General features: G+C 60.8%; 42 protein-coding genes and 1 CRISPR repeat array. Of the genes, 21 read left to right on the top strand and 21 right to left on the bottom strand.

The features are described 5' to 3' along the window. Position 1: 1 nt before the first annotated feature. Positions 2 to 357: a CRISPR direct-repeat array (repeat unit 36 nt; unit sequence GAAGTCTATCTGCAGGTTCTAGAGAAGAGAAACAAC). Between the two features lie 304 nt (positions 358 to 661). Continuing rightward, positions 662 to 1,288 carry an NAD(P)-dependent oxidoreductase gene (locus tag Q0X28_RS07455; protein WP_298577357.1) on the bottom strand — a complete coding sequence of 209 codons (627 nt, stop codon included), beginning with the start codon at positions 1,286 to 1,288 and terminating at the stop codon, positions 662 to 664. Positions 1,289 to 1,400: 112 nt separating this feature from the next. Between Q0X28_RS07455 and Q0X28_RS07450 the strand changes: the two genes are divergently transcribed. Both Q0X28_RS07450 and Q0X28_RS07445 read left to right on the top strand, forming a co-directional pair. Continuing rightward, complete coding sequence (locus Q0X28_RS07450) at positions 1,401 to 1,754, top strand: helix-turn-helix domain-containing protein (protein ID WP_276771907.1); 354 nt, start codon at positions 1,401 to 1,403, stop codon at positions 1,752 to 1,754. 180 nt (positions 1,755 to 1,934) lie between these two features. Further along, complete coding sequence (locus Q0X28_RS07445) at positions 1,935 to 2,336, top strand: hypothetical protein (RefSeq protein WP_298577355.1); 402 nt, start codon at positions 1,935 to 1,937, stop codon at positions 2,334 to 2,336. A 322-nt stretch (positions 2,337 to 2,658) separates the two neighbouring features. Here the strand turns inward: Q0X28_RS07445 and Q0X28_RS07440 are convergent, their stop codons facing one another. The 4 genes from Q0X28_RS07440 to Q0X28_RS07425 form a co-directional block, all read right to left on the bottom strand. Then, positions 2,659 to 3,348, bottom strand: a complete 690-nt coding sequence (locus Q0X28_RS07440) for a TenA family protein (protein ID WP_296239534.1) — start codon at positions 3,346 to 3,348, stop codon at positions 2,659 to 2,661. A gap of 463 nt (positions 3,349 to 3,811) precedes the next feature. Beyond that, on the bottom strand, positions 3,812 to 3,970 hold the full coding sequence (locus tag Q0X28_RS07435; RefSeq protein ID WP_298577353.1) for a hypothetical protein: 159 nt from the start codon (positions 3,968 to 3,970) through the stop codon (positions 3,812 to 3,814). A 786-nt stretch (positions 3,971 to 4,756) separates the two neighbouring features. Further along, the gene (gene hemL, locus Q0X28_RS07430; RefSeq protein ID WP_298577351.1) at positions 4,757 to 6,220 is read right to left on the bottom strand and encodes a glutamate-1-semialdehyde 2,1-aminomutase; all 1,464 of its coding nucleotides are present in this window, start codon (positions 6,218 to 6,220) and stop codon (positions 4,757 to 4,759) included. Beyond that, a complete protein-coding gene (locus Q0X28_RS07425) occupies positions 6,217 to 7,614 on the bottom strand; it encodes a hypothetical protein (RefSeq protein WP_298577348.1) in 1,398 nt (465 codons plus the stop codon). Before Q0X28_RS07425 ends, hemL begins: the two co-directional genes overlap by 4 nt. A 123-nt stretch (positions 7,615 to 7,737) precedes the next feature. Here Q0X28_RS07425 and hemC point away from each other — a divergent pair, with 123 nt between their 5' ends. Next, complete coding sequence (gene hemC / locus Q0X28_RS07420; protein WP_298577346.1) at positions 7,738 to 9,000, top strand: hydroxymethylbilane synthase; 1,263 nt, start codon at positions 7,738 to 7,740, stop codon at positions 8,998 to 9,000. Between the two features lie 241 nt (positions 9,001 to 9,241). Here the strand turns inward: hemC and Q0X28_RS07415 are convergent, their stop codons facing one another. The 3 genes from Q0X28_RS07415 to Q0X28_RS07405 form a co-directional block, all read right to left on the bottom strand. Then, entirely contained in the window at positions 9,242 to 10,987 is a 1,746-nt protein-coding gene (locus Q0X28_RS07415; RefSeq protein ID WP_298577343.1) for an ABC transporter ATP-binding protein, read from the bottom strand. Positions 10,988 to 10,996: 9 nt separating this feature from the next. Next, positions 10,997 to 12,856, bottom strand: a complete 1,860-nt coding sequence (locus Q0X28_RS07410; protein ID WP_298577340.1) for an ABC transporter ATP-binding protein — start codon at positions 12,854 to 12,856, stop codon at positions 10,997 to 10,999. A gap of 277 nt (positions 12,857 to 13,133) precedes the next feature. Then, entirely contained in the window at positions 13,134 to 14,327 is a 1,194-nt protein-coding gene (locus tag Q0X28_RS07405) for a hypothetical protein (RefSeq protein WP_148565052.1), read from the bottom strand. 161 nt (positions 14,328 to 14,488) lie between these two features. Here Q0X28_RS07405 and Q0X28_RS07400 point away from each other — a divergent pair, with 161 nt between their 5' ends. From Q0X28_RS07400 to Q0X28_RS07385, 4 genes are all read left to right on the top strand, one after another. Further along, a complete protein-coding gene (locus Q0X28_RS07400; protein ID WP_298577335.1) occupies positions 14,489 to 15,151 on the top strand; it encodes a class I SAM-dependent methyltransferase in 663 nt (220 codons plus the stop codon). Between the two features lie 176 nt (positions 15,152 to 15,327). After that, entirely contained in the window at positions 15,328 to 15,633 is a 306-nt protein-coding gene (locus tag Q0X28_RS07395; protein WP_298577333.1) for a hypothetical protein, read from the top strand. 38 nt (positions 15,634 to 15,671) lie between these two features. Continuing rightward, on the top strand, positions 15,672 to 16,361 hold the full coding sequence (locus tag Q0X28_RS07390) for a hypothetical protein (protein WP_298577331.1): 690 nt from the start codon (positions 15,672 to 15,674) through the stop codon (positions 16,359 to 16,361). A 341-nt stretch (positions 16,362 to 16,702) separates the two neighbouring features. Next, positions 16,703 to 18,151, top strand: a complete 1,449-nt coding sequence (locus Q0X28_RS07385) for a hypothetical protein (RefSeq protein WP_298577329.1) — start codon at positions 16,703 to 16,705, stop codon at positions 18,149 to 18,151. 222 nt (positions 18,152 to 18,373) lie between these two features. On the opposite strand, the gene Q0X28_RS07380 is transcribed toward Q0X28_RS07385, so the two are convergent. Then, on the bottom strand, positions 18,374 to 19,378 hold the full coding sequence (locus tag Q0X28_RS07380; RefSeq protein WP_298577327.1) for a hypothetical protein: 1,005 nt from the start codon (positions 19,376 to 19,378) through the stop codon (positions 18,374 to 18,376). Positions 19,379 to 19,567: 189 nt separating this feature from the next. Between Q0X28_RS07380 and Q0X28_RS07375 the strand changes: the two genes are divergently transcribed. After that, positions 19,568 to 20,644, top strand: coding sequence for a bile acid:sodium symporter family protein (locus Q0X28_RS07375; RefSeq protein ID WP_298577325.1), 1,077 nt, complete (start codon positions 19,568 to 19,570; stop codon positions 20,642 to 20,644). A gap of 108 nt (positions 20,645 to 20,752) precedes the next feature. Here the strand turns inward: Q0X28_RS07375 and Q0X28_RS07370 are convergent, their stop codons facing one another. The 3 genes from Q0X28_RS07370 to Q0X28_RS07360 all read right to left on the bottom strand — a co-directional run bounded on the left by Q0X28_RS07370 (position 20,753) and on the right by Q0X28_RS07360 (position 23,050). Further along, positions 20,753 to 20,929, bottom strand: a complete 177-nt coding sequence (locus Q0X28_RS07370) for a hypothetical protein (protein ID WP_298577323.1) — start codon at positions 20,927 to 20,929, stop codon at positions 20,753 to 20,755. Positions 20,930 to 20,999: 70 nt separating this feature from the next. Further along, the gene (locus Q0X28_RS07365; protein WP_298577321.1) at positions 21,000 to 21,647 is read right to left on the bottom strand and encodes a YqgE/AlgH family protein; all 648 of its coding nucleotides are present in this window, start codon (positions 21,645 to 21,647) and stop codon (positions 21,000 to 21,002) included. Continuing rightward, positions 21,644 to 23,050, bottom strand: coding sequence for a CCA tRNA nucleotidyltransferase (locus Q0X28_RS07360; protein WP_298577360.1), 1,407 nt, complete (start codon positions 23,048 to 23,050; stop codon positions 21,644 to 21,646). The genes Q0X28_RS07365 and Q0X28_RS07360 overlap by 4 nt, the downstream gene beginning before the upstream one ends. Before the next feature lie 232 nt (positions 23,051 to 23,282). Between Q0X28_RS07360 and Q0X28_RS08610 the strand changes: the two genes are divergently transcribed. The 7 genes from Q0X28_RS08610 (at position 23,283) to Q0X28_RS07325 (ending at position 33,724) form a co-directional block, all read left to right on the top strand. After that, positions 23,283 to 24,725 carry an NUDIX hydrolase gene (locus Q0X28_RS08610; protein ID WP_367270679.1) on the top strand — a complete coding sequence of 481 codons (1,443 nt, stop codon included), beginning with the start codon at positions 23,283 to 23,285 and terminating at the stop codon, positions 24,723 to 24,725. Between the two features lie 75 nt (positions 24,726 to 24,800). Beyond that, positions 24,801 to 27,428 carry a DUF6049 family protein gene (locus tag Q0X28_RS07350; RefSeq protein ID WP_298577318.1) on the top strand — a complete coding sequence of 876 codons (2,628 nt, stop codon included), beginning with the start codon at positions 24,801 to 24,803 and terminating at the stop codon, positions 27,426 to 27,428. After that, complete coding sequence (locus Q0X28_RS07345) at positions 27,421 to 30,039, top strand: murein biosynthesis integral membrane protein MurJ (protein ID WP_296239753.1); 2,619 nt, start codon at positions 27,421 to 27,423, stop codon at positions 30,037 to 30,039. The genes Q0X28_RS07350 and Q0X28_RS07345 overlap by 8 nt, the downstream gene beginning before the upstream one ends. 342 nt (positions 30,040 to 30,381) lie before the next feature. Then, positions 30,382 to 30,936, top strand: coding sequence for an RNA polymerase sigma factor (locus Q0X28_RS07340; protein ID WP_298577316.1), 555 nt, complete (start codon positions 30,382 to 30,384; stop codon positions 30,934 to 30,936). A gap of 109 nt (positions 30,937 to 31,045) precedes the next feature. After that, on the top strand, positions 31,046 to 31,990 hold the full coding sequence (gene trxB, locus Q0X28_RS07335; RefSeq protein ID WP_296239755.1) for a thioredoxin-disulfide reductase: 945 nt from the start codon (positions 31,046 to 31,048) through the stop codon (positions 31,988 to 31,990). Between the two features lie 115 nt (positions 31,991 to 32,105). Next, positions 32,106 to 32,429, top strand: coding sequence for a thioredoxin (gene trxA / locus Q0X28_RS07330; protein ID WP_298577313.1), 324 nt, complete (start codon positions 32,106 to 32,108; stop codon positions 32,427 to 32,429). Between the two features lie 167 nt (positions 32,430 to 32,596). Then, positions 32,597 to 33,724 (top strand): N-acetylmuramoyl-L-alanine amidase, encoded by a 1,128-nt coding sequence (locus tag Q0X28_RS07325; protein WP_296239757.1) that lies wholly within the window; start codon positions 32,597 to 32,599, stop codon positions 33,722 to 33,724. A 75-nt stretch (positions 33,725 to 33,799) separates the two neighbouring features. On the opposite strand, the gene Q0X28_RS07320 is transcribed toward Q0X28_RS07325, so the two are convergent. From Q0X28_RS07320 to rpmH, 9 genes are all read right to left on the bottom strand, one after another. Next, entirely contained in the window at positions 33,800 to 34,708 is a 909-nt protein-coding gene (locus Q0X28_RS07320) for a hypothetical protein (protein WP_298577310.1), read from the bottom strand. Positions 34,709 to 34,824: 116 nt separating this feature from the next. Beyond that, positions 34,825 to 35,853, bottom strand: a complete 1,029-nt coding sequence (locus Q0X28_RS07315; RefSeq protein WP_298577307.1) for a ParB/RepB/Spo0J family partition protein — start codon at positions 35,851 to 35,853, stop codon at positions 34,825 to 34,827. After that, on the bottom strand, positions 35,853 to 36,764 hold the full coding sequence (locus Q0X28_RS07310; RefSeq protein WP_298577301.1) for a ParA family protein: 912 nt from the start codon (positions 36,762 to 36,764) through the stop codon (positions 35,853 to 35,855). Before Q0X28_RS07310 ends, Q0X28_RS07315 begins: the two co-directional genes overlap by 1 nt. Positions 36,765 to 37,444: 680 nt before the next feature. Continuing rightward, entirely contained in the window at positions 37,445 to 38,044 is a 600-nt protein-coding gene (gene rsmG, locus Q0X28_RS07305; RefSeq protein ID WP_296239776.1) for a 16S rRNA (guanine(527)-N(7))-methyltransferase RsmG, read from the bottom strand. Positions 38,045 to 38,511: 467 nt separating this feature from the next. Then, positions 38,512 to 39,006 (bottom strand): R3H domain-containing nucleic acid-binding protein, encoded by a 495-nt coding sequence (locus Q0X28_RS07300; RefSeq protein ID WP_296239762.1) that lies wholly within the window; start codon positions 39,004 to 39,006, stop codon positions 38,512 to 38,514. A 68-nt stretch (positions 39,007 to 39,074) separates the two neighbouring features. Next, entirely contained in the window at positions 39,075 to 40,379 is a 1,305-nt protein-coding gene (yidC, locus tag Q0X28_RS07295) for a membrane protein insertase YidC (RefSeq protein ID WP_298577299.1), read from the bottom strand. 5 nt (positions 40,380 to 40,384) lie between these two features. Beyond that, the gene (gene yidD / locus Q0X28_RS07290; RefSeq protein WP_298577297.1) at positions 40,385 to 40,897 is read right to left on the bottom strand and encodes a membrane protein insertion efficiency factor YidD; all 513 of its coding nucleotides are present in this window, start codon (positions 40,895 to 40,897) and stop codon (positions 40,385 to 40,387) included. A 9-nt stretch (positions 40,898 to 40,906) separates the two neighbouring features. Beyond that, a complete protein-coding gene (gene rnpA / locus Q0X28_RS07285; RefSeq protein WP_296239766.1) occupies positions 40,907 to 41,338 on the bottom strand; it encodes a ribonuclease P protein component in 432 nt (143 codons plus the stop codon). A 20-nt stretch (positions 41,339 to 41,358) separates the two neighbouring features. Then, complete coding sequence (gene rpmH / locus Q0X28_RS07280; protein WP_296239777.1) at positions 41,359 to 41,502, bottom strand: 50S ribosomal protein L34; 144 nt, start codon at positions 41,500 to 41,502, stop codon at positions 41,359 to 41,361. 942 nt (positions 41,503 to 42,444) lie between these two features. Here rpmH and dnaA point away from each other — a divergent pair. The 6 genes from dnaA to gyrA all read left to right on the top strand — a co-directional run bounded on the left by dnaA (position 42,445) and on the right by gyrA (position 52,944). Continuing rightward, positions 42,445 to 44,184: a chromosomal replication initiator protein DnaA gene (dnaA, locus tag Q0X28_RS07275; protein ID WP_367270678.1), complete on the top strand. Its 1,740-nt coding sequence runs from the start codon at positions 42,445 to 42,447 to the stop codon at positions 44,182 to 44,184. Between the two features lie 682 nt (positions 44,185 to 44,866). Next, complete coding sequence (gene dnaN, locus Q0X28_RS07270) at positions 44,867 to 46,054, top strand: DNA polymerase III subunit beta (protein ID WP_298577293.1); 1,188 nt, start codon at positions 44,867 to 44,869, stop codon at positions 46,052 to 46,054. Between the two features lie 17 nt (positions 46,055 to 46,071). Next, positions 46,072 to 47,409 carry a DNA replication/repair protein RecF gene (recF, locus tag Q0X28_RS07265; protein ID WP_298577291.1) on the top strand — a complete coding sequence of 446 codons (1,338 nt, stop codon included), beginning with the start codon at positions 46,072 to 46,074 and terminating at the stop codon, positions 47,407 to 47,409. Beyond that, a complete protein-coding gene (locus Q0X28_RS07260) occupies positions 47,406 to 48,020 on the top strand; it encodes a DUF721 domain-containing protein (RefSeq protein ID WP_296239771.1) in 615 nt (204 codons plus the stop codon). The genes recF and Q0X28_RS07260 overlap by 4 nt, the downstream gene beginning before the upstream one ends. Before the next feature lie 379 nt (positions 48,021 to 48,399). Then, entirely contained in the window at positions 48,400 to 50,439 is a 2,040-nt protein-coding gene (gyrB, locus tag Q0X28_RS07255; RefSeq protein WP_296239772.1) for a DNA topoisomerase (ATP-hydrolyzing) subunit B, read from the top strand. 21 nt (positions 50,440 to 50,460) lie between these two features. Further along, positions 50,461 to 52,944 carry a DNA gyrase subunit A gene (gene gyrA / locus Q0X28_RS07250; RefSeq protein WP_298577288.1) on the top strand — a complete coding sequence of 828 codons (2,484 nt, stop codon included), beginning with the start codon at positions 50,461 to 50,463 and terminating at the stop codon, positions 52,942 to 52,944. The last annotated feature ends 282 nt before the right edge of the window (positions 52,945 to 53,226 follow it).

Here is a 53,226-nt window from a genome sequence, read left to right as displayed (position 1 = left end):
TGAAGTCTATCTGCAGGTTCTAGAGAAGAGAAACAACAGCCGCGCCTCGCCCACATCATTCAGTTGAAGTCTATCTGCAGGTTCTAGAGAAGAGAAACAACTGAACAGTGAGGCGTCGTTGTCGTATTCGAAGTCTATCTGCAGGTTCTAGAGAAGAGAAACAACGTCATGAGCACGGCCCATAGACAGACGGGAAGTCTATCTGCAGGTTCTAGAGAAGAGAAACAACCTTAGCGAACGCCTGAGGGACACGGACAGAAGTCTATCTGCAGGTTCTAGAGAAGAGAAACAACGCTCTCGGTGTAGTTGCTGCAGCGTTGAGAAGTCTATCTGCAGGTTCTAGAGAAGAGAAACAACTGTGGTTTTGTTCAGGGTTCGAGTCCCTGAAGTCTGTGCAGGTTGGAGAGAAAGACCGAGCTGCGCGTACAGACAATCAGGGTCCTTATGCGTAGAATCCCAATTCTATGAATACAGCCGTGCTTCCCTCCCTACGACAGCGCTGTCTATACACTTTGACTCTTGTTAGTCGTGGACGCTGGGTGGGTACGTTTTGGCACAACAGCAGAGTGGTGCGCGCGGAAACACGCTCACACCACTCTGCTGTTTTACTGGGACCAGATTGTGGAGGCCTCCGCCGTCACGGTCACTACGGATTTACGATTTACTTGGTGTATACGCTGATGCGTTCGCGTGTGTGTGAGCCGTTTTCGGCTTCGTCCAGCATTGCTTGGGCCATATCCGCGTAGCTCAAGTACGATTCGCCTTTGTCGTTGGTGGCGAGCATTTCTCCAGCAAAGGCGTAGCGGTCGGTGCGTGCTCCATCAGCTTGGAAATCTGCTGCTGGGCTGAGGTATGTCCAGTTGACGCCATCGCGTTCGTGAAGCTCAGCGAGGCCCTTGGCCATTGCTTTTGCTAGCGGCTTGAAGTCGTCGGGGAATTCTGGGGTGTCGTCAAGGGTGGTGCCCTTGTCGTCAACGGTGAGGCTTCCAGCGCCGCCTACAACAAGGAGGCGCGTGTTTGTTCCCGCAAGGCAGTCGGCTATGTGCTTGAGGGAAGTCGAGTGCAGCGGCAGCGTTTCGGGTGTGAAGAATCCGAGTGCATCAACGACGACGTCGAATCCTGCCAGATCGGAGGCGTACAGATCTAAAGCGTCTTTGACGATGGTGGCTTGCGCGTTAACTGGGTCGTTGCGGCGAACAATCGCGGTGACGTCGTGGCCGCGTCGAGTAGCTTCTTCGCAGATGAGTGATCCAGACTTGCCGTGTGCACCAATGACAGCGATTTTCATGCTTCCTCTTTTCTCTTGAGTGTGCCCATCTTTCGAGGGACAAGAAACACGATAGTTACTTTGAGTAACTAGTAACCAAATAGTAACCTGTGGTGTGAGAGGAGCGCCGGTGATGAGTGACCAAAAGATACTCAGTGTTGCTGAGTTACCTGCCTGCCCAGTAGAGACCACGTTGTACCTGCTGGGCAACAAGTGGAAGGTCCTGATTTTGCGGGATCTTTTTGATGGCCCGCAGCGCTTCAGTGATTTGAAACGAACCGTTGGAACAGTCAGCGCAAAAGTCTTGACATCCAATTTGCGGTCGATGGAAGCCGACCGCCTGCTTACGCGAACTGTTTACGCGGAAGTTCCGCCTCGCGTCGAATATGAGTTAACACCACTGGGTTACAGCCTTGAACCCGTGATCAGCGCCATGCGAAATTGGGGAGCGGCCTACAAAGCTAACCGCTTATCCGAAGATATGTAATCCGCACACCTGCACTCCGCCTCCCCCGCACTGCACTCCTACCGCACTCCCGCGCCGCAGCACCTCGCTACCGTCGCACCCCGCACTGCACTCCTACCGCACCCCGCACCTAGACCGCCCCATCTAAAACAACTGCCCCAGTTCGGTCCGAGTGTTACATCCCGCAATTAGACTGGGGCTATGTATGAAAACGTGACGAAATATATCGACGAGATCGCAGCGCTGCATGAGGACGAGTTGATCCCTATTGTCCACGAGTATCTCAACCAGAAGCGCCGCTACATGCCGTCGGGTATCATTCGCGGCACCCACTACGAGTACAACCCGCTCCTGTGGAAGCCCCTAAACACCTGGTCAAAGGAACATTTCGTGAAGTCCGTCGCGGACCGTACTAAGGGTATGCGCCCGGAGGATTTCTGCACCGAGGAGTGGCTGGGCAACCTCGACGAGGATCGCGTGAACCTCACACTCTCCTGGCTGGTCACTAACGAGGACTACTACCTGGGCACGCTAGCCGAGTGGGTGAAGAACGGCACGTTCCTTACGCTGCTTCGCAAGTTGAAGGATATCGACGAGGCCTAAATCACCCCATCATGACCGCAGCATCAGCTTCACCTCTCTCCGCCATAGACCACATCACCCCCACCGGCACCACAGCTCCCACCGCCTAGCAGCACACTACTGCCTTGTAGCTAGTGGTTCCGTACTGCAGGCAGCGGGTGTTTTCTGGGCCATACTGCCGATATGCGGAAAGACCGGGCACTTAGCCCGGTCTTTCCTTATATATATGCTCAAATAGCGGGAGCCTTAAAGCGAGGTTCGGAACCTAGATAGCCAGCCTCGTCCGACCCTGCCAAGCCGCTAGTTGTAGGCCTTGCTGAGCCGCTGCGACCCCTTCGAGCCGCTAGTTGTAGGCGACGTCGAAGAAGCCGCGCTCCAGGGCCACTGCCTTCTGGAACCGCAAGGTCAGCGCGTCCGCGAAGGACTCGTCACCCTCCGGGAAAACCCGCTCCAGCTCATTCACCAAGAACTGGCACCACTTCTGGAACTCGCGGCCCCGGTGCAACTCCACCCAACCCGCATGCACATAACGCTCCGGCAGTGGCGCCGGCTCGGTATCCGTGGAGCCGCGCTCGCCCCAATCCAAGTACAGCCACTCGGCCACCGCCAGCATCACCAGCAGATCCGGGTAGGACTGGCTATTCGCCGCGTCATACATCATCGCCCGGAAAGCCTTCGTCACCTCCGTCAACTGCGGGTCCAGCTGATCGGCCTCCGACACCCCCAACTCGTCGAACGCCTTCTGGAAGTAGCCGTCCTCATCATCAGCCAGCATGCCCAGCTGGGCGGCAAACGTAAGCTTCGAGTCCACCCGGTCCGCATACGCCACGCAGCCCCCCAACATGGACAAGAACGCGTCAAAGAACTGGTAATCCTGCACCAGGTAGCTGGCCAGCACCCCGTCATCCAACGAACCCTCGAACAGCTCGTTAACAAAACGGTGGTTGACGGCCGCATCCCAATCCTCGCGGGCACTCGCCAACAGGAATTCCACATGGCCACCAGGGACCAAATCGATCAGCTTGCGGGACACAATAACCTCTTTCGGGACAAGGGCAGCAACGTCTATGTACCCCCGAGGTTACCCCCGCACTACCGCTTACACACCCCCTCCCAGTAAGAATCCCCGCTGACCCGCGGGTGCCCGCTACCAGCGAAACAGCCCGGGCAAAGACTCGTGTTCCAGGAATGTATCGGGGGTGGGCACAGAGTGCGCATGGGGGCGGGGTCCGCGTGTCTTAAGATCGCGAGTGAATGTAGGGGGTGCGTAGTCCAGGAGCGCGAGCGAGGGCCGGCCTTTTCGAAGCAGTGCTGGCGAGTAGGGGCGGAGACACGCGTGTAACCTGCGCGGGAGGGTGCCTTACGTGGCGTACATAGGGTGGACGGATTTATGTAAGCGGTAAACATGGAGCCCCGCCCGGCTCTTAGTACGCGCCGGACGGGGCTCGAATAGTGTTTGGGGTGCTTTTGTCTTCAGAGCACCCGGACTGGCCGTGTTAGGCAGCTTCGTTATTCGAAGTGTTTTCTTCTACCTGACGACGGATTACTTCAAGAGGAAGGAGGGTATCACGAGGCCAGCAAAGGGATGCACGGACCGCATTCCATGCGCGGGATCCCGGAAAAGCCATTACCTTCTCTTCTTTCGTGCTATTCATTTGCACACCTCCTTCGGGATTCTGCCTGGTGTTCACTTTTGATCCTTTTTGACAAAGTGACCAGGTCTTTTCTTGGTGCCTTTAAGACCTTACTCCCTTAAAATCCTAATTCAACCCCTACCAGGGAAAAGTGCCGTTTTTGCCAGATCTGAAACTAGTTTTATTAATGTGAACTATTTTGAATATGAGTTGAAAAGGCTAATTTTCTTATATTTTGAAGGGCATTTTTCATGATTTGGACACCTTTAATTCGCAAAGGTGTCGCTTTCCCGCCATATCTACGGCTAAGGCACCCCTCACCCCAGATCTCATACGACACAACAATGCTCATAAGCCGTCCGAAAAGGCTTAAATGGTGCACATAGCAGGCAATGTCACACTATTTCTCTTCTAATACACTGTACCACAACAGATTTAATAAAAAAATGGATAAAAAAGCGATTTAACCTCTGGTAATAACTCTAAAAGTACACTACCAGAACACAATTCACTCTCGGGGACAACGTGAATTAATTCGTAAAATTCGTTCGCAAACAGCTTCTCAATCGATCATGACACCCACACTCGCCGATTTATTCTGAGAGTTCAACTTTTTGCCACACACACGGCAACCGACGCCCACACCGCAGCTTGTCACCCCACCCATTCCACGCCCACAACCACACCCACACGGCGTGCCGCCACACCCCACAGAAGTACCCACACTGCCCCCTACAACGCCCCAAGGTACGCCCACGCGACCCGCCACTACACCCACAATCGGGCCTACCGCGCCCACGCAGCCCACTACCCCACCGGGCGCGCCTTCGCCGCAGCCTCCGCCGCCGGACCCATCGCCGCTTCTACCAGTGCAAAGTCATCATCCGTCAACGCTGCAGACACAAACCACGTCTCAAAATTACTCGGCGCCACATACACACCACGCTCCAACAACGCATGGAAAAACGCCGGATAGCGCCACGTCTCCGCCGCCTTCGCATCCCCAAAATTCCGCAGCGGACGCTCCGCAAACGCTACCGAAAGCATCGTCCCCGCCCGCTGCACCGTATGGGCCACCCCCGCATGGCCCAACGCCGCCTCCACAATCCCCTGCAACCGGTCCGCATTCACCGCCAGCTGCCGGTACACAGCCTCATCCGCCAAACTCAACTGCGTGTAACCGGCCGCCATCGCCAACGGGTTACCACTCAACGTCCCCGCCTGATACACCGGCCCTAACGGCGCCAAATAGCCCATCAGCTCCCGCCGGCCACCAAACGCCGCCGCCGGTAAACCGCCAGACATCACCTTCCCAAACGTCACCAGGTCCGCGGCCACCCCATCAACCCCAAACCAGCCCTGGGCCGACGCCCGGAAACCCGTCATTACCTCATCCAGAATCAGCAACGCCCCCTCCGTATGCGCCAACTCCAACAACGCCTGGTTAAACCCCTCATCCGGCGGCACCGTCCCCATATTGCCGGCCGCCGCCTCCGCAATTACACACGCAATCTCCCCCGGATGCGCTGCAAAAATCTGCCGCACCGCCTCCACGTCGTTATAGGGCGCCACATAGGTGTCATGTGTTGCCGCCCCCGTCACCCCCGACGAATCCGGCAAACCGAACGTCGCCACACCACTGCCCGCCGACGCCAACAACGCATCCACATGCCCGTGGTAGCAGCCCTCAAACTTAATGACACCAGGCCGGCCCGTCGCCCCCCGCGCCAGCCGCACCGCACTCATCGTCGCCTCCGTGCCGGAATTGACCAGCCGCACCTGCTCCACGCTGGTCCGCTGCACAATCAACTCCGCCAGCGCCGTCTCATGCTCCGTTGGCGCCCCAAAGCTCAGCCCCCGCTCGGCAGCCTTCTGCACCGCCTCCACAATTGCCGGATGCGCGTGCCCCAGCAGCGTCGGACCCCACGAGCACACCAGGTCCACATAGGTGTTGCCGTCCACATCCACCAGGTGTGATCCCTGCGCGTGGTCAATGAAGCGGGCCGTGCCGCCCACCGACCCGAACGCCCGCACCGGGGAGTTCACGCCGCCCGGGATCACCTGCTGGGCAGCCTGCATATCCGCCGCCGACCGGGCGGTGGAATGATGCGTCGAGGCTGACGGCGCCCCTGCCTGCGCCCCTGCCTGCTGTTTGGTCGCCCCATGCGTTGCTGCCTCGGCACTTGCTGGAGCCGGGGTGTTCGCTCCGCCCGGGGTGTTCACTGCAACGGCGTTCGCTGCGGTTTGGGTGTTCGTATTGGTGTCGCTCATGGGTTCTCTGTGTCCTTTCCGGTGAGGAACGCGACGGCCTCCGCCACGCCCTCCACATCGCCTTCACGTGCTCGTTTATGCGCCAACGCCGACGGCCCATGAGCCAACCGCCCCACCAGCCGGTGCAGCAGCCGCTCCACCTCCGCCCGCGGCACATCCTCCCCTGCCGGCAATCCGGCCAGCTCCTCCGCCGCCAATGCCTGAATATGCTCTCGCAGCTCCACCACCAGGTGGTCCGCCCCCCGCTCACGCTCCCGCGCCGCGAACTCCCCCGCAGCCTCCCACGCCACCCCGCGCGCCTGCTCCACCACTGCCCGCGCCGACTCCGGAACCCTGGCAGCACTTCCCTCCATGGTGACGGCTCCGCACCTGGCTGCCACCCGCGGCTCCACGTCCCCCGGGACCGCCAAGTCCACAATCACCGGCGTGCGCTGCAGTTCGTCCATGAGCTCCTGCGTGATGACGGGCCCCTTCCCCCGCACACACACCACCACATCAGCCTGCGCCACCAGCCCCGGCAAATCCTCCAGTTGGGTCATTTCCGCAGCGGTGACGGTAGCTGCAACAGTGGGTGCCCCGTGCTGGTGCACCAGCGGCGCCATCCGCGCAACGAACCTTTCCGCGCGCCCAGAGGTGGAGAACACCGTCACCTTCCCGCAGCCGCGCTCCACCAATGCGCGCACCACCGCCCCCGCATAGGACCCCGTACCCACGACCAGCGCCCGCACGCTCCCCCACTCCGCGGCCGGCACTGGGTTGCCTGGCGCAGAATTGCTGTGGGTAGCGTTACTTTGGGCAGCATTGCCCGGCACAACGTTGCGTTGCTGAGCGTTGCTCTTGGAAGAATTGCCCGGCGCAGCATCACCCAACGTAACGGCGTCCGGCGCACCCGCCCCCAGGCCGCGCTCTTCCGCCACGTTCAGGGCAGCCTGTACCAACGCCACCCCGCTTCGCTGTACCCCCGGAATTTGCGCAACTTGGCGGGACGCGCTCAACGCCGCATCAACCAGCCGACGCAGCCTGCCGTGCATATGCCCGGCCGACACTTCCATGGACCGGCGAATCTGCGAGACAATCTCCCGCTCCCCCACCACCAGAGAGTCCAGGCCGCAGGCCACTTCGAACACGTGCCGCTCCGCCGCACCCCCCTCCAACAGCAATGCCCCCGGCATCTCCCCCAGCGTCGCCCGGCGCAGCGCCTCCCAGCGCTGCCCGTCAACCACATCCACCAGCACCTCGAAGCGGTTGCAGGTGGCCAGAATTGCCCACGAATCATCGGTGGGGTGGCAGTGCTCCTGGCAGGCGTTGGCGATGCGTGCGCTATGCTGGCACGCCTCGGCTACCTGGGGAAGGCCGTGCGTCCGGTGTGTTACGGCGAAGATTGCAATGCTCACTATGCCAATAATTTAAGCACACATTGCGCAGCCAACCGGGCCGCCCGAAGGGAGTGTGTACGGGCACCGCTCACGGCAGCTGCATCCCGCGCCGCCTCGCATCCCGGCTAGTACCCTGGAGGCATGAGCACCGTTGGCATGAGCCCAGTTGGCAGCCCCGCCGAAACCCCGCCCGACGCCTTGAACTGCGCGGCAGGCGACTCCACCCGCGGCTTTATTGTGGGCACGCGCGGCTCTGCCCTCGCCCTCGCCCAAACCCAGCTGGTGGTCGATGCCCTCACCCCGCACCTGAGCCAGCCGCTGGACGTGCAGATCATCACCACCCACGGGGACACCACCCGCGCCCACCTGGTGGATTTAGCGCAGCAAGGCCACACTGGTGTGTTCGCCAACGCTATCCGCCGCGCACTGCTGGAGGGACAGATCGACCTGGCCGTCCACAGCTGCAAGGACCTCCCCGCTGACCCCTGCCCTGGTTTGGAGATTCTGGCTATGCCGCCGCGAGGTGCTACCGCCGACTGCCTCTGCACGACCGCCGGCTGGACGTTGGAAACGCTTCCGGAGGGTGCCCGCGTGGGGACCGGTTCGCCGCGGCGTGCGGCGCAACTGTTGCGTGTACGGCCGGACCTGAGCATTGTGCCCATTCGCGGGAACATCGAGCGGCGTCTCCGCTATCTGGAGGAGCCCGTGCTCAACACTCCGATTGGGTCTGGTAGTGGGTCTGGTGACGGTTCCTGCAGTGACACACCCCTGGATGCGGTGGTTCTGGCGGAGGCCGGGCTGCAGCGCCTCGCCGCACGCGATACCGAGGCGGACACGGTGCTGCGCTACATCAGCCAGCGGTTGCCTTTCCTGCCATCGCCCGCGCAGGGCGCTTTGGCGCTGGAAGTCCGCATGGACACAACACCCGCCCCACTCCGCCAGGCGCTACTGGCTATCAATCACCAGCCGACACTGCTGGCCGCCATCGCCGAGAGGGCGCTGCTGCGCACCTTGCACGCCGGCTGCGAACTACCCATTGGGGCGGAGGCCACCGCACAGATACATCCGCAGACCCGTGGGGTGGAGCTGACGTTGCGGGCAGAGATTCTCTCCCCAGACGGGCGGGAGCGGAATGTGGTGGAGCACACCGTCACCGTCCCGCAGCTATCGTGGGCGGAGGAGTCGGCTGAGGCGGCTGCGGCGGAAATAGCTGCGGCGGAAGTAGCTGGGGCTGGAGTGGCTGGGGCGGAGTCGGCCGCGGGGTTGTTGGCAGCGGCGCCGCTAGACATTGATCCCGGCTTGGTAGATCCGGCCTACTATGCGGAGGCGCATGAGGCGCAGTTGGCGGCTGCCTACCAATTGGGGCAGATGGTGGCGCGTCGACTGCAGGCCAACGCACGCTAAGAAAGTGTGTAGTGTGCGCGGGTCATCGCACTGCGTATTTTGCGTGAAGTGTGCTTCCTGTCCGACAGGTGTACCCCTCTGGCAGTATCGCGCTTCGTCGCCCCTGTTTGTGCACATAAATAAGGCGACGGGGCTAGGCTCTACGAGCAGCTAGCCCCGTCTGTGTGCTGGAGGGATTGATTATCCTAGCGCTTGGGTGGTGATGCCCTGGCTACACAATCCCCGCAGACAGCGTACAACATCAGTCGACGAGTTTCCAACGCTGGGAGAATTCTTGGTCCTCCCAGAACTGTGCATAGGTGCCGCCGGCGGCCAAAAGCTCCTCGTGTGTGCCTAGTGCCTCAACACCACCATTGGCCACAACCGCAATCTGGTCTGCCGCCTTAATAGTCGAAAGACGGTGTGCGATAACGATTACGGTGGTGTTGTGGGCGAGGCGGTGGAGGGTTTCCACGATGGCGGCTTCGTTTTCGCCGTCCAAACTGGAAGTAATCTCATCTAGTAGGACGATGGGCGATTTCTTCAGCAGCGCCCGCGCAATAGCAACTCGTTGCCGTTCGCCGCCAGACAGCCGCGAACCGCCTTCACCCACCATCGCATCCCAGCCCTCCGGCAGGGACTCAATCACTGTGTCCAAACACGCTGCCCGGGCAGCCTCCTTCACATCCTCATCGGACGCATCCGGCCGGCCCACCCGCACATTCTCCAGAATCGTCCCGTTAAACAGGTACGTCTCTTGGAACACAATGGAGAGGTTCTGCATCAGCTCCTCAGTGGACACGTCACGCACATCAATGCCACCAATGCGCACCGCGCCCTTATTCACATCCCAGAAGCGGGCGATCAGCCGCTGAATAGTGGACTTACCGCCACCCGACGGCCCCACCAGCGCCGTCATCGTCCGCGCTGGCATATACAGGTTCACATCCCGCAGCACCGGCGTATCCTCCCGGTACCCGAAGGACACGTCATCCAACTGCACATCCACACCCGGAATACGCATCCGCTGGTTCGGATCCGGCTCCGGCAAGCCCGGCGCATCCAGAATGCTCACCAAGCCCAGCAACGCCTCCCGGCTGATAGTAATAGCGGCCACGTTCAATACCACCTGCATGAGCGGAATGAACATGCGGACGATGAGCACCGCAATAGCCAGGAATAGGGCGACATCCACCGGCTGCACCCCCAGCCCGTGGTAGCCGCTGGCCAGCTGCCAGCCCAACACCAGCAGAGACACTACGCACGCCAGGATCAGCGGCAGCTGGTACAGCTTCGCCACATTACTGGTGGCCGTCAACTCCTCCAGGACCGCCCGGGAGTCCGTATCGATAGCGTCCTCCAGCGGCTTCCACTGCTTTCGGTGCGACGCCCGCAGCAGCGGCTGGGCCTGCGCATACTCCAGCGACCGGGCAGTCAGTGCCCGCTCCATGTCACTGTGGTGGTTCACTTCCTCATCCACATCCGTCAGCATGTGCCGGAACGCCCACACACAGAACGGCAGCGCCAGCAGGAACGGCAGTGTAGCCTGCCAGTTCACCACCAGCCCCGCCAACAGCATCACCCCCACCATACTGAGGGTGTTGCAGATGGCCGGTAGCGCCACCGACGGATAGTGGCTGAGGTTATTCACGTGGTAGCTCAGCGCATGGGAGATACGTCCCCGCGCCCGGTCGTCGAACCAGCCCAGCGGCAGGGTGAAGATCTTGTTGCCTACCCGCTCCACGGACTGGCCACAAATGTCGAAGGTGGACAGGTTGTAGGAGAAGATCGTGGTGCTGATGTTGGCGATGCACGCCAGCACACCGGCCGCCACCACACCGCCCAGCCACGGCCACATGCCGTTCCAGTCCTGGGCGAACAGGTGGCGGAGCAGCGGCACCAGCATAATGAACGCGGCCGCTTGGAATACGCCGGAGAGGACAAAGCCGACGATGATGCGCGTCAGGCCCTTCTGGATCCCCAAGATACGGGACATTTCCTTAAACATGGTGGTCTCCTAGGCGTCTTGCTGCGCGGTCCACATGCCGCAGTAGGTGGGTGACGTGTCCAGTAGCTCACTGTGAGTGCCGGTGGCCTCAATACGACCATGGTTGAGCACCACAATCTGGTCCACATCCTGGATAGTGTGCAGGCGGTGTGCGATGACTACCACGGTTCGGGTGCCACGCAGGTCCGCCAGCGCCTCCTGGATGGCGCGCTCAGAGTGGGGGTCCGCGTAGGCGGTCGCCTCATCCAACAGCACAATGGGTGCATCCTGCAGGAATGCGCGGGCAATGGTGAGGCGCTGCTGTTCCCCGCCAGACAGGTAGGCGGAGTCCGAGCCGACGATGGTGTCGTACCCCTGCGGCAGCTCCATGATCCGGTCGTGGATACGGGCAGCCTTTGCGGCGGCGATGACCTCCTGCTGAGTGGCGTCGGGGCGAGCGATACGGATGTTGTTGGTGACGGTGTCCGACAACAGACTGATGTCCTGGAACACAATGGCCATGTTGTGCATGAGCTCCTGGGTGGACACGTCACAGATGTTCACGCCGTCAATCTCCACCGTGCCGCTGTCGGGTTCCCAGAAGCGGGCAATGAGGCGGGTGATGGTGGTTTTGCCGGAGCCAGAGGGACCGACCAGGGCGGTGACGGTGCCGGGCTGCATGGTGAGGGAGATGTCGTGCAGCACCTCGGTGCGGACCGAAGCAGTGGCGCTGGAATCGGCTGTGGCCGTAGTGTCTACTGCAAGGGCTGCATCTGCCTCGTCCGCAGACTTCCCGTTGGGCTTGGCGGCGTAGCTGAAGCTCACGCCTTTCAGCTCGATGGTGTTGCCGGTGAGGGGCTGCGGGTTGTCCGTCTCCTCAATGTCCGGCTCCAGCAGCAGCGTTCCGATTTCGCTGATGCTGTTCGCCCCGTGGAAAATGTAGGAGGTCAGCGTGTAGAGCCGGCCGATGGCTTCCGGCATGCCCAAGCCGAGCAGTAGGAAGGGCATCAGATCGACGGGCTGTACGATTCCCTTCCACGCCATCAGCGCCCCTGCCACCATCAGCGGAATGAGCATGGCGCCGGGGATCATCAGGCCGGCGGCCGCCCCTTGTGGCTTTCCGAACCCGGACATGTAGTCGTCCAGGCTCTTCTGGTAGCGGGCCGAGGCGTCTTCGAAGCGCTTAAATTCTTGACCCGTCAGCCCGAAGTTCTTCACCTCGGCAATGCCATCGGCGATTTCCACGGCAGACTCAGAGAGCTGTTTCTGTGCCTCCGTGTACTCCACCATGATGTTGCCGTCCGACAGCACAAAGCCCAGCACCGACACCAGCACCACCAGCACCAGGTAGGCCAGTACCACCAGCGTCATCCGCCAGTCGCACACGAAGAGGTAGATGAAGCCAATAATGACGGTGGTGAGTGAGTTCGGCAGGTCGGCCGCCGAGTGAGCAACGACGGTGTGGATATTGGTGACGGCGTCGTTGATGGTGGCGCGTACCCGGCCGGAGGTTTGCTCGTCGAACCAGCCGAGCGGGAGTTTGTCCAGCTTGGCGAGGATGCGGCGGCGGATGGTGGCGCGGAACTTGGCTTCCACGACGTGGGCGTAGCCGGTGGCTCCCATGATGAGGAAGTAGCGGAGAAGGACGCAGACCAGTGCGGCGGCCAGGATCCACCAGAAGTGGGGGTCGCCGGCGCTGGTGAGGCCATGGTTGGTGACGATGTAGCGGGCGGCCTCGACGAGGGCGATGTACATGCCGATTTCGGCGACACCGCCAAGTGCAGCGAGGGTGACAATGCCCGCCATTTCGTGGCGGATAGGGTGGAGGACGACGCTGGCGGGGGACGGTTTCTTCGGTTCCCGTGGCGTCGTGGTGGAAGTCGTTCTCATGGCTCCACCCTATACCCTTTTTTAGGGTAGCCTAACCTCTATTTCTGCACTTCGGGTCGCAGCTGCGCCACAGCTCGGCGCGGGTGCTCAGCGCACCTGGGCTACCCAGGTGACGGCCCGGCACCTCAGCCACAGCACAGCACAGCCATAGCACAGTGCAGCCACAACGCACGGCCACAGCACAGAACAGCACATGGCCGTAGCCGGCGCGCCGCTGGGACCCGTCACCCCCCCGTGCACGCACAGCACAAGCACCAGTACAAGCTCAGTGCAAGCTCTACCAGGTCTTCAGCGTAAGCTTCGCCTGCCCCACCGGGGCGCCCACCAGGTTCGGGTCCGACGGGGGATAGTCCTTAATCTGTTCCACGCGAATCCGGCCCACCCTATTGATATACGCGTAATCGCCCTTCACCAGCGTCGGATTGAACCCCGCCTCGCACTCGCGGCCGTTCACCTTCTCCTCGATGAACACATCCAGCCCCAGCGGGCCACCCCGCCTATGCGAGCCACGCAGCGTCATCTTGCCACGCGCCTGGTGCACATCCACCTGCGTCGGCCCCACCGGGCCAAGCGTCAAGTCCACCCGCGTGTGGCGTTTAAACTCGAACTTGTCCAGCCGGCAGGGCGCATGCTCCGCATACTGGGCCAGTGTCAGCGTCGCCGTCGGGTTGTAGCCGCTCAAGCTCAGATGCTCCATCACAATCACCAGCCCCGGCTGGATCGCCGCCGTGTACACCACTCCATCCGGGCTGTACGGTGAGCCCGACTCATACAACGGGAACTGGTAGCCGGGCAGCGGCCCATCCGAGGGGTCCAGGTTCACCGGCGTCACCCGATAGCGCGGTAACTGCGACTGCCGCTCCACCCCATCATATTTGCTGTTTCCGGTACGGTGACGGCTGCCGGCCTGGTCGCGTCCCGCCCCATTCGGGTCGCCTGGGGCCTGGTCGCGTCCCACCCCATTGTGGTCCCCCTTCTCCACGTCCCGCTGCGGGCTATCCTCCCACCGGCCCGATCCATCCGAGGAGGTAGACATCCGCACCCACTGGAACTGCGCCCACACACCCCGCGGGCGCTTGTTGTTCTGCTTCAGCGGCACATCAGTGTCACCGAACTCTGACAGGCGAAGCGTAAACGGCGCCATATCACTGCGTGTAAACAACAACGTCGTCTGGAGGGGGACGGTGACGGTAGCCCGCCCCGTATCGACGACGGAGGCGGAAAGCGGGGAAGCGGCGGCCTGCGGGGCGGCCTGGGGTGTGCCGGCCAAGGTGAGGGCGAGCGGAAGAGCTGCCACAACTGCCAGGCCACGGCGGGCCCAGCCGGTGCGGCGGGTGCGACCGAGGCATGCTGCCGAGGGGACGCCGGGGAATGGTTCCAGGATGCCGCCATGGCGTGATGCCGGGGTGTCAACCGCTGCACGAGTAGCGCGTGCGGTGCGGTTTTCGGATGCTGCGGTAGGAGTAGTCATACCTTCAGCCTAAGGAAGGGAAAGGGGCCAGGGGCGACCTGAGGAAAGTTTCCATGCAGTTATGAGTGAACACCGTTGCCACTGGTGGAGGCCTACACCTATTGTGAGAAGTCTTTATCCCCCTCTTTTCTTTACATGTTTAGTTTGGATACCCTAAGTGCATGAGTAGTGTGAAGAGCCTTTTCGCCAATTTCCGCCTCCCCGCGGACGACCCCACCGGCAAGAAAACCCTTGCCTCCATGAACAAAAATCATCGCAAGAGCAACCTCTGGGCTCTCAAAACCCTCCAAAGCATCGTCGACGCCCGCCGCGGTTTCACCACCAACACCATCCTCGACGTCGGCTGCGGCGGCGGCCAATTCCTCGCCGACCTTAACATCGCCTGGCCCGACGCCACCCTCATCGGCATCGACCACTCCCCCGCCGCCATCCAAGCCACCCTCGACACCAACGCCCACCTAGTAGCCTCCGACAAACTCACCGCCTACCAAGCCACCGCCGACACCACCCTCCTGGACGACAACTCCGTCGACATCGTCACCGCCTGCGAAACCATCTACTTCTGGCCGGACATTGACGCTGCCCTCCAAGAAATGCGGCGCATCCTCCGCCCCGGTGGCATCTTCATGGTGTGGGTTGACGGCAGCAACCCCATCATGATGAAGCCCTGGGAGAAGCTCATCGGCGGCATGCACACCTACACCAAAGCCGAACTACGGGACGTCTTCACCCGCAACGGCTTCGACACCCTCCAGCTGGCGCCCCCACACCAACCCCCCATCTACAGCCGCCTCGCCACCTTCGGTACCGCCCCCGCCACGTAGCCCGCGCCTAGCCAGCCACGTAGCCAGCCACGTTGCCCACCAAGTCCGCGGCCAACCCAGCGGAGCAACCAAGCACCGCCCCCGCCGCCTAGCCCACCAAGTCCACGGCTAACCTAGCTGGGCAGCCAAGCACCTGCCCAACCGGTAACCCTGCCACCCGCAGCCCCGATAGCCGGGTGCCAGCGCAACACCAGCCGCCAGTCCAAGCAAACGTCTATGCCCAGCCTTACGGGATTGTGCCGGACTTCCACCCATCCCATAATTTTTCCCCGTTTGGAACACAAAAGAACGTCCGTATTCGCGGCTATCCTGGTCAACCCAACCGCTATAGCGTGTCCTATAAAACCGAAAAGGACTGTGCAGCCGTTGTGAAAGACCCGAAGAGTCTTCCAGGTCTCTACCCTAGGGATGCTGTCCCCGCAGAGAAGAAGAAGTACCTCCGCGAAAGTAGCGCCCCTACGACAGTGCTGTGGGTGGTTTAATGCTGCGCGTAGCCCTCACTGTTGAAAGGTTCTCTCCGATGATGTCCTCGTTCTCACTGACTTCTCCAGGGAAGAAGCTCACAGCTGTTGCTTTTGTCTGCACTGTTCTTGGTGGACTAGCGGGATGTGACAACCAGTCAGTTCTTAACGACAACACGAGCGCTAGCTGGTCGAGCAGTAGTCAACGAAACCCTGACCACATTTATGCGAACCATACCGAGGGAGCAGACCCGGATGGTGGCCTCGGTGGATTTAAATCTGCACAAGAGTATGACGACTACAAGGCACTTTCAAAGAAGTGGGGTGTAAAGCAAACCCCTGATTGGTTGGCGATTTGTAATCAGGTGAATGTGTCGGCGCTGCGGAAGGTGGGGTTTGACCCGCAAAAGGACCTAGACAAACGCTACCCCGGCGACGAAAAGTTCAACTGCTACTGGTTTAAAGACAATGGCCGGTTAGCGTTGTATTTTGGGCGGATCGATTCGTCCAAAAATGTACGGTCCAATCCTGACTTTCACTATTTGCGTACGGTGAAGCGTAATGGAGAGACCTACTACTTGGGCCATGTGGAATACACAGGGGAAGGAACAATTGCACAGGCTTTCACCTGTTCTCTCACCTTTGACCGTGACGGTGCCGGTTACGTTGCTTCCTTCAATGGCAAAGATCCAAAAACAGATGCTGAAGCCTGTAATGACTTGATCGCAATGATGGATCCTCATCGTTAATAAGAATAGAAAGATAACAAGTAATGCAGGTTGATAACGACGAGCTCCGCGATCTTTGTAGCCAACTAAACCGGCTTGTCGAAAACGCAAATCTAACCGTTACTGACCGTTGTGAATTCGCCGGGCTAGTTTCTGAACTCCCGTCTGTACAGAGCTTTTTTAATCAAGTAAATGAACTCGTGACAGGAAGTCATGGGTTGAAAAAACTGGTGAAATGGCACATTGAAGAGGGCTCGTGTGTCTGTATCGCATTGCAGAATCAATGTCGCGCGATCTGTTTAACGGACACATCCACGCAAGGGGATCTCAATGGGACCTACGACACTCTCTCGTCGAAGCGCATGCACAAGACCTGCCTCCCGCCGGATATGGGTGGTCTTGGGCATGGAGTAAAACTCCCTGACGGTCGTTTAGTGCGGAGCTTCTCAAGCCGCGGCATCCCCCTAACAGAAGAGCCGTTAGGGCAAGATGTCGATCGCTTGGCTGTAGCATTCGCAAAATTCGATTCTTCTGTGTTTGCTGACTGCGCAGATGCTTGGACATCAGCTGGCGAAACCCTTGTAAATCTTGCTGATGACGTCCAGAAAATTGCTAATGATGTGCAAGGTGCAGGTTCCAAAGATGCGTTTACCTATGAGGCAGGTAGCGGCATACGCCGCTGGGCAATGTCACTACGCCAACTCGGCAAACAAGCTAACACGGTCAGCAAACACATCGACACGTTTGCCAAAAACTATGACCATGCTCGCGCTGAGGTGAATACGGTGGCTGATGAGTCGGATCGGGCGAAACGCAACGCGACCGAAGAAGACCCTTACAATCCTGCGGTCTATACCGAAAAGGCGAATACGGTGCTACGGGAGCACTACAACCCCGAACTCGCCCGCGCAGACACAAAAAATATAGAAATTCCGGTACCGATCCGCGCATTCCACCCCGACGACACAACGCGCCTTCCCGAACCCCCCAAGCCTATTCCGGTAACCCCGAAGGGAGCTCTCACTCCACCGAAGATTGAGGCGAATCCGGTTGTTGCGAAGTCTGTTCTTGCCCAGCCGGTAGTCCCGCCCCCGGACACTACAGACATCCCCAAGGCCACCCCTGGAAAGGGCATGCCTCCAGCGGAGACCACACCGAATGCAGCCCATCCGTTGCCCCCCAGCCAAGGGAGCGGTGTCGGTTCAGTTAGTGGCCCCACCAGTATGGCCTCAGGTACCACTCCTTCCCCCGCGACCCCAGCAGGGACCACCACCGCCGGTGCCGCTGGATCTGCGGGACACCCCAGTACCGGATACCTAGGCGGCTACCCCAGCCACTGGAACAACCCCCACCAAAGCCCCCACAAAAACCGCGAATCCCGACCACACACGAATCTTGTTGTCGGCGCCGGAGCTTTCGGCACTGGTCTTAGTACAGGCTCTTCGGATCGAGTTGTGCCCAAAGGTGGTGCACTCAGGGCCATACCCGGCGCGGGTCAAACCCCAGGCACCCCCGGCACCAACCCCAACACCCCCACCAGTTCCGGCACGAAAGCCCCTGCCGGTTCAGGCTCCCCAGCTAAAGCCAGCACCAACCCCAACACCCCCACCACCAGCACAGGCCGCCCCGGCACGTCCGGCCTCCCCGGAACCCCCGGAACAGGAACAAGCCACAACACCACCAGCAAGACCACACCCCGCCGCACCCGCCGCTCAGCACACAACACCGAACGCATCCTCCCCCAACCCGGCAACCTCCCCCACGGCCCCATCCGCCACCCCAACGACCCCCTCTACAACACCGGCCACTAACGACACCACCAACACACACCACCAGGAAACACACTGGCTGTAACCGCTTGCGCAGACCGCTAACGCAAGCGACTGAACTCTGACAACCACACACACGCTACCCGGCACACACACGCTACCCGGCAGCATCCACCCGTCACCGTCCGCGACCCAAAATAGTAAGGCGCGGGTTGCCTGAGGAATCCAGGCAACCCGCGCTGAGCTCATATGAGGAGGCTAGCTCTACTTCTTGACATTGGGGTTGTTCTTCTTCTTCTGAACACCCTTGTAGATGCCGTAGCCGCCGCCACCAACAACAGCGAGGACGATGATAACGATCAGGGCGGTCAGCCAGCCGGGGGTGCCGGAGCCACCGGTGTCCTGCTCGGCAGCGACGTCAGTGTCGGTGATCTGAAGCTGGCCATCGCTGGCAGCAGAGCTGGAGGAAGCGCTCTTGTCGCCATTGGTGGCGGAGCTCTTCTCGCCAGCCTTCTTATCGCCGGCCTTCTTATCGCCGGCCTTCTTATCGTCAGCCTTCACATCGGCGGCGGAGCCCACAGCGTTAACGGACGCCAGGGTTTCCTTGCCCATGGTGGAGTGACAACGAACCTGCAGGTCGAAGTCGCCGAGGACCGGGGCGCTCACAGCGTTCTTCACGGTGAAGAAGTTCTCCGGGTTGTTGAACTCGGCGGCGGCACCCTCGTTGGCGGGGTGCAGGGTGGGGATCTTGCCGGGCTTGGTGGCCTTGAAGGTCACCTCAACCTGCGGGGGTCCCCAACGCTGGATGTCCTTGCCGTTCGCATCAACGTTGATGTTGCCGATAACCAGGCGGTTGCCGCCAACCAGGCTGATGGAGGGCTGGCCGCTGGTGGCGTGGCCGGATCCAATGAAGCGAGCGGTAACGAAGGAGCTCGGGTCGTCAATAGTGAAGCGGTAGGTGGCGTTGGCGTAGTTCTTGACAGTAAGGCCGTGGTCGACGCCCTTAATGGGGGCGGGGACGTAGTCGAACACCATCTTGAACTCTTCGCCAACCTTAACCTGGTCGGGAATGTTAATGGTCATGGTGTCGGGGTCGCCGACGAAGGTTTCATCCTGTCCAGCGGGAGCACCGTTACTGCGGCAGGTGCTGAGGATGGTCTTAGTTACGGTTGCTGCTGAGGCAGTCGCGGCGGTAAACGGTGCGAGGCTGAAGCCCACGCCCGCTACGGCGGCGAGTGCAAGGAGTCGCTTAGAGAAGTTTCGGGTCATAGCCCCTATTATCTAGGAAATATCGCCCCCACATGCAGGAATGAAATTGTTTTTCTTACTATTTACAACTGTTGATAAAAGTCCTACATTGACCCTTCATTGCCCCTCGCTTTCCCCCTTCTCTTCTATTTTGTGACGGCGCTCACAGCCTGATCGTATCTTTACAAGCCGGGGCGTTAAGCTAGGCGTATGGCCACACCTCGCAGCTCCTCCCCCAGCCGGTTCCGGCTCACGCTGCAGCGTATTAATAAGCACATCGATTGGCTTATCGTCGGCCTCCTCGCCTGCATCCTGCTGGCCACCGCTTTCCCTGCCAAAGGGGACTTCGCCATCGGCATGCACTACGTGTCCAAGGTGTTCCTCTTCCTCCTCTTCTTCTTCTATGGTGCCAAACTCGCACCACGTGAAACCCTTATGGGCCTCCGCAATTGGCGCCTCCACGTGGTCATCACCTGCTTCACCTTCGTCGTGTTCCCCATCATCGGCATCGGCCTCAAATACGCCACCATCGGCTGGCTAGGGCAAGGCCTCGCCCTGGGGCTCCTCTACCTCACACTGGTACCCGGCACCGTCCAGTCCTCCATCGCCTTCACCTCGGTGGCACACGGTAACGTGGCGGGCGCCATCGTCTCCGCCAGCATGTCCAATGTGCTGGGCGTGTTCCTCACTCCACTGCTGGTGATGCTCACCATGGCCACCACGGGTGATGTCCACATCACCGGCCGCAGCATCCTGGACATCTTCCTGCAGATTTTGCTGCCATTTATCATTGGCCAGTTGTTGCATAAGCGGCTGGGCCCGGTCCTGGGCCGTCACCCCATCCTCACCAAGACCATTGACCGCGGCACTATTTGGGTGAACGTGTACACCGCCTTTTCGGAGGCTGTGGTGGAAGGCGTGTGGAAGCGGGTGACGATGCTGCATCTGCTGGGGCTCGTCGGCATTTGTATTGTGGTGGTGAGCCTGGTGCTGACGCTCTCCTGGCTGCTGGCGCGGGCGTTGGGCTTCGACCGGGGCGACCGGATTGCCGCCCAGTTCTGCGGGTCGAAGAAGTCCCTGTCCAGCGGTATTGCGATGGGTGCGGTGTTGTTTGCGGGGGTGGGCAATGGGTTGAGCGCCGGCATGTTGATGCTGCCGTTGATGCTGTTCCACCTGTTCCAGCTGCTCATCTGTGCCGTGTTAGCGGGGCGCTATGGGCGCCAGTGGGAGCGGGCACACCCGGAAGGGGAGCCGGAAGAGGTTAGGGAACCGGCGCAGTCTGAGTAGCCGGCAGGTTACCGGCTGGCGTACCAGTACAACCAGTAGCGCCGCCTACTGCACTTTTGTCCGCCGTCCGGGACGTTCCCGTGTGACAGCAACTCTCCCGAGTGGCGGCTATTTGCGTTTGTTTTTCAGTCTGCTCACTGCGGCGTCGAAGTATTCCCGCTTTGTGTGCTTGGGCTTGCGGCGGGCGGCCTCGCGGGTGGCGGGCATGTCCTTATATTTGTCGCCCAGTATTTCGGAGCTGAGGGCTTTGCCGTAGTCCTGTACTTTGTTCCAGTCGATCTGCATTGTGCTCTTTTCGTTAATGGGGTGACGCAACCCGAACTCGGGGCAGCTGCCGGAGGTTGAAAGGGGTCGGCTAGTTCAGCCGGGGGTCCACGGGGCGGGAGGCGTAGAGGCTAAGCGGCCAGGGTTGGCGGCGCACCACCTGCGCATAGAGGTCTGTGTGGTGGTCGGTGGCGAAGTCGTTGTCGAGGGCGTCGCACACATACCAGTCGCCGGCGGCGATCTCCTCTGCCAGCTGACCGGGTTGCCACGCACAGTAGCCCATGTACAGGCGGTAGGATTCGCGAATGTCCTGGGTGCGGTACATGGCGTTGGCGGTGGGGTCCATAAGGAAGGTGCGGCCACGCACCGGGTGCATCACCGATAGGTCCACCGGGCAGCCTGGCTTCAACCGCAGCAACCCCGTCACCCGCTCCATTTCCACTGGTCCACCGATGAAAAAGCTGGCGGGTTTGGAGCAGTAGGGGGCGAAGAGGGGCAGCACGCTGTGGACGGACACTTCGGACTGTTGGTTGAGGATGATGCCGAAGGTGCCCCGGGTGTCGTCGTGTTCGAAGAGGTAGATGATGCTGCGGGAGAACACCTCGTCGCGCAAGTCGGGGGCGGACACCAGCAGGCACCCTTTGTAGGGGTCGCGCTGCTCCATGGCCAGGAAGATGCGGTCGGCGAAGGCGCCGAATTGGCTGAGGTTCCCGTAGGGGTTCATTTGGAAGTCGCTCACTGCGCCGCCCACCATTCACGCAAGGCGGCGACGGCGTCGTCATGCTCCATCGGCCCGTTCTCCATGCGCAGGTTTTTGAGGAATGCCCACGCCTGGCCCACCTGCGGGCCGGGCTGCAACCCCAGGATCTGCATGATCTCGTTGCCGTCCAGGTCGGGGCGGATGGCCGCTAGGTTTTCTTTTTCGCGTAGTTCGGCGATGCGCTCTTCCAGGCTGTCCACTAGGGCGTGGAGTTTTTTGCGTTTCCAGTCGCGGGCGGTGGTGCAGTCGGCGCGCACGAGCAGGTTGAGGCGGTCCAGGAGCGGGCCGGCGTCTGTCACGTAGCGGCGTACTGCCGAGTCGGTCCATTCGCCGTCACCGTACCCATGGATGCGCAGGTGGAGGTACACGAGTTGGCTGACGTCGTTGATCATCTGCCGGGAGTATTTGAGGGCTTTGAAGCGTTTCCGCACCATCCGGGCACCCACGATTTCATGCTGGTGGAAGGTGACGCCCCCGCCGGGTTTCGCGGCACGGGTGGGCACTTTGCCGACGTCGTGGAGGAGGGCCGCCCAGCGCAGCACTAGGTCGGGGTCGCCGGGTTCGAGCTCACAGGCCTGCTTCAACACGGTGAGGCTGTGGGTGTAGACGTCCTTGTGGGGAAGTGAGGGATCCGGCGGCATGGACATGGCGGGGATTTCGGGGAATATGTGGTTGGCCAGGCCGGTTTGGCAGAGCAGGTCGATGCCTTCCCACGGGTAGGCGCCCAGCATAAGCTTGTCGAGTTCCGCCTGGATGCGTTCGGCGGTGATGCGGGTGATTTCCGCGGACATGTGTTGGATGGCGGCGGTGACGCGGGGGGCGAGGGTGAAGCCGAGTTTGGAGACGAAGCGGCAGGCGCGGATCATGCGCAGCGGGTCGTCGTGGAAGCTCACCTCGGGGGCTTGTGGGGTGTCGAGCACTCCGGCGGCGAGGTCGTTGATGCCGCCGAGGGGGTCGCAGAATTCTTGGGTGCCGTCGCCGTGGAGGCGCAGGGCCATGGCGTTGACGGTGAAGTCGCGGCGGACGAGGTCCCCTTCGAGGGTGTCGCCAAAGTGGACGATGGGGTTGCGGGAGATGCCGTCGTACTGGTCGGCGCGGAAGGTGGTGATTTCAATTTGCCAGCCGCCTTTGCAGGCGGACACGGTGCCGTAGTCAATTCCGATGTCCCACACGTTGTCTGTGCAGTTTCGGAGGATGGTGGTGACGGCGTCGGGGCGGGCGTCGGTGGTGAAGTCGAGGTCGATGCCGAGGTGGCCGAGGAGGGCATCCCGCACGGAGCCGCCCACCAGGTAGAGGTCGTGGCCGGCTGCTTCGAAGGCGGCGGCCAGTGGGGTGAGGGTGGGGGCGAGGGTGTGGAGTTGGGCTTGGGCAGCGGCCATCATGTGGAGGGTGCGGTCGGGCTCCGCCGCGGGAGTAGCGGAGCCGACCGGGGAGGTGCTGGCGGTGTCCGCCGAGGAGGTGGCGGAGGCTACTGCGAGGGTGTTGGCGGTGTCCGCCGCGGGAGTGGGCTGCTGGTTCGTGGGATGCGTCATCGTGTGCAAGTTTACTAACATTGCCAGCTGCTCGGCCAAGAACTTAGACCTTATACCTGCAGACAAGTAGGATTGAGGGATAGTGGACAGTGAACGCAAGACCCCATCCGGCGGGGATTGCCGGCCTCCGCGTCGGCGTAGTTCCCGCCCGGCCGGCGCACCAGCCTCCGCGGCGAATCGTGCCCCGGCCTCTTCGGCTACGCCCACACAACCCACTCCGCGCCCCACTGCCACTCCACGCCCCTCCGCTATCCCAGCCCGCACGTCTACCAACACGTCGCGCACCTCGGCCACACCTCCCCGCCCGACGGCCACTCCCCGCCCCACCAGCATCCCCCGTAACGGCGCTATCGTCCTCGACCCCAACGGCGTCGCCGGCAAAGCACCCAAACGCTATACCCGCAGTTCCACGCAGAATAATGGGCGGCGGCCCGTCACCCGCTCCCTCACCAAGAGCCAGGTCAAACGCAACCGCGGCCGCAGCTACCCGGAGACATCCGCCGGCGGCCTGGTGCTGCGCAATATGCGCCGCGCCTATAATCCCCACACCAACCGCGTCTACCTGTCCGCTGTCAAGGTAGCACTTATCGGCCGGACCGATCGACGTGGTCGCCTCCTGTGGTCTCTGCCCAAGGGCCACATTGAGGACTATGAAACTGTCCCCATGACCGCTGTCCGCGAAGTGCGTGAGGAGACGGGCATCGAGGGTGAGATCATTAAGCACCTGGGCACCATCGACTACTGGTTCCTGTCCGACGGTAAGCGCATCCACAAGACTGTCCACCACTATCTGCTGCGCTTTGTGGGCGGGGAGCTTTCCAACGCGGACGCCGAGATTTCCGAGGTCAAATGGGTATCCATGAAGGATCTGCCCGCGCACTTAAGCTATGCCGATGAACGGAAGCTCGCTCGCCGGGCGACGGGCGTGGTGGCGGCGTGGATTCGTAGCGAGTATGGGTCCGGTGACGGCACCGGCGAGACGATCCAAATTGAGGGCGAGTATCCGGATGACGACATTCTGGGTGACGACCTCGACGAAGACGACCTGCTAGAACCTTCCTATGACGAGCAGAACAGTAGCCAGGGCAGCGCCCACCATAATGGCCAGACCAGTGCGCAGAATAACGGCCAGAATAGCGGCCAGCGGCGGAACCGTCGTGGCCGGCGGCGCGGCGGCAAACGTAACCGTCCCCGCCCCACCAACGGAACCACCGCAGCTGCCGGAGCTAACGGTGCCGCTGGAGGAAACCCCGCTGCCAGGGCAAACAGCACTGCCGGCGCCCGCAGCACTGCCGGCGCAAACAGGGCCAACAGCGCTAGCGCAACACCCGGGGCACACGGTTCTGCCAGCGCAAACGATGCGAACGCGGCGAATGGTACACACGGTGTTAACGGCACTAACAGTGCTAACGAGACCAGCGGGCTGCCACGCAAGAAGCGCCGCCGCGGCCATCGCGGGCGAGGCGGACGCGCCCGCCGCCCCAACGCCACCACCCCCAACACCAGCACTCAACCCCCCAGGTAGCCCCCCACTCGGTAGCTAACACACCAGCTCACAAGTAACTTAGACTCGTCACCACAACACACGATAGGAGGGACAATGACGACACCGCTGCGCCGCCGCATCGCCGGCCTCAGCCTCGCCTTCTGCACCCTCCTCGCCCCCACCGCCCTCGCCGGCGCCACCGCCACCGCCGCCACCACCAGCTACCTCAACGCCCTCGACGTCACCCCCAACTACAGCGGCGACGCCACCACCAGCACCGACGGCACTCCCCCCGCCTACCCTATCTACCCCGCCGGCTACACCAGCGCAGACTCCGCCCTCCTCGCCGCCATGAGCAGCCGCACCAACGCCACCCTCCGCACCCTCACCCAAGACCTCAGCCCCGTCCCCGACGCCACCCCCGACGCCCTCCACATCTCCCTCACCAGCATCACCCCCAACATCATCGACGGGACCACCAACAACCAGGTCACCATCAACGGCACCCTCACCAACGTCGGCAAACTCCCCATCAGCGACATCGAACTCCGCCTCCAACGCGGCGACTACGCCCCCTACGGAAACGCCCTCCGCCACACCCTCGTCGAAGACCAAATCAACTACCCCACCGCCCTTCCCTTCCATAGCCTCAACGCCACCCTCCGGCCCGGCGCCACCACCACCTTCACCCTCAAAGCCCGCATCACCGGCGGCACCGGCGACACCCTCAACATCCACGCCCCCGGCGTCTACCCCCTCCTCATCAACGCCAACGGACGCGTCAGCAAATCCGACAGCGCCCGCCTCCACGACGCCCGCATCCTCCTCCCCGTCCTCTCCCTCCCTGGCACCACCAGCCAAGACCCCGCCCAAACCGCCCCCCGCCCCATCACCCTCCTCTGGCCCCTCGCCACCACCCCCCAAGAAGCCAGCTACTACAGCTTCAGCTCCGTCGCTGTCCTCCGCAACGAGAACCTCGGCATCTCCCTCGCCAAAAACGGCCGCCTCCGCGCCCTCCTCGACACCGGGGCCGCCCTCCTCGGGGACCGCACCCTCGGCAACTCCGTCTGCCTCGCCGTCGACCCCGACCTCCTCCGCACCGTCAACCGCATGACCCGCCCCTACCGGGTCCTCAACAACCCCACCAACCGGCACGACGGCGTCCACAAAGGCAAACACAGCGGCGACGCCCAAACCTGGCTCGACCACCTTCGCGGACTTGCCGCCAACAGCTGCGTCATCGCCCTCCCCTGGGCCGGCGCCAGCCTCTCCGCCACCGCCCACAGCCGCGGCGACGCCCTCCCCCACCAACTTATGGTCGATAGCCGCGCCGTCACCTCCTACCTCCTCCGCACCCGCCTCTCCAGCCACGTCATCTGGCCCAACGTCGGCATGGTCACCACCGCCGACCTTGCCACCGCCGACCACCCCGAACTCCTCCTCGCCTCCAACGCCCTCACCAGCCCCAACCCCTACACCCGCGACGCCCAACACGCCCGCACCCTCTACCAGCGCAACCCCAAAGCCCCCCTGCGGGACGTCGCCAACAGCGGCTACGGCCAATGGTTCCGCGCCGACGGCACCACCTACACCGTCACCCCCTTCGACAGCACCCTCGCCACCGCCCTCGCCGCCACCGGCCAAAACCCCACCAATTCCCTCTTCGGCCCCAGCGACAGCCGCTATCTCCTCACCGCCGACAGCGCCACCGCCCGCATGCAAGACGCCGTCGCCACCCTCCTCTGGAAAACCAGCGCCAACCTCCGCCGCGAAAACCTCGCCACCAACAGCTACCCCGACGCCCCCCTCATCATCGCCCCACCACAGCACTGGTCCGTCACCGGCAGCGAACTCAAAACCTTCACCGACACCCTCCGCTACCTGGCCCGCCACAACCTCATCACCACCCAATCCCTCACCGACGCACTCGCCCAATCCAAGCAGACGCCCCGCCACGGCACCCTCAACACCGACCAGTTCACCAGCATGCCGCTACCGAACGTGCCCCTCGCCACCGTCGACCGCGCCGTCACCACCATCAACCGCTACCACAACGTCTTTGCCAACAAAGGCGACAACAGCTTCTATAAACGCGCCCGCTACAACATCTACCGCGCCACCACCACCCGTACCTGGGGCATCTCCCCCACCCTCGTCGGCAACGTCCCCACCAGCCACAACAACCGCCCCAACCAGCACCAGGGCAGCCCCGGCATCGCCCTCACCACGCCCCCCATGCTTGGCTACCCCACCGCCTACGCCCGCAGCATGGCACTCGCCGGCCATGCCATGCGCGGCTCCGTCACCCTCATCAAACCCGCTAGCATCTACACCCTCGCCTCCACCGACTCCGACCTGGTGCTCGTCGCCCGTAACGAACTCCCCGCAGACGTCACCGTCACAGTCCACACCCTGCAGCGCACCGGTGACGGCGACGGCGCCCCCACCGGCCCAGAACTGGCCCCCGCCCGCACCATCACCATCCCCGCCCAAGCCTCCCTCAACGTCAACATCCCGGTCCAGCTGCCCTCCGGTACATCCGTCCCCGTCCACGTCTCCCTCCTGAGCGCCGACGGGCAAGAGCTCGGCACCACCGTCAACATGACGGTCCGCGTCAGCCGACTCACCCCCCTCCTCGGCTTCCTCCTGTTCGCCGCAATAGCCGTGCTGGCATTCCTTATCCTGAAGCGCGTGCTCCCCCTCATCCGGCGGAGCAACGGACAAGGACGCTCCCATGAGTAAAGAAACCGACCGCGCCATCCAACGCGCCCAGCAGCTCGAAGCCACCGGCACCGCCAGCGAAGACAGCGACAGCGACGTCCTGCGCTCCACCGGCACCATGGCTATCGCCACCCTCCTCAGCCGCATCACCGGCTTCATCAAAGCCACCCTGCTGGGTGCCAGCCTCGGCGCTGCCGTGTTCTCCTCCTTTAACTCCGCCAACCAGCTTCCCAACCTCGTCACCGAGATCGTCCTGGGCGCCGTGCTCACCAGCCTGGTGGTGCCCGTGCTGGTGCGCGCAGAAAAGGAGGACCCGGACCACGGCGCCTCCTTCATCCGCCGGCTCATCACCGTGTCCAGTGTGCTGCTCATTGTGGTGACGGTGGTGTGCGTGGCTGCCGCGCCGCTGCTCACCCGCCTCAGCCTGGACCCCGGCGGCAAAGTGAACGTCTACCAGGCCACCAACTTCGCCTACCTGGTGTTGCCGCAGATCTTCTTCTACGGCATATCCGCCCTGCTCATGGCCATCCTCAACACGAAGGGTGTGTTCAAGCCGGGGGCGTGGGCGCCCGTGTGGAATAACATTGTTGTCCTCTTTTTCGTCACCCTCTACTGGGTGATTCCCGGTGGTCTGGCCCCCAACGACAACGGCTCCTTCACCAACATCCACATGCTCATTCTGGGCTTGGGCGCCACCCTGGGTGTGGTGGTGCAGGCGGTCGTGCTCATTCCGCCACTCCGCAAAATTGGTATTGACCTGCGCCCCGAGTGGGGTATCGATAGCCGCATTAAGCAGTTCGCGGGGATGGGCATCGCCATTGTGGTGTATGTGGCCATCAGCCAGGCCGGCTATTTCGTCACTAACCGCATCGCCTCTATGGCCGATAATGCGGCACCGGGCGTGTATTCGCAGGCGTGGCTGCTGCTGCAGATGCCCTACGGCATTATTGGGGTGACGCTGCTTACGGCCATCATGCCGCGGCTGTCCCGCAACGCCGCCGACAACAACACGAAGGGTGTGGTGCGGGACCTCACCGTCGCCACCAAACTCACCATGATCGGCATCCTGCCCGTTGTGGTGTTCATGCTGGTGTTCGGCCCGGAGATCGGGGTGGCACTGTACGCCTACGGGCGATTCTCGGTGTCAGCAGCGACCGCCATTGGGTTGACGGTGGCACTGTCCGCGTTCACGCTGATCCCCTACAGCATTGTGCTGCTCCATCTACGCGTCTTCTACGCCCGCGAGCAGGCCTGGACGCCCACCTTCATCATCATCGCCATCACCACCACGAAGATTATTTTGTCGAGCTTGGCGATCACCATGGCACCCAATACGGAGTCGGTGGTGATTCTGCTGGGTGTGGCCAACGGCTGTGCTTTCATTGCCGGCGCTGGCATCGGTGCCTACCTGCTGAAACGCAGTATTGGGACGCTGAATTCGCGGGAGGTGCTGCACACCTGCGTGTGGGTGCTGGGGGCGTCGCTGGTGGCCGTTGCGGTGGCGTTTGGGGTGGACCACATTCCGTTTATCCGCAACCTGTCCGACCAGTTGGGCTCCGGCGGCATGATCATTCGGGTGATTATTGCCGGGCTGCTACTGGTGGGCATTACTGTGCTTATTCTGTCGCTCAGCCCCCTGCCGGAGGTGGGGACGCTGGAGCGGCTGTTGGCACGCCTGCCCGGGCCGGGTGGCCGCTACTTTGGGCGGCGGGCCTCTTCCCGCTCCAGCACCACTGGGGCTGCCTCGGGGGTAGCTATTGATGAGCATGTTCCCGACCAGCTCAACGAGGCCCTGGAGTTGACCGCGGGCGGCACCAGCCCCTTGACTACCCGGATTTCCCTTCCGAAGTTGGCCCCGGTGGCTGGCTACCTGCTGCCCGGCGCTTACGTGTGCGACGGCCGCTACCGGCTGGTGTCCTACAAGGGTAAGAATGCTGAAGGGGAGGTGACGTGGCTGGCGACGGATAGCCAGCAGCCTGGCAAGCGGGTGATTTTGGTGACGGCGGCCGACAAGGTTATTCGCGTTCCGCAGCCGGTGGAGACGGCGCTGGTTGCTACGGCGGAGGTGCCGGTCGCGGAGCAGGCAGAGGCGCAGGCGCGGGCCGAGGCGCACGCTCGGGCTGATGCGCGGGCGCAGGAGCGAGCTGAAGTGCAGGCCGACGCAGAGGCGCCCGCACAGACCGACAGTCAGGCGCAGGATGAAGCGCAGACGCCGACCGGAACTGAGGCGCGGGCCGAGGAAGCGCCGCAAGCCGAGGAAGATACCCTCACCAGCAGCAGTGGTGACGGTGCCAACTCTCTCAACATGGCCATGAACGAGGACGGCGCGACCGCCGACAGCACTCCCCTGGAAACCATCAACGTGGTGGAGGAAACTACCCCCCACAATGTCCACCACACCTCGCCGCTACGCTTCTTTGTGGCCTCACTGGTGAGCATCGCCCTAGCCACCGGCATCGGCGCTGGCCTTTTCGCCGCCCTACACAACCCTCTAGCCGGCGTCGAGGACCTCCACCGCACCACCACCCAAACACAATCGCATCCCCAGCCGCAAACCCAAACAGAGTCTCAACCGCAGTCTCAACCGGAGACCCAGCAGCTCCCCCAGGACACCTCCCACAAGCCTTCCTAGCGAGCACTCCCGTCCCGTCTTTTCCGGGCCTTTCACCGGCCATCTCCTAGCCCAGCCTTTTACCCATTTGAGCCAGGCCGTCCACACTCTCCTAGCCCAGCCCAGTACCCTCGCTCATCCACTTTTTCAGCCCTAAAATTCTTTTTTCGGTCCTCTTTTTCATGCACAAATATGTACTCTTACCTGCGGTAACATCTCCGCATTTCGCCTCCTGGGGGCCCATCACCGCAAATCTAGCTCCCCCACGGATGTACGCGTGTTCCTAAAGTAGTACGCAACAAGGGTGCTCCACCACTCGACACGGCCTCTCCACCGTGCGGCGTCATGCTTTCAGGACCTACCATGCTTAGCTCTGTCGAAGAGCGTTTCCTGCCTAACGACATGTTCGCGACCCACCGCGACCTGTTCGACACTTTCGACGCCAACACTGGCCTCTACCGCACCATCGCCTACAGCATCTGCCGCAACCACGACGACGCTGAAGATGCGTTGCAAGACGCCTGCGTGAACCTGCTTTCCCGCAAACTCCCCCGACGCGGCTCCAACCTGGTTCAGTGGGTTGCCCGTGTTGTTACCAACGCCGCTATCGACCACCAACGCCGCCTCCACCGCCACCCCACCTCCGAACTCTGCGAAGGCTTCGATCAGCCCCTCTGCGATTGCACGGACTGGCCCCTCGTGGACGGCTACAACTACAGCGTGGAGCAGATGCTCAAAGAACTCCCCACCGATCAGCGCGAAGCCATCTTCCTCGTGGACGTTATCGGCTTCACCCTGCAGGAAACCGCCGAGCTGGTAGGCGCGCCCCTCGGCACTGTCAAGAGCCGCCGTAACCGCGCCCGCGCTCGCCTTGTTCGGTCTGCCGCCCAGGACGCTCTCCTCCTCCAGAGTGCCTAGTTGCCGGCTGCCCCTGGAAGGTTTTCCTATACCCCGTAGGGAATAAATGCTCGGGGGTACCCGTTTCACTAAAATGAGAACAACACATCGATCTCACAGAAGGACAATCGTGGCTGAGAAAACTCCCGACACTGTCGCTGACGTTATCATTGTTGGCTCCGGTCCGGCCGGCTACACTGCCGCCATCTATGCCGCCCGCGCAGAATTAGAACCCATTGTGTTTGAAGGTTTCGCCGCTGGTGGCCTCCTCATGAACACCACGGTCATCGAAAACTTCCCCGGCTTCCACGAAGGTATCGAAGGCCCCAAGCTTATGGAGGAAATGCGCGGCCAAGCCGAACGCTTCGGCGCTGAACTCCGCACGGAAGAAGTCGATAAGATCGACCTCACCGGAGAGATCAAAACCGTTGAATCCCTTGGGGTTACCTATGGAGCCAAGACCATCATCCTGGCCATGGGCTCCGCTCCCCGCTACCTCAACGTTCCCGGCGAAGAAGAATTCAAAGCCCGCGGTGTCAGCGCCTGCGCCACCTGCGACGGCTTCTTCTTCAAAGACAAGGACATCGCTGTCGTCGGCGGTGGCGACTCCGCCATGGAAGAAGCCACCTACCTCACTCGCTTCGCCAAGTCCGTCACCCTCATCCACCGCCGCGATGAGTTCCGCGCCAGCCCCATCATGTCCGAACGCGCCGAAGCCGACCCCAAGATCCGCTTCCTCATGAACTCCGTCATCGACGAGGTACAGGGCGAGAACACCCTCAACAACCTCCGCATCAAGAACACCGTCACCGGTGAACTCAGCGACCTCCCCGTCGAAGGCCTATTCGTCGCCATCGGCCACGACCCACAGTCCCAGCTGGTCCGCGACCAGGTTGAGGTTGACGCCAAGGGCTACGTAAAGGTGGACGGCCGCAGCTCCCGCACTAACATTGACGGCGTTTTTGCCTGCGGCGACCTTGTCGACGACCACTACCAGCAGGCCGTTACCGCCGCCGGCTCCGGCTGTGTCGCCGCCCTAGATGCTCAAGCCTGGCTGATGAACCACCCCTCCTAACTGGCACACCGCCGGCGAGGCACAGCACGCCCCTCGCACGCTTCCCTCGCCCATCGCATTGCCACGACATTTATCTCTATTCCACATCGTTCGATTGCACTAAAGGAGATCTCCGATGTCCGACACCATCACCGTCACCTCCAACAACTTCCGTTCCGTCGTCGCTGAAGCCGAACTTCCTGTCCTGGTGGACTTCTGGGCAACCTGGTGCGGCCCCTGCCAGGCCGTCGGCCCCGTCATCGACGAGATTGCCACCGAAAACAAGGACAAGCTGGTAGTGGGCAAGGTCAACGTCGACGAGCAGCAGGCCCTCGCCCAAATGTTCGGCGTCATGTCCATCCCCACCATGCTCCTCTTCAAGGACGGCAAGGTCGCCAAGACCCTCACCGGTGCCCGGCCCAAAGCCGCCATCATGGCCGCCATTAAGGACGAACTGTAAACATCGGCCCATCTGTTCCACCCCTTGCGGGTTGGTGACGAGTCCATGACGGGCTAACCAAGCGGCACGGGTTGTGCGACCCGTGCCGCTTGGTTGTGTGCTATTTGGCCTAACCTTTTAAGATTGAACTAAGCCATTCTTGTGTCTGGTGCGCTAGGAGACTCATCATGACAGAACCCCGCACGAACCCCTCCACCCCCGGAGACGTGCGTCAGCAGCTCATTGAGCTGGGTTTTGTTGTGAATGCCGAGGACGACCTCACCACTGCCATCTGCGCCTTTCAGCAGCAGCGGGGGCTCGTTGTCGACGGCCACGTGGGCCCCATGACCCGCCGCGCCCTCTCCGAAGCTAGCCACAAACTGGGCTGTCGCGTCCTCAATTTCATGCCCACCAACCTTATGTTCGGTGACGACGTTGCTACCCTCCAGGACTCCCTCCAAGAGCTGGGTTTCTACACCAGCCGGATCGACGGCGTTTTTGGCCCCAACACTCACGTTGCCCTGCTGAACTACCAGCGGGAGTTTGGCCTCTCTGCTGACGGTATCTGCGGCCCCGCCACCCTCCAGTCGCTTAGCCGGCTGGGTCGGCGCGTTACCGGCGGTTCCCCCTCCAACATTGTGGAACAGGAGATTGTTCGCTCGTCCGGTCCGAGTTTGTCCGGCAAACGCATTATCTTGAACCCGCATGTGTATAACGGCACTGGCCAGTATGGGGAGTTGCTGCCGGAGGATATTGCGGACCTGCACGACGAAGTGGTGTGGGATATAGCGAACCGTATTGAGGGCCGCATGATGGCGTTGGGTGTGGAAACGTTTATCACTCACCCGCGCGGTGGAGATATTTCCCCGGATAGTGCCGCCCAGATGGCGAACCAGGTTGATGGCGACTTGATGATCACCATGGAGTGCGACGTCTACCCTAACGACTTGGCCAACGGTGTGGCCACATTCTTCTTCCGCAATAGCCACGGCAAAGTGAGCGCGGTCGGTAAGCTACTTGCCCAGTTTGTGCAGCGTGAGGTGGTGGCCCGTACCGGGCTGACGGATTGTCGTTCGCATGGTCGCACGTGGGATGTGCTGCGGTTGACCCGTATGCCGTCGATTTGTGCCTCGCTGGGCTACATTACGAATAAGCATGACCGTGAACTACTGTTGTCTGCGGAGGGTCGTGACGCGATAGCCGAGGGCATTGTGGTGGCTGTGAAGCGGCTTTATCTGATGAATGACGACACGCTGTCTACTGGGTCTTTCACTTTCGCTGAGCTTCTTGAAGTGGAGCGCAAGAGCCTCCGCTAGCCGGGGTTCCGCTAGCCGGCACGTTCGCTGCGTAACACCCACGCTAATCGGCGCCAGCACTGCGTGACGCCTTTGCTAGTCGGCGTTTCCGCTTACCGACACGTGCCGTACTCTCCGACGCTCGTCTCTTGTTCGCTCGTCTCTCTTAAGCGCTCGCTTCACTGAATTTCCAGCCTCAGTGTCGCTTTGCGTTGTGGTCGCGGTGCCGGGTCCTGGTGTTACCTCTGTCCTGGCTCCTGCTCGCGCCTCTGTCCTGGCTCCTGGTGTCGCTTCAGCTTCGGTTCTTGTTTTCGCTCCGGCATCAGCTCCAGCTCCGACCGGTACGCGTTCGGTTTCATAGGTGATGAGTTCAATCATCCGGTCGACATACCGTTGATCCAGTGCCGCTTTCACGGACTGCTGCCACAGGTTGCGTTTATCGACGTCCATGCGCCAGCGGGACACCCGCGGATGCGGCACAATCTCTTTGAAACCACAGGCCGACAACACGTCTCGCGTGGGAATGCAGAGGTGGTCAAGAGCGGATTTGGTATCCGCGTCCCGCGCATAGGATCCCGCATCCCCTTCCCTACCGAAGGCCTCCACGGCCCGAACGCCGCGGTCGCGCAGATCCGCCACAGCTGCATTAATGAGTCTCACGTAGGCCATGACGGAGCGGTATTCGTCAGTGATGTAGACGTGGCTCAGCACCATGGCGTCGGGGTTGACGGGTCCACTGGGGAGCAGTTTGTGGCGTGGGATGTAGTTTGGGGGTGCGTAGAGAACGAGTCCGACGGCACGTTCGTCTGCTACGAGCACTTGCCCGCAGACGCCCCATTCGAGGAGAACGGCGGAGAGCCATGCTTCTTTTTCGAAGGAGTCATCGTAGCCGCGCTCGATGTGTCCGGGCTCGCGGTCGGTTTCCCAAAAGGCGCAGACGCGGGAGTGGTGAGGTAGCTCCTCGACCATGGAGAGTTCGAGCGGCACGATGCGTAAATCTGCCACAGTGGCCTCCTTCCCGGTCTGTTTTGCCCCATTTTCGTCACTGTCACAGTGACGAAAAAACCTAGAGTACTTACACCTTTGTATTTTTGCTGTTTTTTGGCTATTTTGTGCTATTTTCATCCAAGGCTGTTGAGCAAATCGATGATGCGTTGTGCATCCTCGACATCACCAAAGTCGATGACGATTCGACCCTTCTTCCGGCCCATCGCTACCTTCACTGTCGTGTCGAGAGCGTCGGAGAGACGGGTCGCCCCGGCTTTAATGCTGGCCGGAATCTCCGCCTTTGCCACAGCCTTCTTCGGCGCAGTCGTTTTCCCCCCATTGTTGAGGAGTGTGACTGCTTCTTCAGTCTGCCGAACAGAGAGACCCTCGGCCACAATGCGAGCAGCGAGTGCTTCTTGGCCGCTACTTCCGGTCTTTACACCGAGGAGGGCGCGCGCATGCCCAGCAGAAAGAACACCCGCTGCAACCCGACGCTGTACTGGCACCGGCAGTTTGAGGAGGCGGATCATATTGGTGACGACCGGTCGTGATCGTCCGATTTTGTCGGCGAGCTGTTCATGCGTCACGTCGAACTCTTCCAGCAGCTGTTGATAGGCTGCTGCTTCTTCTAGCGGGTTCAGCTGCACGCGGTGAATGTTCTCGAGGAGCGCGTCACGCAGCATTTCTGAATCGTCAGTCTGGCGGACTATCGCCGGAATGGTCTCCAGGCCGGCTTTTTGGCTGGCACGCCAGCGTCGTTCGCCCATGATAATTTCGTAGGTTTTGGGCGCAATTTCCCGCACTACGATGGGCTGTAAGAGTCCGAATTCCTTGACGGAGTGCACTAGCTCGTTCATGGCATCTTCGTCGAAGACGGTGCGCGGCTGCTTCTCGTTGGGACGGATGGAGCCGATGGGGATGTCACGATACACGGCACCCACGGGACGCGTTTTTGCTTTCTTGGCAGCTGTTGCTGCTGCCGTACGGCTGTTATCGCCAGACTTTTTTGGTGCCTGGCGGGTGCCAGCGTCAGTCTCCCGATTGCCGGAACCCATGATGATGTCTGCTGCCGCGTCTCCGAGGCGGGGGCCGGCGGGGCGATCATCTGTGGGGATGAGGGCAGCTAGTCCGCGTCCGAGCCCACCATTACGCTTCTTCGCCATTAATCTTCTCCGACTTCTTCACGATATTCTTCTTCCTCACGGGCACCACGCATGATGATTTCGCGGGCTGCCTCTAGGTATGTCTTGGCACCGGTAGAGCCCGGGTCAAATTGGATGACCGTTTGGCCAAATCCGGGGGCTTCAGACACCTTCACGGAGCGCGGAATAATGGTGTCGAGGACGATTTCGCCAAAGTGGTTGCGCACTTCGGAGGCCACTTGATCGGCAAGCTTGGTGCGACCATCAAACATGGTCAGAAGAATCGTGGACAGATGCAGATTCTTATTGAGGTGCATCTGAATGAGGTTGATGTTGTTGAGGAGCTGTCCCACGCCCTCAAGTGCGTAGTATTCACACTGAATGGGGAGCAGGATCTCATTAGCTGCCACCATTGAGTTAATGGTCAGGAGGCCGAGTGACGGCGGACAGTCGATAAAGACAAAATCCACATCGAGTTCGTCGAGATAATCATCGTCGAGGGCATCCTTCAGACGGTTTTCCCGTGCCACCATTCCGACAAGTTCAATCTCAGAACCCGCGAGATCAATTGTTGCGGGTACAACAAACACGTTCTCGCCAGCTGTAGATTTCTGTACGCATTCTTCGAGCTTGCAGTCCCCCAGTAGAAGTTCGTAGCTCGATGGTGTCCCTGATCGATGCTCTGCTCCTAGTGCGGTAGACGCGTTTCCCTGTGGGTCGAGATCGACGACGAGCACGCGCATCCCGTAGAGTCCAAGTGCAGCCGCAAGGTTTACTGCAGAGGTGGTCTTTCCGACGCCACCTTTTTGGTTGGCGACAGAGAGCATTCGACGGAATGCAGGGCGCGGCAGATCGTCGAGATCCATTCGGTGAATGATTCGAGATGCGCGCTCAGCTGCTTCCGCGATGGGAGTATCGGAGTAGCTGCTCATCTTTGCAATAGTCCTTTTGTGTGTTTCACGTGAAACTGTCTCTTTGTATTCTCTCACGATTACCCCTTTTTCGGGGCATCAGTTTTTTGCTGCTCCCCCAATATTCGTTTCACGTGAAACGTGGTGCAAAAAGTTGGGAGCATCGATCTCATGTCATTGTCCAATTAAAGTTGAGCCAGCGGGCGGATTGTTTCACGGGAAACAAGGTGTCATAAGAAGCGCCGTTCACACACTGGCGATTGCTACTGGTTTCAAACGTCACCACATGAAAACACCCGCTGTTGAGAGTGCCGCCCGAGCATCCCTCTCTATGCGACATGGAGAGGCTATCAGCGTGAGTAACACACTGCGTCCAAATGTTAAAACATCATCTCAGCAATCTCCCTGAACACAGGGCATCAGAGTGCTGCGGCAGAGTCTCCACTAAAGTCAAATTCTCACCAACTAAAAAGCTGGCAACGACCAACGCCCCTGCAATGAGAGATCCACTGTACACAGCGGCCTCGGAACGTCATTGACGCGATCAGCTTTTAGACTCACAAAAGCACGAACCCGCTGATGCTCTTGCACCTGCTGATTATCACGTTCCGTGGATCTTCATACCATGAAGCCTTGCGGATCAGCTAAATATAAGCGACCGCACGAAGACTCACCGTTGACCGCCATAGGCAATCACTCCGTCAGATATGGATGGCGCGGATGACGTAAGTGTCTTCCACTCCCCCATCGCGATGAAGTTGAACGACCTCTTCCTTGCGCCAGCCGGCCTTTCCCACCAGCAGACCATCCCGCTCGATCTCCTCGGCAGCAGTCGATCCTTTCAACGCAACCAAGTAGGACCCGGAATGCGCAAAAGGAGCAGACCACTTAGCGAGTTTGGCTAGCGGTGCCACCGCTCGGGATGTCACATAGTCCACCGTACCGACTTCATGGTGAACGGACTTTTCCTCTGCACGACCACGTACAACCGTGACATTAGTAAGCCCGAGTTCCGAAACAACCTCATGGAGGAAGTTGACCCGCCGCAGTAGCGGCTCGATAAGCGTTACAGAGAGGTTCGGCCGAGCAATCGCAACAGGAATTCCAGGCAGGCCGGCACCAGAGCCAATATCAGCAACGGAAACTCCCTCGGGAAGAATATCCGCCAGGAGAGCCGAATTGAGGATGTGGCGATTCCAAATCCGGTCAGCTTCGCGCGGTCCGATAAGACCACGCTCAATGCCAGCGGTACACAAGAGGTGGGCGTACGCATCAGCAAGCGGCGTGCGTTCGCCAAACATTTCTGCGATGACGGAAGAGGGAGTAGTCACAGGATTCTCCTCAAGAGGTGGACCGACGATACAGCCAGGATAGAGCTGCCTTGGAACTGACTCCCACGCTACCCGGAGACGCCTACTCGAACAACGCGACTGCGCTTTAACGACAATGTTATCCACATGTAGGAGAGTTATGCACAGTCTTATCCACATACCCCCCACGAACAATTAAAAACAAACCGTTTCACGTGAAACACCACGGCTTGACCAGGTAAAAGAGAATTACACAGATGTTATTCACAATGTGGATAACTCTGTGTATGCCGCACTGCCAGGGTCAATAAGTGAAACCTCTCAACTGACCTAGTAACAAAATAAAGTGAACCACACCATTGTTATTCGCGAAAAAGGACCACCAACGCACAAAAAAGGTGGGTCGAGCATCACGCTCGACCCACACTCAACAGCTCTAGAAACGCGGAGGAGAACCTTTAGTCCTCGTTCTCCTCGTACTCTTCCTCAGGCAAAAGAACCACGTGTCGGTTCTTGCCCTCGCCAGTAGACTCAGTGACGACCCCTTCGATCTTGGCAATGGCGTCGTGCACAACCTTCCGCTCGAAGGGGCTCATCGGTTCAAGCTCGACAGGGGTACCAGTCTCCTCTACCCGGCGAGCACCCTCCTGGGCGAGGGCACGAAGGGTATCGCGACGGTCGGCTCGCCAACGGGCGATGTCGAGCATAAGGCGGGAGCGGTCACCGGAGACTTCCTGCACCGCGAGGCGAGTGAGGGTCTGGATGGCTTCCAGCACTTGGCCGTCACGGCCGACCAGCATGTCGAGGTTCTCTCCGCCGTCAATGCTGACAGACGCGCGGTCGCCTTCCACGTCAAGATCAATGTCGCCATCGAAGTCGATAATGTCGAGGAACTGCTCCAGGTAATCGGCGGCGATTTCGCCCTCATCAATAAGCTTCTGTTGCTTACTCATGTGTTGTCCTTTAAGGTCATCCAGCGGCAGCTGGGTGTTGGTAGGTCTGGGGGTGAAGAAACGAGCGATTAGCGCTTCTTCTTTTTCTTGCCCTTACGGTTCTTGTTGGCTTGCTGGCGGGCACGCTGTGCAGCCTGACGTTGCGCCTTCGCCTCCGCTTGTGCACTGTCAGCAGCACCAGCTGGCGAGCTCTTCGCACCGGCAGCACCGGCAACGGATTTCACGGCAGCATCGCTGGCTTTCGCACCAACAACAGCATCAGCAGGGCCACCAACAGAATCAGACTCAGCGGCACTGGTCTCGGCGGCACCGTCACCCTTCCTCTTAAACAGCGCGGAGAAACCACGGGGCTTCTTCTCTACCACCGCGGTTTCCACAACCTTGGGCTGCTCCACGACGATCACCTTGCCGTGCTTATCGCGCTTCGGCTTCGCACCGGGGCGCGGGGCGTTGGCGGCGCGGGCCTCGTCCAACTTCTCCTTGGCTTCCAGCTTTTCCTTATCCATCTTCTTGTACAGGAAGTACTGCTGGCAGAAGGTCCAGATGTTGTTCGTCAGCATGTAGGTGAGGAGTCCAACGTGCCACATGACGCCGGTGCCCAGAATCATGATGGGGAAGAACCACAGCATCATCTTGTTCATGACGTTCGCCTGCGGGTTGGCAGCGGCGGCAGCGGTCTGCCGGTTAATCGACATACGAGCGTTGAAGTGGGTGGCCACTGCGGAGATCAGCAGCATGGGGATAGTGACGCAAAGAATGGCGACGAAAAGGCTATGCGCATCCTCGGGGTGGTAGCCACCCAGCGGGTAGAAGGCAGCGTACTGGTCCTTGGGCTGCGAGATGTAGCCGGACAGTGGGGCGCCGAAAAGGCGGGCGTCCAGGAAGGACTGCACCTCGTTGGGTTTGAAGAAGTAGTTGCCGGCGTTACGGGTTTGTGCTGCGGTGTAGCCGAGGCCGCCGGCGCGGTTGCCCATCTTGTTGAACATGCGGAGCACGTGGAAGAGGCCGATGAACACGGGGATCTGCACCAGCATGGGGAGGCAGCCCATGGCCATGTTGACGCCGTTGTCCTTTTGCAGCTTAGACATCTCCATGGACATCCGCTGGCGGTCGTTGGCGTACTTCTTCTGGATGGCCTTAATCTGCGGCTGCAGTTCCGACATCTTCTGGGTGGTGCGGATCTGCTTCACCATCGGGTAGAGGAGGATGAGTCGGACCGTCACCGTGAGGAACACGATGGCGAGTGCCCAGGCAGCGCCGGAGACGTTGGGACTGCTGTCGACGGGCAGGCCGACGGCACCGAGTAGCCAAGAGAAGGCTTTGTGCCATGCCCACAAAATCCAGGAGATGGGGTAGTAGATAAAGTCCAACACTGTGGCTAATTCTCCTCAGTTGGGGGTTCAGATGCGGCTTGGCGGGACTTGTTGTGGTGGCGGGGAGGGGGTACGGGGTCGTAGCCGCCAGGGTGCCAGGGCGCACATTTAAGGATACGAATAGTTGACAACCAAAGTCCACGGAACAGTCCATGAACTTGCAGCGCTTCCAGGGCATATGCGGAGCAAGTGGGCTGGAAGCGGCAGGTGGGTACCGGCTTCAGGGGGCTGATAGCGACGCGATAAAAGTACACTGCCTCGATGAGGAGCAGGCTGGCCCAGTCCCGTGGATTTTTCCAGGAACGGTGACGGAACTCGTAGTCGCTGTCGACGGAACCGGGCCGCTTATCGGGAAGCGTAGCTGCAGCACTGTCATGGTCGTCACCATCGTTGCACACGGGACCGTCACGACCCTCCCAAGAAACAAGCCCATCAAGCCCGTCCTGACAGTCGGGGACGCCGTGGGCGTCCTGGTAGGTGTGGACGTCGTGGGCGTTGTCGTTCTGGTCGTTGCGCATGCGGTCTCCTTAGTGTGAGGCCGCAGTAGCGGGGTGCGCACGCAGGGCAGGTTTGGCGGCGATAGTGCAGAGGCATTCCGCTAGCCAGTTTTCCAAGCAGCGGGACGGGGCGAGTTGGGCACCGGGGAGGGCGCGGATGACGATGTCGATTCCGCTGGGCATGCTGGGGAGTAATTCTCGGCAGGTATGCCGGAGCCGCCGGGAGAGTTGGTGTCTCACAACTGCATTCCCGACGGCTTTGCTGACGATCAGTCCGACTCGCGGGGGGGTTCCCGGCGTCTGCGTGTGGGGGGCGGAGCGGGCAACGACTACTGCCAGTTCCTTATCGCTATCCTGTCGTGCGGCGTAGACCACCACGCGGCCGTAGTTCACCTTGACTCCGGTGCGTACTACTCGGCGGAAGTCAGAGCTCCGATGGAGGCGGTTCTCCTGCGAAAGCATAAGTGCCGCTTCGCTCCGAATTATGCGGACAGGGAAGCGCGGCCCTTAGCGCGACGGCGAGAAATGACGGTACGTCCGGCGCGGGTCCGCATGCGGGCGCGGAAGCCGTGCACGCGAGCGCGACGACGGTTATTCGGTTGGAAGGTCCGCTTGCCCTTGGCCACGGTCACCACTCCTCTAATTGTCATGCACTGGGTTCAGTGCGGGTTTCGGCTAAAGATCCCGCTCTACGATTCCGGATGGTACTGACCACCACACCTGTCCATGGGCTGGTGAAAAAGGTGGAGTACATTGCGTGGCCGCACAGAGTGTGCGCGTATGCGGAATGACTTTACAAGACTACTAGTTCACGTAGGACAAATCAAAAAGGATTAAGCCTAGCGGAGCAGCTGCCGGGGAGCTAGGGGGTGAGGGAGGAAAAATTGATGGTTGAAGTTGAGGTTGAGACTTCCGAGAAAGAAAAGCCCAGGTTACAAGCATGTAATTCGCATTTCTCGCATTGTGGAAGAAAAATGGAAACAATTTGCCAGGACGAGACCAGCGGGTTCTCTGGGGGCTAACAGACCCCCTTCGCCTAACATTGCGCGAAAGGCTTCATGCCAACTAAGGTTCCAATTCGTGCCTCGCCACACACCGAGCCATCGAGACGGGAAGTAAGGGAATTTATTCCTCGCAACTCCCCGCCTATCGATGAATTAACTGTGATAAAACAATCTGGTCGCACCCCCATCAGGACGTGCGACCAAAAAGTACTCATAGGCAGAACCGACGGTGCCGACGCCTCACCACCCCGACACCGTCACCACAGAAACCGCACCGGATAACTTCCCCCACGGTTTCTTTATGAATCCTGCCAGAGGACTATCTACACTTGTGGATAACTCGTGTGGATAACTTTGTCGTACCTCGATGACCCGCAGGTAGTCGAAGGCTCGTCAAAGAACACCAAAAAACAGAGGAATAACCAGCCGAGCTCATCAACCGGCGCAAACTAAAAACCGATCTGCCCACGCCACGCCAGTGGCAGAGTTAGATCACACCGCAGCGCCCCATAACGAGGACGATGACCACCATCGCCCGGGAAAGTCTTGTGATAGGAGGAAAAGGTGACGCAAACCCAAGACCTCCACCACATTTGGGGACAAGTCCTCGACGAACTTAAAACCGCGTCCGCCAACCCCTACTCCACTAGCCCCTGCCTTTCCCCCCAACAGCGCGCCTGGCTCAAACTCGTCAAACCCATCCAATACACCAACGGGTTTGCCCTCCTCTCCGCGCCCAACACCTTCGCCAAAGAAGCCATCGAGCGCACCCTGCACGAACCCATCACCTGCGCACTTGAGAAATTCCTGGGCGAAGAAGTCACTCTGGCTGTTAAGGTCATCGAGAAAGCTTCCGCCACCAACGCAGACCCCAACGACTCGCATGCCCTTCTCCGCGAAGCTCTCAACGCTGACCCGGTGACGGGTCCCTGGCCGCGCCCGCCGGTGGTGGCACAAGACCGCATCCTGCCCGAGGACATCCCCGCCTACCGCCCCGAGAACATTGCCACGCCGATCACCCGGCCACAGTTCCCGCAAGGTGACGCCCCCGCCACCCCGGACACGGCAAGCACTCCCCCGGCCACTACCGTCGCCGCAGATACACAACGCGCCGCGAGCCAATACACCACGCAACTCGCAAACACGCAGTCCGCAGATACGAAGGAGGAGACAGCCACCTACCGTAGCCCCGAGCGACCCGAACAGGACGTGACGCAGAAACCACCGTCACCCACCTCCGCTGTCCCCGCCGAAGCAACCCCGGCGCCAACTTTGAACCCGCGGTACACCTTTGACAATTACGTGGTAGGCGATTCCAACCGCTTCGCTACCGCCGCCGCCTGGGCTATTTCGGAGGCCCCTGCCCACGCATATAACCCGCTGTTCATTTGGGGCGGCTCCGGCCTGGGCAAAACGCACCTGCTGCATGCCATCGGCCACTACACGCGACAACTGTTCCCGCAGCTCAGGGTTCGTTACGTCTCTACCGAGGAATTCACCAACGACTTCATTAATTCGCTGCGTGATGACCGCAAGGAGAAGTTCAAGAAGCGCTACCGCGACTGTGACCTGTTGCTGGTTGATGACATTCAGTTCATCGAAGGCAAGGAGGGCATCCAAGAGGAGTTCTTCTACACCTTCGAGGCGCTCCACAACTCCAATAAGCAGATTGTTATTAGCTCCGACCGGCCGCCGGCGTTGCTGTCCACGCTGGAAGATCGCCTGCGGACCCGTTTCGAGTGGGGCCTCATTACGGACATTCAGGCTCCGGACTTAGAGACCCGTACCGCAATTTTGCACAAGAAAGCCCAGGTGGAGAAGCTGCAGGTACCCAATGAGGTGCTGGAGTTAATCGCTTCGCGTATCGACCGCAATATTCGTGAGCTGGAAGGTGCTCTTATTCGGGTGACGGCGTTCGCGTCTCTCAATAAGCAGCCGCTGACCCCCGAGTTGGCGCAGGTGGTCCTGCGGGATCTGGTGCCTGCCGATAAGCAGGTGGAGGTAACGGCTGCGACCATTATGACGGTGGTGGCGGAAGCCTATTCGACCAGTGTGGATGAGTTGTGTGGTCCGTCGAAGACGCGGCCGTTGGCTACTGCCCGCCAGATCGCCATGTATTTGTGCCGGGAATTGACGGAGATGTCGCTGCCGAAGATTGGCTCGACGTTTGGTGGACGCGATCACACGACTGTCATGTATGCGGAGCGGAAGATCTCGAAGCAGATCAAGGATGATCGCACGGTGTTCACGCAGGTGCAGCAGCTTACCGCGGATATCAAGAAGCGCGCCGAGTTCGATCAGTAGGGGTAATGCCCCTGCGGCTGCCCGCCCTTACGCTCATCCTTTTGACTTACTAGCCACCCTTGCGGCTGCCCAGCCCGCTGCCCATTCCGGCTCCCTGGTGCTCGCAAGTCGCCACTCCAAGCCGATTTTTACACAGAATAAATACCAGTAGTTTATTCACAACCCCGGGGGATGTGTAACGCCAGTTTCAGGAAGAGGAGTGACGTGTCCCTGTCGTTGCGACAATTATTGCTGTGGTATTCGCCACGAGAGAATTATTCTTGGCTGAAAATGGGATTTGACCTGGACAAATCTTTGTCCCCAACGAGCAGCTCACGGCTGTGGATAACTCACCACAAATCTGGGGGTGACGGGTGGATAAGTCGCCAGCTCTTGTGAACCCCACACCAAGTTATCCACAACCGCCCCAAGTTATCCACAATTCATCCACAATTTCCCCAGAAAAATTCACACCGCAAAAACGGCGCTCAACTGCACAGAACCACCGTCATCCACATCTTCCACAACCCCTATTACTAGAACTACACATTTAAAGAGAAGAAGAATAGAAATAGGGCGTGGGGACAACACAACACAAACCCTCACCATCCGGAATCTCAGCGTCGATCTCAGATGAGAAACCCTTCCGAACCAGCTAACCTAAACAACAGAAAGTTGTGATGAGAAGGAGACCCGTACGCTCATGGAACTCACCGATATGAACTTCCGTGTCGACCACAGCGATTTCGCTGATGCCGTCACCTGGGTCGCCCGCAGCATTCCCCAACGCCCCGCCATGCCTGTCCTCGCCGGTGTCCTCCTCACCGTCAACGAGAACGGACTCACCATCAACGGCTTCGACTACGAAGTCTCCACCGAAATCACCATTCCCGCCGAAGTGGTGGAAGAAGGTAGTGTCGTCGTCTCCGGCAAACTTCTCTCCGATATCACCCGAGCCCTCCCCAAAACCACCGCCACCGTCAGCGTGGACGGCGCAAAACTCCACATCAACTGCGGCAACGCCAAATTCACCCTGCCCACCATGCCGGTAGAGGACTACCCCGCCCTCCCCACCCTGCCCACCCAAACTGGCAGCATCCCCGCCGACATCTTCGTCGACGCGGTCAAACAAGTCGCCGTCGCCGCCGGCCGCGACGACTCCATCCCCATGCTCACCGGCATCCGCATGGAAATTGATGGCGACACCGTCACCTTCGCCGCCACCGACCGCTTCCGCCTGGCCGTCCGCAAATTCGAATGGGACCCCTTCGCCTCCTTCAGCGACGCCGCCGTCCTCATCCCCAACAAGATGCTGTCGGAAACCGCCAAAACCTTTGCCGCCACCTCCACCGCCCCCGTGGAACTTGCCCTCGGCGGTGCCAATGACACCCTCGGCGGAGAAGGCCTCCTCGGCATCGTCGGCGAAAACCGTCGCATTACCACCCGCCTCCTGGACGCCCAATTCCCGCCCTTCCGCACCCTCCTGCCGAAGGCCCACAACGCCATCGCCACCGTCGACATCGCCAGCCTGGTGGACTCCATCAAGCGCGTCTCCCTCATGTCCGACCGCGGCGCACAAGTACGCCTCGCCTTCACCCCCGAAAGCGTCACCCTCACCGCCGGCGGCGACGACTCCGGCGAAGCCGAAGAAACTCTCCCGGTGAACTACTGGGGCGAGCCGATGACCATTGCCTTCAACCCCTCCTACCTGTTAGACGGCCTCTCCGTACTCGACAGCACCACCGCCAGCTTCGGGTTCACCACCCCCAACCGGCCCGCCGTCATCATCCCCGGCATCGACGACGAACCCGAAGCCAACGACGCAGGCGAATACCCGGCACCCGACACCGACTACATTTACCTGTTGATGCCCGTCCGTCTACCCGGATAGCCGGCAGAAAGCACACCGTGTTCCTTCGCCACTGCGAACTACACAATTTCCGCTCCTGGGACCACCTCTCCCTGGATTTGCAGCCCGGCATCACCGTCTTCGTGGGCGCCAACGGCCAAGGGAAAACCAATTTCCTGGAAGGCATCAACTACCTGGCCACCCTCCGCTCCCACCGTGTGTCCGGTGACGGCCCCCTCATTCACGAAGGTGCAGACTCCGCCCAGCTCGCCGCCACCGCCGTCCACAACCGGCGTGAACTCACCGTCGCCCTCGACATCCACACCGGCAAAACCAACCAGGCCACCATCAACACCTCTCCCTGCCGGCCCCGCGACATTGTGGGCGTCATCAGCACCATCCTGTTCGCCCCCGAGGACCTCAGCCTGGTCCGTGGCGACCCCGCTGGCCGGCGCTCCTACCTGGACGACCTCCTCATCCAACGCCGCCCCCGCCTACGCGGCGTCACCAGCGACTACGAGAAAATCCTGCGGCAACGCAACGCACTGCTGAAAAGCGCCAGCATGGCACTCCGCCACGGCTACCGCACCTCCGCCGGTGCCAGCGCACTAGCCACCCTGGACGCCTGGGATGCCCAACTGGCCCGCGTCGGCGCGCAACTAGTGGCCGCCCGCCTCAACCTGCTGCGTGACATTGCCCCGCTGGTCGCCCGTAACTATGCCGAACTGGCCCCCCACTCCCGGCCCGCGCAGCTAAGCTACACCTCCATCCCGCAGATAACAGTCGAGGACTGCGCTGCCAGCCTGCCCCTCGATGAAGAGTACCTGGAAGCAGCCCTACTCGCCGGCCTGGCCGAAAAACGCGACCATGAAATTGAGCGCGGCATCACCCTCGCCGGACCCCACCGCGACGACCTCACCCTGCTGCTGGGCGTGCAACCCGCGAAAGGCTTTGCGAGCCACGGGGAATCCTGGAGTCTCGCCCTCGCACTGCGGCTCGCCGCCTACGATCTGCTAACAGCAGACGGCACCGAACCCATCCTGCTACTCGACGACGTCTTCGCCGAACTAGACCGCTACCGCCGAGAAGCCCTGGCGGCCGTCGCCGCCAAAGCCGAACAAACCCTCATCACCGCGGCGGTTGGGGAAGACCTCCCAGCAGAACTTCACGTTGCCGCAACCCACACCGTCAGCACCGTAGGGGAAGCGAGCCACCGCATTTCCCTCCTCGACGGCATCCTCACCGACGACCCCACGCTCAATGAGCCCACGCTCAACGTGCCGAGCGATGTTGCGCCGAGCGCTTACATGCCTGGCAGTGTTGAATCAGGCGGTGTCGAGCAAGAGAATGTTGCGCCGATCAGTGCTGATCAGCCCGAGGACGGTGACCGCCAATGATCCCGAATGAGAACTTCACCTCTGACGCCGCCCACCGCACCCTCGCTGCCGCCCTCGCTGCCGCCCAGGCCAGTGGCCGCAACATTGGACGCGGGCGTGCCAGCCGCCCCCGCCCCACCGGTAACACTGACGGAACGGCCAACACCTCCGCCATGTCGCCCAGTTGCGACCGCGCTTCGCGCGGACCACGCGGTGCCGGCTCCGCCAGTACCGGACGCTACCGCCGCTACAGTTGGACCAGCTCCGGCCCCGACGAATGGGACCCACAACTCCTCACCACCCTAATCGCCGACACCGTGAAAAAACACGGCTGGCAGGCGGAAGTCACCGGCGGCCGCATCATCAACAACTGGCCGGACATAATGGGCGAGGAAATCGCCTCCCACTCCCATGTAGAGAAACTGGACGACGAAGGCACCCTCCACATCCGCACGGACACCACCGCATGGGCCACGCAACTACGCCTGCTCCAACCACAAATTCTGGCCGAACTGGGAAAACGCTACGGTTCCACGGTGCGGATGCTACGGATTCTAGGACCCAACCGGCCCAGCTGGCGAAAAGGCCCCAAGCATGTGAAAGGCCGCGGGCCGCGCGACACCTACGGATAAGCGCGCTCGGATAGGCGTATTCAGGTAAGTGTGCCGGGCATATCGTTGCGTGTCCGCCGAGTTCCGGTCGCGTGTCCCAGCGTGTCCGCTGGTTGTTTGCAACACTGCCCATGCTGGCAGCAGCACCGCCGTCACCACCCAAAAACGTTTTAAACGCGATTTGCGGAAAAATATCTTTTCTTCAGGCTCCTACACGTAAACGGGGGTCAAAAGCGGCATTTTGGCGCTGAGGGGGTAGAATGGACCCGTAAGCACGTTCATTTGCCACCCAACGCCTGCGAAAAGAGAAGACATCGCCGCGCGCGACACCACTCCCCCACGCAGCAGCTAATGAACATACCCAAAGGTTCACACCAGTGAAAAAGGAGTGCGACGCCCTGTGGCTCCCTCTCAGAACAAGAACAAAAAAGAGTATGGTGCAGATTCCATCACCATCCTCGAAGGACTCGAAGCCGTCCGCCTGCGCCCCGGTATGTACATCGGCTCCACCGGCGAACGCGGCCTCCACCACCTCGTCTGGGAAGTTGTAGACAACTCCGTCGATGAAGCCATGGCCGGCTACTGCGACGAAGTCAACGTCACCATCATGGAAGACGGCGGCATCGAAGTCCGCGACAACGGCCGCGGCATTCCCGTCGAAATGCACGCCTCCGGCAGCCCCACCGTGCAAGTCGTCATGACCCAACTCCACGCCGGCGGTAAATTCAACTCCGACTCCTACGCCGTATCCGGCGGCCTACACGGCGTCGGTATCTCCGTCGTCAACGCCCTCTCCACCCGCGTCGAAGCCGAAATCTGGCGCGATGGACACCACTGGACCCAAAACTTCAATAACGCCATCCCCGAAGACCTCATCGACGACGGCCCCGCCGAAGGACGCGGAACCACCATCCGCTTCTGGGCCGACCCCAACATCTTCGAAACCACCGAATACAAATTCGACATCATCGCCCGCCGCCTGCAGGAAATGGCGTTCCTCAACAAGGGCCTCACCATCACCCTGGAAGACCAGCGCGTCACCCAGGAAGAAGCCGAAATTGATGCCGAAGCAGAATCTGGCGACCCCGAACTAGCGGTAGCCGCCAAGAATGCCGAAGCCGAAAAGGCCGCCTCCACCCAGAAGGCAGCCCGACGCCGAAAGTACCACTACCCCAACGGTTTGCGGGACTACGTCGAGTCCATCAACAAAACCAAGCAAGCCCTCCACCCCAGCATCATCGCGTTCGACGCGAAAGGCGAAGGCCACGAAGTGGAAATCGCCATGCAGTGGAACAACGGCTACAGCGAATCCGTCCACACCTTCGCCAACACCATCAACACCATTGAAGGTGGCACCCACGAAGAAGGCTTCCGCGCCGCCCTCACCTCCCTCGTGAACAAGTACGCGCGCGACAAGAAACTCCTCAAAGACAAAGACCCCAAACTCACCGGCGACGATATTCGCGAAGGTTTGGCCTCAGTTATCTCCGTCCGCGTCTCCGACCCGCAGTTTGAGGGCCAGACTAAGACCAAACTGGGGAACACCGAAATTCGCTCCTTCGTGCAGAAGGAATGCAACGAACACTTGGGTCATTGGCTGGAAGCCAACCCCAGCGAGGCGAAAACCATCATCCAGAAGGCAGCCTCCTCCGCCCACGCGCGGCTCGCCGCCCGCAAGGCTCGTGAACTGGTCCGCCGGAAGTCCGCCAGCGACCTTGGTGGTCTGCCCGGCAAGCTCGCCGACTGCCGCTCCAAAGACCCCGCAGAGTGCGAAATCTACATTGTGGAGGGCGACTCCGCAGGTGGCTCCGCCAAGTCCGGCCGCGACAACTTCAACCAGGCCATCCTGCCGCTGCGCGGCAAGATCCTCAACGTCGAAAAAGCCCGCATCGACCGCGTCCTGAAAAACAATGAGGTGCAGGCCATTATCACCGCCCTCGGCACCGGCATCCACGACGAATTCGACATCAGCAAACTGCGCTACAACAAGATCGTCATCATGGCCGATGCTGACGTGGACGGCCAACACATCGCCACCCTGCTGCTCACCCTCCTCTTCCGATTCATGCGGCCGCTAGTGGAAGAAGGCCACGTCTACCTGGCCCAACCGCCGCTCTACAAACTCAAGTGGGCTAAGGGAGAACCCGGCTACGCCTACTCCGACCGCGAACGCGACCTCCTCCTTAAAAAAGGTCTCGACTCCGGCCGGAAGATCAACACCGACGACGGAATCCAGCGCTACAAAGGCCTGGGCGAAATGAACGACCAAGAACTGTGGGAAACCACCATGGACCCGTCCACCCGCACTCTCCGCCAAGTCACCCTCGACGACGCCGCCGCAGCCGACGAAACGTTCTCCATCCTCATGGGTGAAGACGTCACCGCGCGCCGCAACTTCATCACCCGGAACGCCAAAGACGTGCGCTTCCTGGACATCTAGCAGCACACGTAAAGAGGAATAATGTCCGACAACACCACCTTGCCACCCGACGAGGAAACCTACGATCGCATCACACCGATCGACCTCAACCAGGAGATGCAAAACTCCTACATCGACTACGCCATGAGCGTCATCGTTGGCCGCGCCCTCCCCGAAGCCCGCGACGGCATGAAACCCGTACAGCGCCGCATCCTCTACGCCATGTTCGACAGCGGCTTCCTGCACAACCGCAGCTACGTGAAGTCCGCCCGCTCCGTCGCCGAAACCATGGGCCACTACCACCCCCACGGCGACTCCGCCATCTACGACACCTTGGTCCGCATGGCCCAACCCTGGACCATGCGCTACCCGCTCATCGACGGCCAAGGCAACTTCGGCTCCGCCGGTAACGACCCCGCCGCCGCCATGCGTTACACCGAAGCCCGGCTCACCAGCCTTGCCGAGGAAATGCTCCGCGACATTCGCGAAGACGTCGTTGACTTCCAGCCCAACTACGACGGCAAAACCAACGAACCCGTCGTCCTCCCCTCACGCGTGCCGCAGCTGCTCATGAACGGCTCCAACGGCATCGCCGTCGGCATGGCCACCAACATTCCACCCCACAACCTGGGTGAAGTTGCGGAAGCCATCTACTGGTGCCTCGACAACCCCGACGCAGACGAAGCCTCCACCCTGGACGCCGTCATGGAACGCATCAAAGGCCCCGACTTCCCCACCGCCGGGCTCATCGTCGGCGACCAGGGCATCAAGGACGCCTACACCACCGGGCGCGGCTCCATCCGCATGCGCGGCAAAACCTCCATCGAGGAAGAGGGCAAGCGCACCATCATCGTCATCACCGAACTGCCCTACCAGGTGAACCCCGACAATCTGGTGTCCTCCATCGCCCAACAAGTCTCCGACGGGCGCATCAGCGGCATCGCCAACATCGAGGACCAATCCTCCTCCCGCGTCGGCATGCGCATCGTCATCACCCTAAAACGCGACGCCATCGCCAAGGTCGTCCTCAACAACCTCTACAAGCACTCCGCGCTGCAAACCAACTTCGGCGCCAACATGCTCTCCATTGTTGACGGCGTCCCCCGCACCCTCCGCATCGACCAGCTTGTCCGTATCTACGTCCGCCACCAGCTGGAAGTTATCGTCCGCCGCACCAGGTTCCGCCTCCGCAAGAAGGAAGAACGCGCCCACATCCTGCGTGGCCTCAAAAAAGCCATCGACATGCTGGACGAAACCATCGCCCTCATCCGCCGCTCCCCCAGCGCCGATGAAGCCCGCGTCGGGTTGATGGACCTCCTCGACATTGACGAAGCCCAAGCCAACGCCATCCTGGAAATGCAGCTGCGCCGCCTAGCTGCCCTCGAACTGCAAAAAATCCTGGACGAATTGGCCCAGATCGAAATCGACATCGCCGACCTCAAAGATGTGCTCGCCAAGCCCGAGCGGCAACGCGCCATCGTCAAGGACGAACTCAGCGACATCGTCCGCAAGTACGGCGACGAACGCCGCACCCGCATCATCCCCGCCGACGGCGAACTCTCCGACGAAGACCTCATCCCCGAAGAAGACGTCGTCGTCACCATCACCGAAACCGGCTACGCCAAGCGCACCAAGACCGACCTCTACCGCTCCCAGAAACGCGGCGGTAAGGGCGTGAAGGGCGCCACCCTAAAGCAGGACGAGATCGTCAAGCACTTCTTCGTGTGCTCCACCCACGACCTCATCCTCTTCTTCACCACCAAGGGCCGCGTCTACCGCCTGAAAGCCTACGACCTGCCGGAAGCTAACCGCACCGCCCGCGGCCAGCACGTCGCCAACCTCCTCGCCTTCCAGCCGGAAGAACGCATCGCCCAGGTGATCCAGCTGAAGAGCTACCAGGATGCCCCCTACCTGGTGCTGGCCACCCGCAACGGCCTAGTGAAGAAGTCCCGCCTGGAAGACTACGACTCCAACCGCACTGGCGGACTCGTCGCCATCAACTTGAAGGGTGACGACGAATTGGTGGGTGCCTCCCTCTGCTCCGAAAATGACGACCTGATCCTCGTCTCCGAGTACGGCCAGTCCATCCGCTTCCACGCCACCGACGACGTGCTGCGCCCCATGGGCCGCGCCACCTCCGGCGTCTACGGCATGCGCTTCAACGGTGACGATAACCTGCTCAGCATGAACGTGGTGAAGGAAAACGAGTTCCTGCTGGTCGCCACCTCCGGTGGCTACGCCAAGCGCACCGCCATGGATGACTACCCCGTGCAGGGGCGTGGCGGCAAGGGCGTGCTGACCATCCAGTACGATCGCCGCCGCGGCAACCTGGTGGGTGCTGAAGTGGTGTCGCTAGATGACGAAATCTTCGCCATCACCACGGGCGGCGGCATCATCCGCACCGCTGCTAAGGAGGTTCGCAAGGCTGGCCGCCAGACCAAGGGTGTGCGCCTGATGAACCTCTCCGACGGGGACTCGCTGCTGGCCATTGCCCGCAACGCCGACCAGGAACCCGAAGAAAAGTAATGAGTGCTGTGGCCGCTAATGTCAGCTGGTCGCGAGAGTCCGCCGACGGCAAACGGCTAGTGAACATAACGGCGTGGCGGCCACGGCACTAGCGCAAAGGGGCGCGCCCGATCCCACCGGACGCGCCCCTTTGCCGTCATCCACGGCCCCTACATTCTCCCAACCCCTGTTCACCACAACCTCGTTTATTGCTTCTGCAACCTCCTTGTTTCCACCTGTTACCAGACGTTTTGCAAATTGGTGGGGAGGTCGGTTAAAGTCTACGGAGTTACGGGCCTATAG

This window comes from uncultured Lawsonella sp. (assembly GCF_947252745.1).
Taxonomy (GTDB): Bacteria; Actinomycetota; Actinomycetes; order Mycobacteriales; family Mycobacteriaceae; genus Lawsonella.
This window is presented reverse-complemented; position numbering and strand designations above follow the sequence as displayed.

Bases quoted from the DNA above. Each gene is read 5' to 3' on its own strand.
- yidD (WP_298577297.1), bottom strand. From the start codon at position 40,897: ATGCGCAACGACCAGAACGACAACGCCCACGACGTCCACACCTACCAG.
- Q0X28_RS07375 (WP_298577325.1), top strand. From the start codon at position 19,568: ATGGCCACACCTCGCAGCTCCTCCCCCAGCCGGTTCCGGCTCACGCTG.
- Q0X28_RS07410 (WP_298577340.1), bottom strand. From the start codon at position 12,856: ATGAGAACGACTTCCACCACGACGCCACGGGAACCGAAGAAACCGTCC.
- rnpA (WP_296239766.1), bottom strand. From the start codon at position 41,338: ATGCTTTCGCAGGAGAACCGCCTCCATCGGAGCTCTGACTTCCGCCGA.
- trxA (WP_298577313.1), top strand. From the start codon at position 32,106: ATGTCCGACACCATCACCGTCACCTCCAACAACTTCCGTTCCGTCGTC.
- Q0X28_RS07455 (WP_298577357.1), bottom strand. From the start codon at position 1,288: ATGAAAATCGCTGTCATTGGTGCACACGGCAAGTCTGGATCACTCATC.
- Q0X28_RS07300 (WP_296239762.1), bottom strand. From the start codon at position 39,006: ATGAGTAAGCAACAGAAGCTTATTGATGAGGGCGAAATCGCCGCCGAT.
- Q0X28_RS07340 (WP_298577316.1), top strand. From the start codon at position 30,382: ATGCTTAGCTCTGTCGAAGAGCGTTTCCTGCCTAACGACATGTTCGCG.
- Q0X28_RS07345 (WP_296239753.1), top strand. From the start codon at position 27,421: ATGAGTAAAGAAACCGACCGCGCCATCCAACGCGCCCAGCAGCTCGAA.
- hemL (WP_298577351.1), bottom strand. From the start codon at position 6,220: ATGAGCGACACCAATACGAACACCCAAACCGCAGCGAACGCCGTTGCA.
- Q0X28_RS07380 (WP_298577327.1), bottom strand. From the start codon at position 19,378: ATGACCCGAAACTTCTCTAAGCGACTCCTTGCACTCGCCGCCGTAGCG.
- dnaN (WP_298577293.1), top strand. From the start codon at position 44,867: ATGGAACTCACCGATATGAACTTCCGTGTCGACCACAGCGATTTCGCT.
- Q0X28_RS07415 (WP_298577343.1), bottom strand. From the start codon at position 10,987: ATGTTTAAGGAAATGTCCCGTATCTTGGGGATCCAGAAGGGCCTGACG.
- Q0X28_RS07370 (WP_298577323.1), bottom strand. From the start codon at position 20,929: ATGCAGATCGACTGGAACAAAGTACAGGACTACGGCAAAGCCCTCAGC.
- rsmG (WP_296239776.1), bottom strand. From the start codon at position 38,044: ATGTTTGGCGAACGCACGCCGCTTGCTGATGCGTACGCCCACCTCTTG.
- Q0X28_RS07315 (WP_298577307.1), bottom strand. From the start codon at position 35,853: ATGGCGAAGAAGCGTAATGGTGGGCTCGGACGCGGACTAGCTGCCCTC.
- Q0X28_RS07350 (WP_298577318.1), top strand. From the start codon at position 24,801: ATGACGACACCGCTGCGCCGCCGCATCGCCGGCCTCAGCCTCGCCTTC.
- Q0X28_RS07435 (WP_298577353.1), bottom strand. From the start codon at position 3,970: ATGAATAGCACGAAAGAAGAGAAGGTAATGGCTTTTCCGGGATCCCGC.
- Q0X28_RS07390 (WP_298577331.1), top strand. From the start codon at position 15,672: ATGATGTCCTCGTTCTCACTGACTTCTCCAGGGAAGAAGCTCACAGCT.
- Q0X28_RS07450 (WP_276771907.1), top strand. From the start codon at position 1,401: ATGAGTGACCAAAAGATACTCAGTGTTGCTGAGTTACCTGCCTGCCCA.
- Q0X28_RS07310 (WP_298577301.1), bottom strand. From the start codon at position 36,764: ATGAGCAGCTACTCCGATACTCCCATCGCGGAAGCAGCTGAGCGCGCA.
- Q0X28_RS07360 (WP_298577360.1), bottom strand. From the start codon at position 23,050: ATGATGGCCGCTGCCCAAGCCCAACTCCACACCCTCGCCCCCACCCTC.
- Q0X28_RS07385 (WP_298577329.1), top strand. From the start codon at position 16,703: ATGCACAAGACCTGCCTCCCGCCGGATATGGGTGGTCTTGGGCATGGA.
- Q0X28_RS07400 (WP_298577335.1), top strand. From the start codon at position 14,489: ATGAGTAGTGTGAAGAGCCTTTTCGCCAATTTCCGCCTCCCCGCGGAC.
- gyrA (WP_298577288.1), top strand. From the start codon at position 50,461: ATGTCCGACAACACCACCTTGCCACCCGACGAGGAAACCTACGATCGC.
- hemC (WP_298577346.1), top strand. From the start codon at position 7,738: ATGAGCACCGTTGGCATGAGCCCAGTTGGCAGCCCCGCCGAAACCCCG.
- Q0X28_RS07445 (WP_298577355.1), top strand. From the start codon at position 1,935: ATGTATGAAAACGTGACGAAATATATCGACGAGATCGCAGCGCTGCAT.
- Q0X28_RS07325 (WP_296239757.1), top strand. From the start codon at position 32,597: ATGACAGAACCCCGCACGAACCCCTCCACCCCCGGAGACGTGCGTCAG.
- Q0X28_RS07405 (WP_148565052.1), bottom strand. From the start codon at position 14,327: ATGACTACTCCTACCGCAGCATCCGAAAACCGCACCGCACGCGCTACT.
- Q0X28_RS07260 (WP_296239771.1), top strand. From the start codon at position 47,406: ATGATCCCGAATGAGAACTTCACCTCTGACGCCGCCCACCGCACCCTC.